Genomic DNA, 57,671 nt, shown 5'->3' on the forward strand with positions numbered 1-57,671 from the left:
TTGCCATAAGCCACAATACCCACGCCATTTTCATATAAAAAAACGATATCGTTTTTCTGTATTTTGTCGATATTGAACTTCCATGGGCTATAAAACGCCTCAGCAACACCCTCACTGATCATTTCTTTATGAGCATTTAAATCGTGTCTTTTATTGGTATTCAAAACATAAAAATGGGTAGAAACCGACTCATCAATCTCATCTTCTGTAATTGCCTCCTCAGCAACCTTAACACCTTCCTCAATGAGTTTGAGCATCACATCTTGCTTTGAGACTGATAAATACTCCGCCAAATCTTCAATAACCAATTGCAATTCTTTTGGAATCCGTACTGTGGTGGCGACCAACTCACTTTTTGCCTTTTTAGACTCACGAATCATACTTTTGATGTCTGACATAATCATTCTTCCTGTGCTAAGCGAGTGTAAATTATTGCATGGATTCAAAATAGATGCAATATCTATATTAAAATAATTGTATTATAAATGCATAATTACAACCATATGAAAATAATAGTGCAAACACTTACAATAGATTCATGCAACCCTTTGATGCAAATATTAAGCACAAAAAAACCTTGCCACATAACGTGACAAGGTCTTTTTTATTTCTAACTTCTCAATAGAATCTAAGCATTGCTTTTTAAATACGCTAACATAGTGTCTGCATCTGATACTTCAAATGGGTCTATTGGACAGTTATCGCCAAAATCAGCTTCCTTAAACACTTTTTTAACTTCTTTATTGTCGACAACCATCGAATAACGCCATGAGCGCATACCAAAACCAACATTACTCTTGTCAACAAGCATGCCCATTTTGCGAGTGAACTCACCATTACCATCAGGAAGTAAGAAAACGTTTTCACGGTTTTGCTTTAGACCCCATTGGTACATGACGAACGCATCATTGACAGAAATGCAAACTACTTCATCTATGCCTAATGCCTTAAACTCATTATAAAGCGCTTCATAACGAGGGAGATGGCTGGTCGAACAAGTTGGCGTAAAGGCACCTGGTAGAGAAAACACAACCACTTTTTTATTGGCAAATAACTCATCTGTGGTTAGATCATACCATGTAAACGGGTTGTCTCCTCCAATAGAGTCATCACGAACACGAGTTTTAAAAGTCATATCAGGTACATGGGTAATCATTGTTTACTCCGATTTAGGTTATTGTCTTTTTTATTTATAAATTCTAAGTGGAACAAATATGACGCTGCTACCAGAAAGACGATTGCAAATGGTACTTATCGTACATTAAGCAAGTCTGACATCGTAGCAGCGTCATTATTTGGTCTGCTGCTTACTTAGGGTTCACCATATCAGCAGGAATAACCCACTCATCAAACTGCGCTTCGGTTAGCAATTCCAACTCAACCGCAACTTGCTTCAAGGTTTTGTTTTCTTTATAAGCAGTTTTAGCGATTTTCGCAGCATTCTCATAACCTACATGACGGTTCAATGCAGTTACTAGCATCAGTGAGTTGTGCAAGAAGTCATCGATTTTGTCTTTTACTGGCTCGATACCAACGGCACAGTTTTCATTGAAGCTGTTACAGCCATCACCCAATAGTTTGATAGATTGCAATAAGTTAAACGCGATAACTGGCTTATAAACATTTAGCTCAAAGTTACCTGATGCGCCAGCCATGCTGATTGTCACGTCGTTACCCATAACTTGAGCGACAACCATCGTCAATGCTTCTGACTGAGTTGGGTTTACTTTACCCGGCATGATAGAAGAGCCTGGCTCGTTCTCAGGAATCGTCAATTCGCCTAGACCACAACGAGGACCTGATGCCAACCAACGTACGTCGTTAGCGATTTTGTTCAAGCTAGCTGCTAGCGTTTTTAGTGCGCCTGACGCAAATACTTCAGCATCACGAGCCGCTAGTGCTTCGAATTTGTTTGGTGAGGTGACGAATGGCAAGCCAGTCAAAGTCGCTAACTGCTCAGCAGCAGTCACTGCATAATCAGGATGAGCGTTTAGACCAGTACCAACTGCAGTACCACCTAATGGCAATTCATATAGACCTTGTAGCGCGTTATCAATACGTACCAATGAGTGATCAAGTTGGCTGACATAGCCGCTGAACTCTTGACCTAAGGTCAAAGGCGTGGCGTCTTGTAAATGCGTACGACCGATTTTTACGATGCTATCGAATTCTTTGGCTTTAGCAGCTAATGTGTCGCGTAGTGCTTTTACCGCAGGAATCAATAAGCTGTTGATTTGACGAGCAGCAGCCACACGAATTGCTGTTGGGAAACTATCGTTGGTAGACTGTGCATGGTTTACATGGTCATTTGGGTGAATGGGCGTGTAGCTGCCGCGCTCAGAACCAGCGATTTCGTTAGCACGGTTGGCCAATACTTCGTTCATGTTCATGTTTGACTGCGTGCCAGAACCCGTCTGCCATACGACCAATGGGAATTGATCCGTTAGACCACCGTTGATGATTTCGTCAGCAGCTTGCACGATGAGATCACGCTTGTCATCTTCGATACGCTCAAGACTAGCATTGGTGATTGCAGCAGCTTTTTTGACCAATGCCATCGCTTCAATCATTGGACGCGGCAACGTCTCGCCACCGATTTTGAAGTTTTCGCGGCTACGCTGAGTTTGCGCACCCCAATAAGCGTCAGCTGGGACTTCCACGTTGCCCATGGTGTCTTTTTCGGTACGAGTTGCCTGATTCTGTGTCGACATAACTACCCTCTTTGATGGTTTGTTGTTTTATGACTGCTTCGTAAAAAGTGCAACAGCTGCTGCACATAAAGGAGAATACGATGTAAAGTGGCGTTATGATAGCATGACTAGGACGTGTTGAATATTCACAAATAGCCATTGCTAACGTCTAAAAGCACCAGTAACCATCAACTTAATAAATTATCGGATAGTATAGATATGCATCCTGAACTAAAAAACGTAGCGTCAGAGGAACCAGAAGTTAGTAACCCACCTAGACGACTATTTACTCGCCAGCGTCGACAGTTAAGTGATGGCACGCGTAAGAATATGGGAAAAGCAGCGAGTGCGCATTTAACTAAGTTACAGCAGCGATTACCAGCACATGCACGCATTGGCCTATATTATGATGGCTTTGGCGAGCTACCCACTCAGCCACTATTGGACTGGTGTCAGCGCTTAGGCTATTTACCTTATTTACCAGTCGTCGGCTCGCTTGGTCATACTAGCGATGGCAGTGATGATAAACGATTGCGCTTTGTACCTGTCTATCATTCAAAACTAGTCAATGTCCCCACTCGCATTCATCAATTGGGCATGAAGCAAAATCATAGTCGCGCTCTGCTATGGGTGTCAGAATTGGATGTAATTATCTGTCCACTAGTAGCGGTAGATTTAAACGGTAATCGGATGGGTATGGGTGGCGGGTTTTATGATACGACGTTAGGCAAAGGCTATCGTTCGGGCGCTAAAAAGCCATTGAAAATTGGCTGGTGTTATGACTTTCAAGTGGTTGAGCAATTAGCACGTCAACCGTGGGATGTGCCATTAGATGGCTTAATCACACCAAGCGGCATAAGGTGGTTTTAATGAAAGACGATAAACAGTTTGAAAAAGACTCTAGCGCTGAACATGTGGATGAATATTTGCAGACATTAGGCAATGAGGACGCTAGAGAGCTGCGTTACTACAGTCAAGAGCAACCGTTTAGCTCTGAGGAGATGACAAGGCTAGTCAATGAAGATCGTCTAAATAAACTGCTGGCGGAGAGCGATGCTTTTTTGAGTAGTTTAAGCGGTGAGTTGAGAGATTTTGATGAAGATGGCCTCTGATTTGAGTAGAGTACGCCCAGCGCACTAGAAAAAAGGTTAAGCTCAACTATCAGTGCGCAAAGCGCACTCTACTCAACTCAGCTAATAGAAAATGCTTGACGTTTCAAAGTTGGGTTTGAAATCTAGTCTCTAACAACTAAGTTAGCCTATTTCTAACTTACGAATTAAATCTATTATATAATTACGCTCTTCTTCATATTTAGCCTTATCAATAGCAAATACTTCCATATAAGGATCACTTCTCACATACGACCATTGTATTAATTCAGGATCGCTCTTTGCTTTTTCAGATAATAAAAGTCTAAGCCCTTTTAACAATAACTCTACTTCATTTTGACTAAAACCTTGAGTGTCCATGATGTCTAGCCTGCATATAATAGATTAGATTGTTTAAAAGTTAGCATCAATTAAACACCAATGGGAGCTGTAAGGTGCGCACGGCACACCCTACAAAGCTACTGAGCATTTTACACATATTAAAAACCTACAACACCATCGCAGCTATCCAACCAAACACTAACAAAGGAATATTGTAGTGAATAAAAGTGGGGATTACGCTGTCTTTGATATGGTCATGCTGACCATCTATGTTTAGACCAGAGGTTGGCCCCAATGTCGAATCTGACGCAGGCGAACCCGCATCACCCAGCGCACCAGCCGTACCAATAATCGCCACGGTTGCCAATGGTGAAAACCCTAACGAAATACATAGTGGTACATAAATCGCGGCCAAAATAGGAATGGTGGAGAATGACGAGCCGATACCCATGGTCACAATGAGACCAATCAATAGCATGATAAATGCGGCCATCGCTTTATTACCACCGAACAGTGACGCAGCACCATCGACCAATGGCTGAATCTGCTCAGTCGCTTTCATGACTTCCGCAAACCCTTGCGCGGTAATCATAATAAAGCCAATCATCGCCATCAGCTTGATACCATCATTAAAGACGCCATCAGCATCACGCCACTTGACCACGCCTGTCGCCATAAACACACCAAAGCCAAACATCGAACCAAGTAGTAGCGAATCAGTATATAACTGTACAACAAAAGCAGTCACGATAGCAGCCAGTGCAACCAGCGTTTTTAGCTTGCTTTGCGACTGTGCCCCAGCGGCCGTTTTGCTTAGGGCATCGCCTTCTACTACGGCATCATGCGCTTGCTGATCTATCGCAATCTGCTGATATGCGCGTGGTTTACGATAGCTGATAAAGACGGCGACCAGCAAACCAATGAGCATACCAAGTGCAGGAATCGCCATGGCCTTGACCACAGAGATATTAGCGACATCAATGCCCGCTTCGCCGACATTTTTGAGCATAATCTGATTCAGATAGATATCACCAAACCCATAAGGGATGAACATATAGGTGGTGACCAGTCCAAAAGTAATCAGACAAGCAATCAGACGTCTATCGATGTGCATTCGATTGAATGCTAACAGTAATGGCGGTACCAGTAGCGGAATAAAGGCAATATGAATAGGGATTAAGTTTTGGCTAAAGCAGCTCATGGTAATGAGACCTGCAAACAGCATGTACTTAATCATGCCACTCGTGCCAGCAGCATCTATACGCCTAATCACAGCACCTGCCAGTGATTGCGGCAAGCCCGAATGAGCAATCGCGACCGCAAACGCCCCTAGCAGCGCATATGACAGTGCAATCTCTGCACCATTACGAATGCCTTCTTGAAAGGCATTTAGCGTATCGGTAATGCCGAGACCGGCTAGCAGTCCACCTGCCAGCGCCCCGATTAATAAACTGAGCACCACGTGCACTCGCGAAAGCGACAGCCCTAGCATAATAATAACGGCTAGCAATACTGCATTGATGGCCATGTGTTGCCCCTTGTTCTTTATACTTTGGTCGTATTGAGACCTATGAATATTGCAACTGATGAATAGCGCTCGATTGTCTATAACCTCTCAATATCAGAGCCTGTTTTAGACGCGCGCCAGTTTACCTTATTTTAGGTATAAAGCCTACGTATAGAACCGAGTAGATATCCACACAAGCAAGCAAGTTTGATCCACATCGACCAAACCCTCTTTATATTTGCTGACTGTCGTATCCTTCATAGACCAGTGCCATCATTGACGAAACATCATTACCGACATTAATAGCATTGTTTACTGGGTACTCAAGCAACTATTTAGCAAAGATAAGCAGGCGACTTTGCCAATCAGCCTTGCAATTTTTTGTGTGAACACCATTTATCTAAAGATGAACCACGAACTTGACTTTACAAGTCTGGGGAACGAGGAAAAATACATGAGTGAACATAATATTGATAAAGACAACATCGACATCGATGTATCATCTGCCCTTAACGTTGACACTGACACAACGACTGGCACTGACGCTAATATCAGTGCTGACGCGGATAATGAGACAGAGAGCTCATCCACGGATGAACTAACTGCCTCGTCTGACACTGTCAAAGATGTCGAAGATGAAAGTTATTTGCCGCTGCTGGCTTTACGTGACGTCGTCGTCTATCCGCATATGCAAATTGCACTCTTTGTGGGACGCGCGCCATCGGTAAAAGCCGTTGAGCTGGCACAGGCTGAGTATGGCAATAAAGTACTGGTCGTCGCTCAAAAAGACTCACTGACCGAAGACATTGATCAAGACAACTTGTATCAGTACGGTACGGTATGCCGAATCGTCAGCACCATGCCGCATGACAGTGATGAGAATTGCATCAAAGTATTGATCGAAGGTCAGTACCGCGCCCGTGTCGATAATATCGAAAGTCATGACGAGCTATTGATGGCGAGATTTGAGCGTGCCGATCTTGATGTCAGCATGGATGAGAGCCAGCAAAAGAACACCATTCAGGCGCTAACAGCCCTATTCGAAAGCTATGCAGATGCGCGCCTGCGCAATGCCCGTGAGCTGACTCGTGTGGCCAAGCGTATTGATGACTTGCTTGAGCTTGTGTACTTCATCTCAACTCGTGTGTCGATGGACCTTGATATCAAACAATCTTTCCTAGAAAAAGACGATATCAAAACGCACATCAATACCTTGACGGAATATTTGGTCAAGCAAAGTGCTGAGCAAAACATCGAGCAGGACATCCAAGAAGCGGTTCGTCAGCAGATGGAAGACAATCAGCGCGAGTACTTCTTAAACGAAAAAATGAAAGCCATCAAAAATGAGCTGTCAGATATGAATGACGGTGCATTTGATGGTGAAGATGATGTGGCTGAGCTAGAGCAGCGCTTAGAAGATGCTGACTTGCCAGAAGATGTCCGCAAAAAAGCGGAGCAAGAGTTTAAGAAACTTAAGATGATGCCACCTGCATCGAGTGAATCGTCAGTCGTACGCAACTATATTGAATGGATTTTGGACACGCCGTGGAACGCGACGACCAAAGTTTCTATCAATTTAGACAAAGCCAAAACGGTATTAGACGAAGATCATTATGGCTTGCAAGATGTGAAAGACCGCATCTTAGAATACCTCGCCGTGCAATCACGTGTGAAAAAACTTCGTGGCCCGATTTTATGTCTCGTCGGTCCTCCAGGTGTCGGTAAAACCTCATTGGGTGAATCGATTGCCCGTGCCACTGGTCGTAAGTTCGTACGTATGGCGCTTGGCGGCGTGCGTGATGAAGCGGAAATTCGTGGTCATCGCCGTACCTATATCGGTGCAATGCCAGGTAAAATCGTTCAGTCACTTGCGAAAGTAGAAGTCAAAAATCCGCTGTTCTTATTAGATGAAATCGATAAGATGGCGCAAGACTTCCGCGGTGATCCAGCATCAGCCTTACTTGAAGTGTTAGATCCCTCACAGAACGATACGTTTAACGACCATTATTTAGATATGGACTTAGATCTGTCGCAAGTGATGTTTATCTGTACGGCAAACAGCATGGATATTCCGCCTGCGCTGCTTGACCGTATGGAAGTTATTCGCTTGCCAGGTTACACCGAAGAAGAAAAGGTCAATATCGCGCAGAAGTACCTCGTGCCAAAAGCGATTAAGAATAATGGTCTCAAAGAGGGTGAGATTGAGATTGTCGAAGCGGCATTGCACAGCATCGTTCGCAGTTACACGCGTGAAGCAGGTGTGCGTAACCTTGAGCGTGAAGTGAATAAAATCTGCCGTAAAGTGGTACGCGGTTCGGTTGAAACACATGGCGCACGTGCTCCGAAAAAAGCTGAACGTCAACTAGTGACAGTCGATGACAAAAACATCGATGACTACCTCGGTGTGCATCAGTATGACTATGGTCTGGCTGAAGAAGAGCCTGAGATTGGCCGTATTACTGGTTTGGCTTGGACACAGGTTGGTGGTGAGTTATTGACTATCGAAGCAGTCGCAATGAAGGGTAAAGGTGAGCTTAGCTTTACTGGCTCACTTGGCGATGTGATGAAAGAGTCTATTCGTGCGGCGATGAGTGTGGTTCGTGCTCGCGGTGAAAGCTTAGGCATTGACTATGAGACGTTTAAAACCACTGACGTCCATGTGCATATGCCTGAAGGTGCCACGCCAAAAGATGGCCCATCAGCTGGTGGTGCATTGACGACAGCACTGGTCTCTGCGTTAACGGGTATTGCCATTCGTCCAGATATTGCTATGACAGGTGAGATTACCCTGCGTGGCAAAATCCTACGCATCGGTGGTCTTAAAGAGAAGCTACTCGCAGCGCATCGCGGCGGTATTAAGCATGTCTTGATTCCAGCGACCAATGAGCGTGATTTGGCTGATATCCCTGATAACGTTAAAGCAGGTTTGACCATTCAACCAGTTGCCACGATTGAAGAGATATTAAAAGTAGCATTGGTCAGTATGCCAGTTCCAATCAAGCCTACTAAAGTGACGGTCGATAAAACCAAAGGTAAAGCATTGCACAGTTAATAAGTGGTTCTGTTATTCACTCAACCTAACTAATCCTAATAAGCCGCTCATCACATGATGGGCGGCTTTTTTATACGTTTATTTCAAAAAAACGTGTATTTGTGCTGATTTTAAAAGCATACGATACTTACATTTATTCACTGATTGTTGCGCTTTTGGTGAATAACTATAGAGTTAGCTTGGCTATACTAACTCCGATGTTAACGAATATTTATACGAGTCTTAATAGAACAATAACCATAAATATTCGAAAGCTAATGACGACTAAAAATAATGACTAAAATAATTGGAGAGAATAATGAATAAGACAATGCTTGCAAGTGCCCTATTATGTGGTTCAGCGTTAGTGATGACTGGTTGCCAGACAGTAGAAGGTCAAATGCAGACAGGCAATCCACTAAACCAACCTGCTCTAAAATCAACGATACACACCGTCAGTAGTGATAAAAAAGAAGTCGGTCAAGTATTCTTACGCCCAGTGGATGACGGCGTACAAGTATACGGTAAGCTGATGAATCTACAGCCAGGTCAAACCGTGGCGCTGCATATTCATGAAACAGGCAGCTGCGCCGATATGGGCAAAGCGGCAGGTGGTCACTTTAATCCAGACAATAAGCCACATTCTAACCCAGACGATATAAATGGTCATGCAGGTGACTTGCCTAACCTAACCGCGAATGAAAACGGCGTAGCGACCATCAACTATGTGAACAAGAAAATATCTGCGGCTGAAGCAGGTAAATACAGCGTTAACCGTTTAGCCTTTATCGTTCATGGTGGTACTGATGACTATACCAGTCAGCCAGCGGGCAATGCAGGCGACCGTGTTGCTTGCGGTATCATCGAAAAGATTTAATAGTGTCTGAACTTAGCTATTGTTGATATCAAAAAAAACCTCTTAACTATTGTATATGGTTAAGAGGTTTTTTTATTATCGATAGAAGAATATTTATTCTTCTATCCACTCGCCTTTACGCCAGTAGACACCCCAACGTGTGGCTTTGCCGTTTTTCTCAGAGCCGATATACTGCTCTTTTTTCTTACGAGACCAGCGCAGAATCGTTGCATTGCCCTCAGGATCTTCATCAGGACCTGCAAACAGATACTGGAACTTGTCTTCCATTTTATCTTTGATTTCTCGCAGCTCAGCCAGCTTTGGCGGACGTGTCTCGCGCACTTTCGGGAATTTAGACGCTGCTAAGAACATACCAGCCGCACCTTCACGCAAGATGAAGTAATCTTCATGCTTGGTCGATTTTAGCTCTGGCAAGTGGATTGGATCCATGCGCGGCGGTGCCGCTTCCCCTGTCTTTAACACTTTTCGTGTGTTGTCACACTTTTGACAAGCAAAGTATGGGCCGAAACGTCCCGTCTTCAGCTCCATCTGCCCATCACACTTATTACAGTCGATGGTAGGTGCATCTGAACCCGGTACTTCGAACTTACCTTCTTCTAAAATATAACCATCACAGTCAGGGTTATTACCACAAATATGTAGTTTGAGACCACCGTCGACGATATAACCATTCATCGCCGTGCCACATTTAGGACAGCGTTTTTTCTCCATCAAATCTTTGACTTCTGCCGCATCGTCATCGCCTTCTGGATCATCCAGATTGGCAAATGCTTCTACTGGCATTAGATTCTTAGTGCCTTTACAGCGCTCTTTCGGTGGTAAATTATAGCCAGTACACCCTAAGAATACACCGGTTGAGCCCGTACGCAGCTGCATCGGACGATCACAAATATCACAATGGACATCTGGCACATCGGTTGGATCATTTGGACGCATGCCGTCTTTTTCTTTGGCACGATCTAGAGTGGTCTTGAACTCACCATAAAAGTCATCAAGCACATCTTTCCAGTTCTGCTCACCCTCTGCCACGTGATCGAGCTTGTCCTCGAGCGCCGCGGTAAAGGTATAATCCATCAAGTCTGGGAAGCTGGCTGTCAGTCTGTCGGTGACGATATCACCCATTTTTTCGGCAAATAAACGTTTGTTCTCAAGCTTCACGTAGCCACGATCTTGAATGGTTGAGATAATAGACGCATAAGTTGATGGACGGCCGATGCCTTTTTTCTCAAGCTCTTTGACCAGACTGGCTTCAGTGAAACGAGGCGCAGGCTTGGTAAAATGCTGGCTTGGGTCTAGCTTGTCTAAAATTAACTGGTCACCTTTTTTGACATCGGGCAACAATGTATCGTCGGTCTTGGCAGGTGGCATCACTCTGGTATAGCCATCAAACACCAAGGTACGACCACGGGCTTTTAGCTCTACATCATTGGCACCAACGAATAGGTTCACGGATAAATATTTGGCAGGCAGCATCTGACAGGCCACAAACTGACGCCAGATCAGCTCATACAGACGTATCGCATCACGCTCAACCCCTTTCAGCTGGGTTGACTTCATAGTGACATTAGATGGACGAATAGCTTCATGCGCCTCTTGCGCGCCTTGCTTATTGCCATAGAAGTTTGGCTTTTCTGGTACATATTTTGCGCCATAGCTGTCTTCGATGTGACCACGAACTGCCGCAAGCGCGTCACCAGACAAAAACGTCGAGTCGGTACGCATATAAGTAATATGACCGGCTTCATATAAACGCTGCGCCAAAATCATGGTTTTCTTGACAGAAAAGCCTAAACGCGTACTAGCAGCCTGCTGCAAAGTCGAGGTAATAAACGGCGCGCTTGGGCGTGATTGCGTTGGCTTTTCTTCACGCTCTTTGACGATAAAATCGCTGGTATTCAGTATCTCTAAGACTTTATCAGTCTGTTCTTTATTGACCAGCTTGAGGGTTTTACCGCCTTGTTTGGTCGCCTCTAGACGGATGCCGATTTGCTCAGCGTCTTTTTGGCTAGTGGCGATATGCGTGTCTGCATGAATCTGCCAGTACTCTTCTGGGATAAAGGCACGGATTTCATGCTCACGCTCGACTACCAATCGCATAGCAACCGACTGCACGCGACCTGCAGACAGTCCACGGGCAATCTTTTGCCACAATAACGGCGATACCATAAAGCCAACCACGCGATCCAAAAAGCGACGTGCTTGTTGCGCGTTGACGCGGTCGATGTCGAGCTTTGATGGCTGCTTAAAAGCATTTTGAATGGCGGATTTGGTGATTTCGTTAAAGACCACGCGCTCATACTTACTATCGGCGCCACCAATCACTTCTTTTAAATGCCAAGCAATCGCTTCCCCTTCTCTATCCATATCCGTTGCCAGATAGATTTTGTCAGCGTCCTTTGCTAGAGCTTTAAGCTCTTTAATGACTTTGGTTTTGTTTGGCAGCACTTCATACACTGCCGCCCAGTCATGCTCTGGATCCACGCCCATGCGGCGCACCAATGCCTGCTGAGCCTTTTCTTCTTTGGTTAGATTCTCATCTTTTTTAGCAGTCGTTGCTTTCTTTGCGCTTTTGCTCGCACTGACCGGTAGGTCACGGACATGACCAATACTTGAGCGTACAATAAAGTCATCACCAAGGTATTTATTAATCGTTTTTGCCTTGGCTGGTGATTCTACAATCACCAAAGACTTGCCCTTTGGGCTGTCAACAGCTGCTGCTGGACTTTTTTTGGTTGTGGTTTTTGCCATAGTTGACGACACCATAATATAAGTAGATTAAAAGATATAAGTAAATTAAAAATAGAGCAATGTGGCAATTTATGAATACTGATACTCTTGGTTCAGTGATTTATAGTAGTAATAGTTACTGATAAAAAAGGTTATAAAACAAATAATAACCATAAAATAAAGATATAGTTATAAAGAAGTTACACTGCTAAGCGTGAAAATGTCAACTTTAAATAATTAACATATGACCAAGCGCTGAGTTATTGCCGTTCAATGCAGATAGAAAATGCATGGGCAACGTTATGATTGCTGCTGCATCTCTAACGCCCATTTTTCCAAATTGGCTTTGAGCGCCAGTAGATCCCTTTCAATCAATGTATGATGATAGGCAGGGTTGCTCAGTGGGCGAACATAAGCGATGTCTTCCCAATAAATAATAATGCTATTGGCCTTGGTCAACATGCCTTTGACAAATGGCTCAATACTCACAGGCAGATCAAGAGGGGTTTTATCCAAGATAAATTGGGTCTTATTGACCGCTGCTGTGGTAGTGATATGGCTTGAGCGAATGGCGCTTGGAATGGTCAGCGTCTTGTCCTCTGAGCTTGTATCCACAAAACTGCTGTCCGGTCGCCATTGGCCATCGATGACCTGATAACGTGTGTGCGGCAGTTTGATACCATCTAATACAAGGCAATACTGACCCAGCATGCCGCGGCCATATTCATTGTCCCGACCTTTTATCCAATCAGGACAACCGACCAGCTTTGGATTGAGCTGTAGACGGCGCGCGGTCATACGCAGCTTATCCAAGCGCTGATCGATACCGTTAGGTTTGAGCGCCATCATACTCCCTAATACAAATAGTACAATGATAATGCCAATCAACGTGCCCATAACGGTCTGACCTTTTGACGAAATGAAAATGATGCTATACAGCTTAAATATAGTTAACTCAGTTTAAAAGAGCGTCAGGTCAACCGAGTGCAGAGGTAACTGTGATACTTCGACCGAGGTTAACGCTGTTATAGAGGATTGACTATACAATATCGCGACTTATAACTGCCGCCTCTATATCCATAAAGACTTATAATGAGCGCAAACCTTTAAAAATCAAGCAGTCCTTATTAATAAGCACCCAATAACTGGCATTGCGACGCACTATCAACTCATTCATTACACTGTTAAATCATATAGTTAACGCGTATAGACAACCCTGTGATAAAAGCTGACAAAAACTTGTCTACTCAAAAAAGTGCTATGATAAACCATAATTTTAAACGCGCGCAGGTTTATTATGAATTATCTTATCAAGCCAAACTCATCGAGCAATCATAACGCTCGCAAGCTAACAAGCAAGCTCATGAGTAGATCCAGCTTCAGTCTGTCATTACTGGGCTTAGTCGTGCTGGCAATCTCGGGCTGTGCCACCACTCAAAGCCTCACTCCGCAGCAGTGTCAAAGTAGTAACTGGCAAGAAGTCGGTCATGCAGATGGTAGTACTGGTCGCTCAGGGGCATATTTTGGGCACTATGCCAACAGCTGCGCTAGCATAGGCGGTGCAACACCCAATCGCATCCAGTGGGAACAAGGTCGTCAGCTAGGGCTCAAAAACTACTGCACCGAGCTCAATGCCTATAAAATAGGCCGTGAAGGATATGAGTGGCAGCCTGTTTGCCCACTAGAAGGTATCGAGAAATTAGAAGAAGCGTACTCTCAAGGACGCTACTATTATATCCGTCAGCGCGATCTCGATTACTTGCGCTCGCCTTATCCCTTTGGCTACGGGCATCTAGGTTTGGGTTATCGGCCATATCGGTATGGCTGGTAAAAAGAAAACCCCACTGAGTACTTAATTTGAGGTTTAAGTACTTAGTGAGGTTAAAAAGCATTTTATTATTTTTATTTTATCGTTATATTAGCTACCATCTCGGTGGTTGGCTATCTAGCAAACCTCTTATGGCAATCATGTCAAAAACCATACATTTTATAGAGCCGTATTACTCATTAACAAAGGTTACTCATTGACAAAAGCTATCTTGCTCAGTCCCGCTTGACTGGCTGCTGCCAACACTTGAGCCACCATGTCGTACTTACCTTCTTTATCCGCACGCAGTTGTACAGAAGGGTCTTTGCCAGCAGCCCCTTGCTGTTGCAAGCGCGTCTCTAGCTCTTCCATACTGATGGGATCACTGTCCCAAAATATTCCTGCATCTTTATCAATGCTGATCTGAATGGCTTCTGGCGGTGTCTCGTTCACCGACGCACTGGTCTCTGGCAGATCTAAAGGTACTGTTGGATTCAGCACGGTTGCTGTCAATAAAAAGATAATCATCAATACCAGCATGATATCGATCAGCGGAATAAGGTTCATCTCATCCATGCTGCGTACATCATCATCACCCAGTTGAAATGCCATAATTACTCTCAATGCTGTTGGTTCTTTTTATATAGCCAAAATAGCTCAGTTATACTCATACGCTGACTGATACCTTGGCTTATCTATCGATTCACTACTTTAGCGCGTGTAGCTATACTTATCGGTGCCTGTTACAGCTGCTTTGATACGGCGTTACTATAATGGCTCGTGTTTTGAGTATCTGACGCTGATGAGCTCATAGACTTTGCAGCAGATACTGGTGCAGCGTTAGCAGAATTATTGACCGCAGATGATGCTGTGCCCGCTAGGCCAGTCGATTGTGCCAATAAATCATGCGCTCTATCATTGGCCTGATACATGATGCGGCGATTGATACGTACTGCAAGGTTATAAAACACCACGGCTGGAATGGCAACAGCAATACCAAGTCCTGTCATAATCAGTGCTTCACCCACAGGCCCCGCCACTTGTCCTAGTCCTGCCTGCCCGCTCATGCCGATATTGTGCAAGGCATGGAAAATACCCCATACAGTACCAAACAAGCCAATGAAAGGTGCAATCGCTGCTGTCGTACCCAGAATAGGTAGACCGCGCTCGCTCGCAAAACGATAGCGACCGATGTGCTTTAGTAAAGTCTGCTCAGTGACCAGACGGCGAGTGGCAGCATCAGAACCTATCAAATCCTGCTGTCTAGCCTGCAGCTGATGACTTAAATCATCTGCCACGTTAGCCGCCAATTTACGGCTTTGCAATACGCGGACGATACCTGTCACCCAAGAGAGAATAGATAACGCAAGCAACAAAAAGAACAACGTTTTTGTCACCATGTCGCTGATCTGCCAGTATTGCATAAAGTCCATTTCAGACTCCTTAATGTTTTGTACAATCAAATGCTACCGTAGCGAGCATCATGTCTAGACTGATTATGAAAGATTATTGGTACATACGTTGTTATAAAATATAACTATTTAAGGAACGGTATAGCTGATAGGCAGGGTCACATTGCCTACCACAGGTGCACCATTCTTATTAGTAAAAGGTTTGAACTTGCCTGATCGCACTTGACGCTGGGCTTCTTTATCTAGTAATGGATTACCCGAAGAGGTGGCCACTCGCACACTATCGATACCGCCTTGCTTGTTGACTCGCAATACCAACACCACATTGAGCGTATCGCCTGAGCGTGCACGACGGGCAGCACGATCAGGGAAGCTGAGGTTTGGCGCAGAGGCCCAGTTAGCTGAAGTGGCGGTGAAACTGACCGGCTCATCACTTTGCGCGGCTGCCTCAGCGGCGGCTCTAGCCTGTGCGGCTGCCGCGGCATCTTTTGTCGCCTTAGCTGCAGCTGCTTCTCTAGCGGCTTTTGCTTGGGCTTCTGCTTTGGCATCCGCCACTCTTTTTGCTTCTTGATCGGCTTTAGCATGCGCTTCTAGTTCTGATTTTTTGGCTTGCGCCTCAGTAAGTCTGCGCTGCTCATCAGCGGCTGACGTATCGGCCTCTGGTTTGGGCAATATTGGTTTTTGCTTGGTTTCAAATGGTGTCTGTTCTTTAGCGATTACAGGCAGCGTTTTAGGTTTTGGTTTTTTTACGACAGACTCTGCCGGTTTCTCTAGTGTCTTGGGCGTCTTAGTAGGTTTTTTAGGTTCTGGCTCTGTCTTTTGTGGCTGTTTTGGTTGAGACTTTAACGGTGGTGGCGCTTCTTTTTTGGCAGGTGCTGGTAGTTTTTCTGCCTGTACTTGGGTTTTAGGCGACTCAGTCTTAGCAGGTAGCGTCACAAACTGTATCTCAACAGGTGGCGTATTTTTTGGGGGTTCAGGTATTGGCTTAGGTGTTTTGATCGCCACCAAGGCAACCGCTGTAAGCACATGTAGTCCTATGACGACTATCACAGCGAGCAGTATTGAGCTAAGTGGTGGCGCGTCTAAATCCGTTGAACTCATAACAGCCTAATGTTTATTACTCAGAGTAGAATGGCGTAGATAATAATGCAAACGATAATTATTATCAATAATAATTTATAATATTTCTCTACTTAATACACCTCTGACAAGTGATATTGCTTAGTAGTTTTGTCTATCGCAACGCTCATTTCTATGGACGTTACCTACTTTTATATTTCACTACTATAAACCTTATTTTTTCATCAAATGATACGTTGTGCTCAATATAACAAGTACTGTTAATAAAAACCATTATCATTTATATTGATAATGAGTCTCAACTACTTTATCATGACGGCTGTCTGATCTGCTCATGCGGTTCTGCTAAAAATACGCAGCATAAAAAATCCAAAGTTAATTGCCATTTTTATGACTATTTTCAAATTGAAGACACGCCATAAAATATTGCTCACACATTTTTCGATACACCGAGTTTACTATGCCTACTACCCGATCATCTAGCCAATCTATCACGCCTTTTTTCAAACGCCCATTACTGACTGCTGCTATGACAGCGTTGTTAGCTACTGTAGTGGCAGGATGTAGCTCACCTGAATCTAACGATTCTGAGCCAGCAGACGCCAAAACCGAAAATCCAACGGCTAATGAGTCCGTGAACGTGGCCAATAACGATGCCGTCTCTGCTGAAAAAATCACGATTGATACAGTAAAAGGAGATGTCGATCTCGCAATCAATCCATCGCCACTCGTGGTTTATGATATGAGCTTGATGCAAGATTTGGCAGCGCTTGATGTGGCGGTCGATGGCACGCCTGGTGGCCTACTACTAAAGAATCTACACTCAGAAACACAGCCTGATCCAAAAGAAGTAGGTACTGTGTTTGAGCCAGATCTTGAAGCGTTGAATGCCATGCAGCCACAAGTTATCTTGGTCGGTTCGCGTATGGCAGAAAAGTACAACGAGCTATCAAGTATCGCGCCGACATTAGACATGAGCATTGATACGGCAAACATCTATGAGTCAAGTAAACAGCGTTTGCATGACCTAGGTGCGCTGTTCGGTAAAAGCGATCAAGCAGCTAAGCTACAACAGAACATCGATGGACTCATCACTGAAACCAAAAGTCTGACGAAAGACAATAAAGGTACTGGCCTAGTCGTCATGGTCAATGGCAATAAAATGTCAGCCTATGGTGACAAGTCTCGCTATGGCTTTATCCATACTGTGCTGGGCGTACCAATGGCAGATGACAAAATTGCCGATGCCCCTCATGGTCAGCCAATATCGTTTGAGTACATCCAAAAAGCCAATCCAGATTGGTTATTTGTCATTGACCGCAGTGCCGCGATTGGTGAAGACGGTATTGGTGCCAAGGCCGTATTAGACAATCCATTGGTTGCTCAGACCAATGCATGGAGCAAGCAGCAAGTGGTTTATCTTAGCCCAGACTCTTACTTAGCATTTGGCGGCTACTATCAATGGATACAGGATCTAACGACGATTAAGGGCGCATTTACTAGCGCTAAATAATGTCGTTGCTTATACAAACGATTGTTGTAAAAGTAGATAATTATTACCCTTAACACTGCTCATTTTTAAGCCAGTAGAGATTATGTCGTTATTTTCACACCGTACTCATGCTGGGATCAACCCCAGCAAGTCTCTAGACCATAAATATCGACGTAACGTCATACCGCCATGGTTAATCAATACAGCAAGCCTCATTGTTATGGGGCTTTTGGTGTTATTGAGCTTATCTATTGGTGTGGCTGACTTTTCGTGGTCAGGTATCGTGCAGAGCCTTCTGACTCAGAGTGCAAATTCCGATAGCTCACTGCTATTGGTCAGCCGCATACCGCGCACCATCGCTATTATTTTGACTGGCATTGCGATGGCAGTGGCTGGGATGATTATTCAGGTGGTGCTCAAAAACCGCTTTGTAGAGCCATCCATGGTTGGTGCGACTCAAAGCGCTGCACTTGGTTTGCTGGTGGTCAGTCTGCTGTTTCCTGCCAGTGCGCTCATTGTCAAAATGGGCGTGGCAACCATCGCTGCCGTCTTTGGCATGATGCTATTTATGCTACTGATTCACCGCATACCGCCTACTGATTTTTTGATGATTCCACTGATTGGCATTGTTTTTGGCGGCATTATCGAAGCAGTCACTACCTTTATCGCCTATCAAACTGAATCACTGCAGATGCTGAGTGTTTGGCAGTTTGGGGATTTTTCGGGCGTATTGGCAGGGCGCTATGAGCTGTTATGGCTGACGGGCGCGCTGTGCGTATTGGCCTATATCATTGCCGACAAGCTGACCATCGTCGGTTTGGGTGACAATATCGCATTGAACCTAGGTATCAGTAAGCGTCAGGTCACTTGGATTGGCGTAGGTATGGTCGCCATGATGAGCGCGGTCGTCGTCGTGACTGTGGGTATGATTCCTTTTATTGGTTTGGTCGTGCCAAACATCGTGAGCCGATTGATGGGTGACAAGTTACGTCGCAGCTTGCCAGCAGTCGCGCTACTGGGTGCTTCAGCTGTATTACTGTGCGATATTATCGGGCGCTCTATTCGCTATCCGTTTGAAGTGCCGGTCGCCACTATTTTTGGTGTGGTTGGTACGGTGCTGTTTTTATGGCTGTTATTGCGAGCGCCCTCTGAGCAGTAGCATCATGAGTGTCAACCTTTTAAGGCTCACTTACCATCGTTCATTTTTGGCTTTACTAGAGCTTGGCACCATAGGATTTTTGTATGTTCTCACCGACTAAGCTGACTTCTACCAAGACTGGTACTACCAACACTAGCACAGCGATAGATAACTCATCTTCAGCAGACGGTCAGTATTCAGCCGCTGCACAAGGTCAGTTGGCAAAGCTTTGGGCATGGATAGCTGCCCATCCAAAATCCATAGCAGCTATTATTCTACTTATCTCGATGACCTTGTTTATGACACTTAATGTCAATGGTTATTGGGACTTTGCGCTGCCACTGCGCGGCAAAAAACTGCTGGCACTGATGGTGGTTGGCTATGCGATTGGTGTGTCGACCTTACTGTTTCAGACGTTGACCCACAACCCAATTCTCACCCCTTCCCTACTTGGGTTTGATTCGCTCTATGTTCTGTTGCAGAGCTTGCTGGTCTTCTTTTTAGGTGCGATTAGCTTTACCATTCTCGATCCTATTGCCAAATTCACGCTAGAGATTGCCTTAATGTTTGGGGCATCTCTATTGTTATTTAAGCTACTATTTTCTAAAAGCAGTCAGGATTTGACGCGCTTGATACTGGTGGGTGTTATCTTTGGCGTGTTATTTCGCAGTTTGTCTGCACTCATTGCACGGCTGATTAATCCTGATGATTTTGTGGTGGTGCAATCTGCCAGCTATGCACAGTTCAATACGGTCAACCCTCAGCTACTAGGCATCAGCTTATTTATCTGTGCCATCACTGCGATATTTGTGTGGCGCTGGCGTTACCAGTGCGATGTATTGATGCTCGGACAAGCGCAAGCGATCAACCTTGGTATCAACTATCAGCAACTGGCATTTGGCTTGTTAACCGTTATTGCGGTGTTGGTCGCTACGGCCACTGCATTGGTTGGGCCAGTGACCTTCTTTGGTCTATTGGTCTGTGCCTTGACCAATCGTATGGCTCGCCATATGTATCATAGTGAACGACTGATATTGGTCAGCTTGGTCGCTATGATTTGCTTAGTGCTGGGTCAGACGATCTTTGAGCAAGTACTCGACATGGCAGGTGTACTATCAGTGGTGATAGAGTTAGCGGGCGGATTGATGTTCTTGGTATTGATTTTTATGTCTCAACGTCGCTCTTTATAACTGCGTGTCACTGCTAAAAAAACTATCGCTTAGATGAAAGCTACTTTGCGTCATTTATAAGATTTTTAAGATCAGACTTTTGAGATAAGACTCCCTATGATTACATTGAACAACATCTCGCATCATATTGGTAAACAACAAATCTTGCATGACATCACATTGTCTCTGCCACCTGCCCAAGTGATTGCGTTGATTGGGCCTAATGGTGCGGGCAAATCAACGTTGTTTTCGGTCATGGCTCGCCTGCAACCGCTACAATCTGGGCAAGTGAGCTTCGCTGTAGATAATGAGGAACGTGATATTGTCAGCTGTCAGGCACGGACATTGGCCAAAACAGTCGCCATGCTCGGACAAGACAACCAAGTACAAGGGCGACTGCGTGTACACGAGCTGCTGATGTTTGGGCGTTATCCTTATCATCAAGGGCAACCAACCGCAGACGATCAGCAAAAAGTGCAGGAGATACTTGAACGCTTTGAGCTTGAGCCACTTGCAGAGCGCTTCTTGTCAACGCTATCGGGTGGTCAGCGTCAGCGCGTATTGATTGCTATGATTGTCTGCCAAGATACACCCTATCTATTGCTCGATGAACCCCTGAATAATCTAGACATGTACCATGCAGGTCGCCTGATGCGTGAGCTGCGCGAGCTGAGCCATAGTCAGCAAAAAACCGTGGTAATTGTCCTACACGATATCAACCAAGCGGCACAGTTTGCGGATACAGTGGTTACGATGAAAGCAGGACAAGTGATGGCCGTGGGTCGCCCTGCTGATGTCATCACTAAGCAGACGATGAAAGATCTGTACAACGTCGATGTCACTGTCCTGAGCCATCAAGGTCGCCCTGTGATTGTTGATGCGGTTTAATGGCTACTGCTTTTAAATGAAATTGCTCAATGATAAAAAAACTCAGTATATTGCCAGTACCTTTGCACCAGCAACATATTGAGCACATTGAACTTATATCTCAACGATAGTATTTACCTCAGCTTTTGCAATGTTCTTAGCCGTTGCTGTCGACCTTTCCACCATAGATAGACGCCCGTCCCTGATAGTACCGCCACCGCCAGACCAATCATTGCCAAGAACACTTGGTACAATCGATGTCCCCAACCTTGACCGATATGCCCCATATGCAAGGTGGAGAGCCATTGGTCTGCTTTATTACCAAAGGCAGCTTGATGACCAAAATTAACGCGCTCGACAGTGCCTGTTACCGCATCAACAGTGATAGAAGACGCGCCGCCTTTTTTGCCAATATCTCTGTTTGTTTTGAAACGCATCTGCCATTGCTTGTCTTCTTCGACCCAGCGGATACCCAATAGCTGCTGCACCGACACGCCATTTTGCTGTGCGGCACTATCGGCTTGCGCGCTTAGATAGGCAATGCTATTGGTCTTATTGACTACTTGAGTACTTACATCCGTATCATTTAAGCGATCATTAGTGGCCGCATTTGAATGTGCCGTTCTATCTGCTCGACCTTCTCGTTTTGAAGCGTTATCTGACTCAGGTTTGGCAGGTTTTCCCTCTCTTGGTGTCAGTCCGACCACCGCTTGCATCACTGGCTGATAGACCGCTTGCAAGTTAAACCCGACACTCGACCACGCAATGACAAACAGCATGAGCCATAACCATAGCCCAAAGGCATGATGCAGATCATAGTTGAGCTTAAAGAGATTGGTTTTGCGGCGGATTTTCCATGCAGGCAGCCAACGCTTCAAAAACGAGGCGCGCTTTTTGCCAGAGGCTATTTTGGTTTTATGTAGTTTGACTGCTCGCGGGAAGGTTAGATAAAAACCAATGAAACAATTGATCGTCCAGACCACTGAAACAATGCCCAATATCCATTTACCAATATCCCCGAGCAATAACTCACGATGTAACCAAAACACTTTCCACATCGTGTTGTGCCATGCCCACGCCTCTTTATCACGAGTACCGATGATGGCACTGGTATGGGGATTGACATACACCTCTTGAAAGGATGGTTTGGCCGTATTCTTATTATCACCTCGGCTTCGGTCAACCGAAAACACAACGGACTTATCCGCTGTGATCGACGTTGGCATACTTGAGAACTTATGCTCTGGATAGGTCGTCATTACCTTGTCATGAAGCTCAGCGATGGAGAATACCGGCGTGTTTTGTGATTCTATATGAGCCAGCTTATGATTGAACACATCATCGAGCTCATCATGAAAAGCCAGTAAAGTACCTGTAATACTGGCAATGATTAAAAAGGCTGCCATAGCAAGCCCTGTATAACGGTGAATCCATAGGCAGGTTTGACGAGGATTGAATGAAATCATTAGTCTTGGTTCTTTGTCATATGTTGTTTTAGTAGGTGCTTATAAGTTGGCATTTCATCGCTGTTGTAGCCACTTTAAAAGCTAATAGGCAATAAAAAGCCAGCTCCCATGTAAAGACAGCTGACTTGATAAATACGATTGGACTTAAACTAGAGAAGCTAGATTAGAACTGATAAGTTAAAGACGTTTTAATATTACGTCCCATTTCAAAATCAGTATAGGCATCATCGATAGAGTTGCGTGACGCATGGCTCGCATACGTCTCATCAAAGATATTGTATACACCTAGCGTGGCTTTTATACCTTCAACTTGCGTTGGCGTGTAGGTCATAAAGATATCATGCACATCATAGCTTGGTTTTTCGTTGTCATCACTAGCGGTATTCGGTGTTACAGCGGCCACATAAGTACTGCGCCAGCCAAGCTCAGTGGTTTCAGTTGGTGCATAGCCAAGGTTGACCATATATTTGTCACCAGACTCAGAGCTACTACCACTGACAGAAGATATGTTATAGCCCGTGTCTTCGCCTTTGCTACGTGCACGAGCATAGCTTAGACCCATGTTGAACTTATCTGCTCGATAATCAGCTGACAGCTCTACACCTTTAATCTTGAAATCTTCGTCATTATTAATGACACCCTGACAGCTACCATTGAGCTCTCCTGTTGCACAATCCAAGCCGACTCGGCCACTACCGGCACGTACAAACTCAATATAGTTTTCGATATTGGTTTCAAAGTACTTACCGCTCAACTTAAGAGAGTCGTCTGCCATGGTCAGACCACGCAGCGTTGTGGCAATACCGACTTCTGCATTGTCACCTTCTTCTGCTTTTAGATCGTCATTGACATACGTACCAGCGCCATCGGTATTAAAGATGGTTTGGCTGAGATCTGGACCATTAAACAGTTGCGTATAGCTTGCAAATAATTGGGTGCGCGGTGCAATCTCATAGCTGGCAGCCAGTGCGCCAACGACATTGTCATACGTTTTGCCCGCTGACACATACTCAGGAGACTCGTAACGGTCATAACGAACGCCCGGCGTTAAGCTGAGCTTGCCCATTTGCCATTGGTCTTCTAGATAGACTGAGGTATTGGTTGCCTCATCGGTACTGGTCGCACCAAAGTCACGCGTCATCTCAGATTCTTTTTTGTAATGCTCAACGCCAGCGATTAGCTTATGGCTGCCTGATACGCCATTAATGATGCTGCTATCGATAACACTGGTGTTTTGTACTTTGCCGCCTGTGGTTTTGACTTCTGCATCAAATTCAAACCCAGGTATACCATCAGAGTTACGCAGAATCTGTGTGCTTGTCTGATAGACATTGGCATCTACATTGACCAACTGGTTGGTAGGTTTGTAATTGTAGTCAAGCGCGTAAGTGTCACGTTTGACTTCTTGCGGAATGATTGGGTTCCAGCCAGCATCTGCTGGGAAATCTGGACGTAGTGGGAATAACCCTTTGTTTTCAGTACGGCTAAAGCTTGCGCCTACATGATGGTCATCAGCTATATAAGCGCCCGCTTTCAATAGGAAGTTTTCGCCTTCACTATCTTGTGTTTGAATATCACGGCCTTTGCCATCTTCGCCAGCATTGGCATCACGCTTACTATAATAAGCCAATAGATCCACATTTTCTGCCGGTGCGCCATAGACAGTGGCTGAGGTTAGCAGCTCATCGTTGTTACTAGCATAACCTGTATGAAGCTTAGCACCTACTTTTTGACCGGGCTTGAGTAAGTCAGCTGCATCGACCGTTTCAAAAGCAACCGCGCCGCCGATGGCATCGTTGCCTAGCGTCACTGAGTTATTACCCACTGATACTTCAGCTTGTTTTAGCAAGTCGGGATCAATAGTGACATCACCCATATGGTAGAACAACGCGCCTTCTTGGCGGGCACCATCAATCGTTACTTTTAGGTTGGTGTCATCGAGTCCACGCACACGGATGCGTTGATTGACCGATGACGTACCGCCCACACCTACGCCTGGTACCACGTTTAAAAAGTCGCTCAAATGGCTCGCTTGTGCCGCTGGCGTATAGTCATCTATATAGACAGAGTCTTCTTGTACATTATTACGTACAGAGCTATTGGCAGTCACAGTAATGGTCTGCAACGTTGCATTTGGCATATCTGCTGCCGTCGCAGCACTGGCAGCCTGCGTCCACAATACGGCGGCTACCCCTAGAGACAATACGGTCAACTGACTAGATAACTTTACTTCGCGCATAACACACTCACTTTATTTACTATTAGAATTTTTAAAGCCGTCGATAAACGGTCTCTTATAACACTGCCCTTTAAGCGACTTGGTTTTGATATGTCCAAGCTCGCTACGCGAATAACATTATTAATGTTAATGATAATGATTAGCATTTAATTAGTGAGGCATCATAACGAAGTATTAACAATTTGGCAATAATTAATATAAAAAATTTGCACGAATGATGCGGGCCAACCATTAACGTGAAATTAAGCATCTTGGTTACTGTCAATATGGGGTTATTGACCGTTAAACCGACGACCAGCTTAGATTGGACTGAAGAGAGAAAATAGAAATTATTTTGATAAGTAATAGTGATAAGGTCAGGCACTTGTTTTTCTTGTACTACTGTACTAGAATACTGAAACAAGATAGTTCTCAGCGAAAAATTGCTCGATGAGCGACTTATCTACTTTCTTTGGCTAAGATTACCTATTATGACTACCGATCCTTATCAGAGCTTAGTGAAACATTTGACGAACTGTACTAATGGCGCAGATATCGACAAGCTACTCAGTGCCTTGCTGACCGATAAAGAGCAGCACGACATCGCCAATCGTATCCGGATATTTGACTTGCTTGGTCGCGGTATCACCCAACGTGATATCTCTGAGCAGCTAGGCGTAGGTATTGCAACTGTCTCACGCGGTGCTAAGGCCATGCAAAGCCATGACGTCAGCGCGTTATTGGCCACCCATAGAGACTGCTCTTAAGCCACTGCTTGCGATATTCTCTATCCTTTTACTAACTATTATCTTACTTATTAATCGACACACATTTGATGAATTTTGGACTTTGTTATGACCTCTAGTACCTATCAGCATACCCAACCTGCTCCTATCGATATTCCGAGCAAGCCAAAGCGTATCAAGCTCACACAAGACATTGATTTTTTTGCGCTTTTTAAACGCATTGAGCGCGCTTTTGACACCTGTTATTTGCTTGAATCATTAGGCGAAGACAGCCATATCTCACGCCATCATGCCATTGGCTTTGATCCTGTCATGACCATTGCAGCACTAGACCGCACCACGCTTGTCATCACTGACAATAAAACGGCTCAAACCGAGCAGTACCAAACTGATAACCCTTATCAGCTGCTGCGTAGCATCACGCCACAGCATGTCATCGCTCGCGATCAAAGCGGTGGCCTAGTCGGTTACTTGGGCTATGACTGCGTGAACTTCTTTGAACCCAGCTTAAATGCAAAAGCCAGCGACGACTTTGAGCCCTTTAAATTTGGTGTGTATCTAGATGGCTTGACGCTGGATAAAATGACGGGGGAAATCTTCTATTTTTATTATCCGACCGAACAACAAGAAAACCGCATCGAGCAAATAAAGGCGTTACTTGATGAGTCAGTGCCAAGTTATGAGCCGCCGACGGTTGAATTTTTGGGCGATGGCATGAGCCAAGAGGAGCATGCCAATGTCGTCATGCAAGTCAAAGAAGACATCATCGCTGGGCGTATCTTTCAGTGTGAGGTTGGGTTTAAATCTAAGTATCGTATCGCTGGCGACAAAATGCCAATCTATGAAAAGTTGCGTGCCGTCAATCCGTCACCGCACATGTACTTTATGAAATTTGCCCAGCAGTGCATCATCGGTGCCTCGCCTGAACTACTATTCCGCTTGCGTCAAGGTGAAATGGAAACCTATCCACTCGCAGGCACTGCCAAACGCGGCGTCGATGTGATAGAAGATCGTAAGCTTGCCCGCGCATTGCTCAATGATGATAAAGAAATCGCCGAGCATAATATGTTGGTCGATTTACATCGTAACGATATTGGCCGTGTGGCACGATTTGGCACGGTAAAAGTCCGTAGCCTGATGGACATCAAACGCTTCTCGCACGTACAGCATATCTCCTCTGAAATCGTAGGCATCTTGCATCCTGATGAGGATATGTTTAGCGCGCTTGCCAGCAACTTCCCCGCTGGCACCTTATCAGGTGCGCCCAAGGTAGAAGCCATCAAAGTCATCAATGAGCTAGAGCCTGATGGTCGAGGCGCTTATGGCGGTGCATTAGGGTCGTTCAACTTTAATGGTGATTGTATCTTTGCCATTCCTATTCGCAGCCTCTTTATCAGCGGTGAGTCCGCCTATGCCCAAACGTGCGGCGGCAATGTCTACGACTCAAACCCAGCTGATGAGTATCTAGAGATTCAACGCAAACTGTCTGCGATGAAAGTGGTGCTAGATAGTTTTATGCAATCATAACTGATACCAAACGTACTGCGTAAATTGACCATATTTTACCTAGCTATATTTTTACAAAAGAGTTTATGACCCATGAATGTTTTAATTATCGATAACTACGACTCGTTTACCTTTAATCTCTACCAGTATGTGGGCGAGATTTTACAAACTTTAGGCGGTGATAAAGAAGCCAGCGTCATCGTTAAACGCAACAATGAGATCACCCTAGCAGATGTACAAGCGATGAATCTCGATAGAATCATCATCTCACCTGGCCCAGGCTCTCCCGATGATCCGGCCTACTTTGGTATCTGTGCCGAAGTGATCGAAGTAATGGGGAAAACGACGCCACTGCTGGGTGTGTGCCTCGGCATGCAAGGCATCGCGCATGTGTTCGGTGGCGATGTGATACGGGCTAGCGTGCCGATGCATGGCAAGGTCTCCTCCATTCGCCATGATGGTTTAGGCATTTATAAAGACTTGCCTCAAGAGCTTGAGATCATGCGCTATCATTCACTAATCGTAAAAGCCGATACCATACCGAGCTGCCTCACGATTACATCTGTGGTCGCCAATGACAGCCGTGCAGATTTGAGCTTTGACGAGTCAGCGCTGACCGGTGATGAAATTATGGGACTGGCGCACAAAGACTATCCAATCCAAGGCGTACAGTTTCACCCAGAGTCGTTTGCCACTGAAGGTGCTAAGCGTCTGTTGAGTAATTTTTTAATGCAGGTATAAATCCATCATGTCTATCACATCCCCAAATATAAAGCGCTCAGTCACACGTATGACGGTGTTTGCTAGCCTGATGCTAGTGGCTGTTATGAGCTCAGCAGTGGCACCTATCGAGGCAAACTTTATATTGGGGATGGACGTTCAAGGTCAGCGCCTCAATCTCTATGAAGACTGTGCAGAAGGCAGCGTGACTTGTGACAATATGCTACTGGTCGCACCCGATGTAGGGCTATTACTTCAAACAAAGCAGGCGGGCAAAAGACTCGGTAACAAGCCTTATGCCGTCAAGCTTTATCCTGCCAAAACCAAGCACAGTGTGTGTAATGATGGCGTGACCCCTTGTGGGTTTCAGGGCTATGCATTTAAGGGTGAAGACTTCAACGGATTTATAGATCCCTTAAATAATGAGCTATACATAACCAGTAACTGGACAACCGATAGCGATACTTTTCTCTACACAGAAAACCGCACGTATTTGCCATTAGTCTCGCAAGCCAAACTGATTGATACGATGTATAAAACATCCGACCAAACGTTAAATAGTAGCTACACTAGTACACGCCAAGCAGTCAGACGCCTCTATGGCAAGCAGATGACAGACGATTTAATACAAGAGCAGCGAGCGTGGATAAAGCAGCGCTCACAAGACTGCGGTGCAGATGTCTCACATCAGCCCAGAACCCAAGCTGAGAAAGTGTGCTTTATCCAGCAAAACAGTACCCGAGAGCAAGCGTGGTTTTTGTGGATTGATTAGGGCGTTTCCTAGACTTTTCTAATCCTTATAATTTCGATGCGTTCTTCTGCTATAGTCAGCGAACGACTAAACCGCTACGGTGTTACCCTCCCTAGAGGTACTATATGTACAATCTGCGGTCGGCTGCCTTGTAGCTGTTTTAGATTTCTTTGACTGTAAAGCTAATATCAGTCATGCCTATCGCCTATTTTCAGCATACCTTAGTATTTCTGAGCGACTCAGTCATATTTTCATGCTAGACTCAAATAACAAACAAAAGACAGCCTATAATAAGGCTGTCTTTTGTTTGTTTAGTATTGCTGGACGCGTTTTAACCACGGGTAATCTTGCAAAAGATTGTATTATTCAGATAATAATAAGAAAACGATATGGCGAACATGGATACCGCAGTGCCATCACCAAAGTCATGGATAGGCATCATTCAAATCATCACGGCAGCTGTTTGCTGGGGCACGTTGGGTATATTTTCTACCTATCTTAATCAAATCGGCTTTAGCGGCTGGCAAGTGACCATATTACGTATCGTCACGGCTGCTTTTATTATTCTAGCCATGCTCCCAAAACTATGGCCACATCTTGTTAAATTGCGACCCAAGCAATGGCTTGGACTGGCATTCCAGTCTTTGGTAGGTGTGCTTGGTATGTCGGTCTGCTATTTCTTTGCCGTCAGCTATGTGGGCGCAGGCCCCGCTGTCGCTCTGTTATATACTGCACCAGTTTTTAGCCTATTATTTTCGTCACTCTTGCTCAATGAATCTATTACGCAAAAATCAGCCCTACTGGCGCTAATGGCGGTGTTTGGTGTGGGATTGACCATGCTAGGTGAGCAAGCGCAAGTCAACTGGGGTATTTTACTGGGGCTATTATCAGGGATGTGCTACTCCCTATATGGTGTGCTGGGTAAACGCGCGATGCATGACGCCCACCCTGCCCCGTTGGTATTTTTTACCTCGATTATCATCAGTGCTGGTATGCTACTCTTATTACCAGAAACGTATCATACGTATGAGAAGCTACTGACCCTACCGCTAATGACTTGGGGCTATGTGCTAGGGCTATCTTTGCTAGGAACCGTAGTGCCATTTGGGCTATATATGAAAGCACTGGAGAAACTGCCTGCTAGTCGCGCATCTGTTTTTACCATCTTTGAGCCGTTGACAGCCATTGCACTTGCGACCATATTACTACATCAATCCCTGTCATTGATTCAGTATGTGGGCGTGATACTCATTCTATTGGCCGCTTTATTGAATGCCATGCTAAACGGTACTGCGACTCGCGTGCCACGTTGGTTTAGAAAACAACAAAAGGTATAAAATTTTTGATATCTTTATAAAAAAGCCCCAACCATGACAACATGATTGGGGCTTTTTATGATTTAGGACGTCACCTAGCAGTTGAAGCATACCACTCTGGTGCTACTGTTTTTCGATACGCTGTAAAAATGCTTGCGTACGAGGATGCGTTGATAGCTCAAACAACTGCTTGGCACTGCCTTCTTCGACGACCACACCATCTTCGATTAGTACCACATGATCAGCGACGTCACGAGCAAAGTTAATCTCGTGCGTCACCACTACCATCGTCCAACCTTCAGACGCTAGCTGCTTCATCGTCTCAAGGACATCTTGTACCAGCTCTGGATCAAGCGCAGAGGTTGGCTCATCAAACAATAGTAACGATGGCTCAATAGCCAGCGCACGGGCAATGCCAATACGCTGCTGCTGACCACCAGATAGCTGAAATGGGTAGAGATCTGCTTTGTCCGACAGACCTACTTTCTCTAATAATACCAATGCCTGTGCACGAGCTTGTGCTTTGCTCTGCCCTTGCACCACAGTAGGCCCAAGCATCAGATTCTCAATGGCCGTCTTATGTGGAAACAAGTTATAAGACTGAAACACCATGCCTGATTTGCGCTGTAGAGCCAATAGCGTTTTTTTGCTTGGCTTAGTGGCAAAGTCGACGCTCAAGCTGTCATCATCAAAAGCAATCACACCTTGATCAGGAATCTCTAGCGCATTGAGACAACGCAAAAACGTGGTCTTACCAGATCCTGAAGGCCCTAATATTACCACCACTTTGCCTTTATTAATGGTCAAGTCGATGCCTTTGAGCACTTGGTTGCCACCAAAAGCTTTATGAATATTAGTGACTCTGATCATAAAAATTCCTGTCGTGCTGGTCTCTGTGTTTCTAGTCTTAGTTGTAGTGATGCCTGTTGTGCCAATAGCAATGGTCTACTTTGCCACATAACGATCTAGCCTAGTTTCAAGCTTACCTTGGATAAAGGTCAAGAACAGACAGATACCCCAATAAATAATCGCCGCTTCGGTATATACCAGCATAAATTCATAGTTACGTGCCGTGATAATCTGTGCTTGTTTGAATAGCTCAGTAACGAGTACCAGTGACGCCAGTGAGGTGTCTTTTACCAGACTGATGAAGGTATTAGACAACGGCGGCACCGACACTCTAAGCGCCTGCGGCAAAATCACATGACGAAAAGTCTGTAGATACGTCAAGCCAACCGTTGAGCCTGCTTCCCACTGCCCTTTTGGAATCGATAAAATTGAGGCACGCACCGTCTCCGATGCATACGCACCGATGTTCAGTGAAAATGCAATAATCGCTGAGGGAAAGGGATCAAGCTTGAGCCCAACACTTGGCAGACCATAGAAGATAATAAACAACTGCACCAGCATCGGTGTACCGCGAATCGCAGAGACATAGACACGGGCTAATCTATAAATGACCTCATGGTACCAACTGGCACGCGGAATGATACGAATCAATGCTACCGCTAACGCAATGGCCATACCAATCACAAACGAGATCAGTGCCAGCGGTATCGAATAATAGATACCGCCTTTGAGCATTGGCCAAAACGACGAGATGACGATCTGCGCCCGATCAGGACTCATAAATGGCAGTATTGCCAATAATTCAGCCAGCATTGAGGTTATAGAGGCTAACATTATTTTTGCTGACTTATATCAGCACCAAAGAATTCTTCACTAAGCTTGGTGAGTGTGCCGTCAGCAGCCAATGCCGCCATCGCTTCATTCAGTTTTGCCAACACAGCATCATCACCTTTGATGAGCACTAAGCCTGAACCAGTCTGCTCACTCGCAGGAGCTGTCAGTTTGATCTCAAGATCAGAATCTGGGAACTTCTTAAGGTAATCAAGCACTGCCAGATTGTCATTCATTGTAAAGTCAGCACGGTCTTGCTTCACTAGCTGAATCGCTTGTGCCATGCCATCGACAGGGACGATTTCTGCGCCATAACGCTCTGCTAGCTCACCATAGTTACTGCTGAGTGATTGTGCGGTACGTAGACCTTTTAAGTTATCCCAAGAGCTATAACGATTGTCATCAGTCGATGCCAAAGCAACTGCACCTGACCAGCTATAAGCCGTCGCTTTATCGTATTTCGCTTGACGCTCAGGCGTGGTCAAACTAACTTGGTTGGCCACCATATCAAAGCGTTTTGAATCCAAACCTGCTAGCATCGCATCCCATTGGGTCTCTTTGAACTCAACGTCTACGCCTAATTTATCCGCCACTGCACGCGTGACTTCGACATCATAACCTGTCAGCTTGCCACTCTCATCATGATACGTGAACGGAGGATAAGTACCCTCTGTACCGACGTTGATGGTACCGCCATTATTGATACGTTGGAGCAAATCAGAACCACCTGCAGCAGCGCTGTCAGTTGCACCAGTATCGGCCTCATTGGTAGTAGATTGGCCACAAGCGGCAAGGAACATAGTACTGGCAGCAAGGGCTAAAAGCGTACGACGTTTCATAAGACGTCCTTATAAGAGTAAATGAATAGAGTGAAAATGATGAATACTAGTAAAACGTATAATGCCAATAAATAGGGAAAAGCCGACATGTGAAGGCAGTAGTTAATAACTTTCCTGCAATATTCGGCTTTGGTTGCCCGATTTGAGGCTATTTGGGCTATTTTTCAATACTGTTTCTATATTATATTTTAATTTTTAACGATTGTTCAATTATTATAGCGCATTCAGTCAATGACAATTGCTGCTCATTAAATTGCAGCTTATGGATATAATATCTCACTTTAGACAGAAAAAACGTACACAATAAGTGAGCATACGTAAGCTATAGTCAGTTCAATATAATTTCGATACAAGGAAACCGAGTGCAAGTTATACATTAGTATGCTTAGCGAGGATGACGATGTAGCGGATTTATATAGGCTTGACTATATCTGCTACAACTCGCCTGAGAACTGATAGCGATCACCCGCATGCCACATTTTTACGAAGGTAACGACCTGACCGGCTGAGTAGGTCTGTCGACGCAGTACGAGCGTTGGTGACTGCGGCGCAATTTGCAAAAACTCAGCAATCTCATCAGGGGCTGCCAAGGCTCGAATGGTATAGCTACCACGCTCGAGCGGGCTTTTAGCGATTAGATAATCACTGGTATTGACCACACTAAAATCCTGCTCAATAAACGCTGGTACTTTTGCCGCATCGACCCAGCGCTCCTCGAACTGTATAGGCTGACCATCCGCAAAGTGAATGATTTTTACCTCATATAGGACAGCTGTCTCACTGGTTTTCTCTACACTCATACTATTGGCATTATCGCCTGTGCTGGCAGATATGGTCGCGTCATCAATGCCAAACTTACGACGCAAGGTATCATCGAGCATATCAGCCGTAATAGCACGCTTGCTCACGACCTTTGCCTCATAATCACGATTGGCAGATTTTAAATCCTCAGCGATATTACGCACCTCAACAAACGTATGATTGAACTGCTGCTGCGCGACAAACGTGCCTGACCCCTGTCGACGCTCCAATACTCGCTCTTCGCTCAGCTCTTTTAGTGCGCGATTGACCGTCATCCGTGACACGCTAAACTCCTCAGCCAGCGCCATTTCTGTCGAAATTGCATTACCTGCTTGCCATTTCCCCGAATGTATATTGTCTAATATGGCGTTTTTTATGCGTTGATACGCCGGAATTGTCTTTGTCATATCCGTCTTTAACCATCAGTTTTACCAATAAGAATGACGCCATACTATCACGAGACCGCTTTGCAATCCTCAGTCAAAATGTCTAAGCGTTCAGTGTTGACCGAGCTGATAACAAAAATAATGCGCCCATCAATAAAAAATCCTTGCATGAAAAAAATATCTTTGATAATTTGTATATACAATTTTACGACAGTGCTAAAAATTCATTTTATCTGCTCGATATTTTTATGCATCCAGATGAACGTTTAATAAATTAATACCAGTCTGATCGTAAACCACTTATTTTAATTGCCCAATCGCCTCAAAAGATTTCACAAGGATTTGACCATGACTACTGATAGCAATAGCAAACCTACTCGCCGTGATGAGAGCCGCGAAATCGCAGCGCCTACGGGCAGCACCCTACATTGCAAAAGCTGGCTGACCGAAGCGCCGTATCGCATGCTGCAAAATAACCTGCATCCTGATGTCGCGGAAAACCCAAAAAGCCTAGTGGTCTATGGTGGTATCGGACGCGCAGCCCGCAACTGGGAAAGCTATGATCAAATCCTAGCGTCATTAAAAGAACTAGAAGACGATGAGACGTTGCTCGTGCAATCTGGCAAACCTGTAGGCGTGTTTCAGACCCACGAAAATGCTCCGCGTGTATTGATTGCCAACTCAAACCTTGTGCCGCGCTGGGCGACGTGGGAGCATTTCAACAAGCTCGATCGCAAAGACCTAATGATGTACGGTCAGATGACAGCGGGTAGCTGGATTTATATCGGTACCCAAGGCATCGTGCAAGGGACGTATGAGACTTTTGTGGAAGCGGGTCGTCAGCATTACGATGGCAGCTGGGCAGGTCGTTGGATTTTGACCGCCGGTCTTGGCGGTATGGGCGGCGCACAGCCACTAGCCGCGACTTTCGCCGGTGCCACTTCACTGAACATCGAGTGTCAGCAGTCTAGTATCGACTTCCGCTTGCGTACGGGTTATGTCGATAAGCAAGCCGATGATCTTGACCATGCTTACGAATTAATCAAACAGCATACCGATGCGGGTGAAGCGGTTTCCATCGCCTTACTTGGTAATGCCGCAGATATCTTGCCAGAGATGGTCAAGCGCGCCAAAGTAGGTGGCATGAAGCCTGATCTAGTGACCGATCAAACCTCAGCGCATGACTTAATCAACGGCTATCTGCCAAGCGGCTGGACGGTTGACGACTGGAAAGCTGCCCAAGAAGATCCAGAGCAACATGCAGCACTGACCAAAGCGGCCGCTGAATCTTGCGCCGTACATGTACAAGCAATTTTGGATCTCCAATCGATGGATATCCCAGCGACCGATTATGGCAACAATATCCGTCAGGTTGCTTTCGATGAAGGCGTCAAAGATGCCTTTAACTTCCCGGGATTTGTACCCGCTTATATTCGTCCGCTATTTTGCCAAGGTAAAGGCCCATTTCGCTGGGTAGCGTTATCAGGCGATCCAGAAGATATCTATAAGACTGATCAAAAAATCAAAGAGCTATTCCCTGAAAACACCCACATCCATCGCTGGTTAGATATGGCAAAAGAGCGTATTCAGTTCCAAGGCTTGCCTGCTCGTATCTGCTGGCTAGGTCTTGGTGAGCGGGATAAAGCAGGTTTGGCATTTAATGAAATGGTCAAAAACGGCGAGCTAAAAGGCCCGATTGTTATTGGTCGTGACCATTTGGATACGGGTTCTGTTGCCAGTCCAAACCGCGAAACAGAAAGCATGAAAGACGGCTCAGACGCCGTATCTGATTGGGCGCTATTGAACGGCATGCTCAATGTCGCGGGCGGTGCGACTTGGGTATCACTGCATCATGGCGGCGGTGTTGGCATGGGCTACTCGCAGCATTCAGGTATGGTCATTGTCGCAGATGGTACAGACGCGGCGGCCAAACGCTTATCGCGAGTACTGGTCAATGACTGCGGCTCAGGCGTCATGCGTCATGCCGATGCAGGTTATGAGTTAGCAATTAAAACAGCCAAAGACTATGGTCTGAATCTGCCGATGGTTAAATAACTCGAATCATTTTACTTTATAAAAATAAATAGCCAGATAACTATGCAACTAGGATTACCTCTATGAACAATATCAAACAACTAACCCTACACCCTCGCCAGCTTAGCTTTAAGATGCTACGTGATATCTACGAGCAGCCTGTCATATTGACACTACCTGAGAGCGCTTATGCCGCAATAGATGCCTCACACGAAGATGTACGAACCATCATTGCACGAGACAAAAGCGCTTACGGTATTAATACGGGTTTTGGCCTGTTAGCAAAGACGCGTATCGGTGACGACCAACTTGAGCTGCTTCAGCGTAACTTGATCGTTTCTCATTCGGTAGGCACTGGTGAAGCTCTTCCTGCAGGCGTAGTACAACTGATTATGGTGATGAAAGTCGCCAGTTTGGCTCAAGGTGTCTCTGGTGTGCGCCGCGAGGTGGTAGACAGTTTACTGGCCTTAATCAATAATCAAATCACACCAAATATCCCAGCCAAAGGTTCAGTTGGTGCCTCTGGTGACTTAGCGCCTTTATCACATATGACGCTTGCAATGATGGGGGAAGGTGATGTCTTTGTTGCGGGTAAAAAAATACCTGCGGCTGATGCCCTAGCGCAACATGGACTTGAGCCTATTACTCTTGCAGCCAAAGAGGGCCTTGCGCTTATCAACGGTACGCAAGTCTCAACTGCTCTAGCGTTACGTGGTTATTTCTTAGCGCGTGATTTACTTGAGACTGCGACCATTGTAGGCTCACTATCAATTGATGCTGCCAAAGGATCCGATTCACCGTTTGATGCGCGTATTCATGAAGTACGTGGTCATCATGGTCAAATAGAAATCGCAAAAGCACACCGTCAATTAATCAAAGGCAGTGCTATTCGTGCCTCACACGATGGCGAGCAAGACGATAGAGTACAAGATCCTTACTGCTTACGCTGTCAGCCACAGGTTATGGGTGCCTGCCTTGATATCATCAATCAAGCAGGGAAAACTCTGCTAATCGAATCTAATGCAGTGACTGACAACCCACTTATCTTTAATAACGAAGATGGCCCTGTCGCCATATCAGGTGGCAACTTCCATGCCGAGCCTGTCGCTTTTGCCGCTGATATTTTAGCGTTGGCTATCGCTGAGATTGGCTCGATGTCTGAGCGCCGTGTCGCTTTGCTAATCGATGCGACTCTGTCTGGTGGCTTACCGCCATTCTTGGTTGATAACGCTGGGGTGAACTCAGGCTTTATGATTGCTCATGTAACCGCCGCAGCACTGGCATCAGAGAATAAGTCTATCGCCCATCCTGGTAGTGTCGATAGTATCCCGACTTCTGCCAACCAAGAAGACCATGTGTCGATGGCCACCTATTGCGCACGCCGCCTATATGAGATGGCACAGAATACTGCCACCATCATCGGTATTGAGCTTCTAGCTGCTGGTCAAGGTATCGATTTCCATCGCGGATTAGAAACTTCAGAGCCGTTGACCCTAGCACATCAAAAACTACGTGAAAAAGTGACTTTCTATGACAAAGATCGCTACCTCGCCCCTGATATCGAAGCAGCCAAGCAGCTGGTATTAAACGGTACGCTTGCTGAGCATTGGCAGTCACTACGCAGCGATTGGTACGAATCTAAATAAATATTGATGTGCGGAGAACAGCGATGACCATAGCGAGAACAGCAATGTCTACCACTCACATTAGCCATACACCTGCTGATATGACCCAGTGGGCAGGTCGTGCAGAGCCATTTGAGACTGCACGTGCCCGTTACTGGTATCAGCTTGCTCAGCCCTACGAGAATCAAAATATTGGACTAATTGGCTTTGCCTGTGATCAAGGTGTCAGACGCAATCAAGGCCGCGTGGGCGCTAGAGCTGCTCCGCCATTGATTCGTCGAGCTTTTGCTACGCTGCCAATCATCGCTAAATTGCAACAACGTTTTGATGGTCAATTATCAACCTTATTAGGTGATGCTGGTGACATTCATTGTGATGATAATGATGGTTGTGCCGAAAGCACTCTTGAGCAAGCTCAGATCAAATATGCCGATGCAGTGAGCAATGTTATCAAACAAGGTGGTTTGCCCATCGGACTTGGCGGTGGTCATGCCATCGCTTATGGTAGCTTTTTAGGATTATGGCAGGCATTAGAAAATACAAACGATACAACTGTCAGCACAAACACAGTGCCTACTATCGGGATTATTAATTTCGATGCTCATCTTGATATTCGTCAGTCTGATGTAGCGACCTCTGGTACGCCGTTTTGCCAGATTGCCGAGCATCTTGACGCACATGGTCAGTCCTTTCATTATTGCTGTATTGGCGTTAGTCGATTCTCTAATACGGCGGCGCTCTTTGATCGTGCTGAACAATTGGGCGTACAGGTTATCACTGATGAAGACTGCCATTATCAGCCTTGGGATACACTTGCTAAGCAGGTCAAAAGCTTTGTGGATCAGGTCGATATAATATATCTAACCATCGATATGGACTGCCTACCATCTAGTGTCGTCCCAGGAGTGAGTGCACCTGCTGCCTTTGGTATTGAGCTGGGTTTCGTTGAGCGTATGGTCAAAACCATCATGGCATCAGGCAAAGTAAAAATGGCAGACATTGCTGAGATTAATCCTACCTTTGATATTGACAGTCGTAGCTGCAAAGTTGCTGCTCGACTGCTAGCCACCATTGTAGAGCAGCATTTAATTGTCACCTAAACACATTAGCCTCCCAATAATCAGGAGCATATCATGAATGAATCAAAGAACTCCGTATTGAAAAACCCTACAGAACAAACGCTAGATGCATCTACTATGACACCGTTTGATCATATTATTATCAATGCCAATATTGCGACGTTTTCAGCGCAGCATGGTTTTGGTATTGAGACAAGTGATGATGAAAATGAGCACGCTGATAGCATCCCATACGGTCAACTACATAACGCTGCCATCGGTATTAAAAACGGCAAAATCGCTTGGGTTGGTTCACAGGAGCAAATCGCTGCTCATTTGTCTAAATATCAAGATAATCAAATCACAGATGTAAATGGCAAATGGATGACCCCGGGGCTTATCGATTGTCATACTCATATCGTCTATGGTGGCAACCGCAGCAATGAATTTGAAGCGCGTTTGCAGGGTACCAGTTATCAAGATATTGCAGCACAAGGCGGCGGTATTGTCGCGACGGTCAGTGCTACCCGTGCTGCCAGTATTGAATCGCTATTTACACAAAGTGAAAAACGTTTAATCGCACTTATGAAAGAAGGTGTCACCAGTATCGAAATCAAGTCTGGCTATGGCTTAGACTTAGACACTGAGCGAAAAATGCTCACGGTCGCCCGTCAGCTAGGAGAAAAATACGATATCCATGTGAGCACCACTTATCTAGCAGCGCATGCCCTACCCACTGAGTACAAAGACCATGCGGACGATTATATTGAGCAAGTTTGCGAATGGCTACCAATATTGCATGCAGAAGGCTTGGTCGATGCGGTCGACGGCTTCTGTGAAAACATTACGTTTAGTAGCGATCAGATTAGACGTGTTTTTGAGGTTGCGCGCTCATTAGATCTACCAGTCAAACTGCACTCTGAGCAGCTGTCTGATATAGGGGGTAGTGCCTTAGTTGCTGAATATAAAGGGCTGTCAAGCGACCACCTAGAGCATTTGTCAGAAAAAGATATCAAAAAGATGGCCGCGAGCAATACCGTTGCAGTGATACTGCCAGGAGCGTTTTATACGCTACGAGACACCAAGTTGCCGCCGATTGAAGCCTTACGTAAACATCAAGTTCCCATGGCTATTTCAACCGATTGTAACCCTGGCACCTCACCGTTGACGTCGCTTTTGTTAACGATGAATATGGGCTGTACGCTATTTTACCTGACGCCCGAAGAAGTACTGGCAGGCGCGACCGTCTATGCAGCACAAGCTTTAGGATTACCTAATAAGGGTAAAATAGAAGTGGGCTGTGATGCTGATTTAGCGCTATGGGATATCGCTCGTCCCGCTGACTTGGCCTATCAAATGGGGTTAAACCCTATCCATGGCATTATGATTCGAGGTAAATGGCGTGAAACGACATAGTGATTCTTTATTTATTCACACTCAAAAAGCCTCTATCATTTAGGTGTGATGAAGCAAAATATGTCAGCGGTCTCGTACAGTCCATTACAGCTTATTAAAATCCTCAGTGTGGTGACTTCTGACTTCTAACCACCATTGATATCTTGCCACTGCTGCCGAGTTATTTTATATAACACGTGCTTGGCAAGCCGATGATCAGCTTCGAGCATTGGATGATAAAAGTTTTCTTGGAGATTTATCATGCCAATACGCTGCATAATGAGTTGCGAGCGTTTATTGATAACCGTTGTAAATGAAACCACATCTTCAAGCGCCAGCTTAGTAAAGGCATAGTGCAGTGATGCACGCGCAGCTTCTGTGGCATAACCTTGTCCCCAATAATCTTTGTGTAGTCGCCAAGCAATCTCGACAGCAGGTGCAAATGGCATATCCGTATGCGCTTCATTTAAGCCAACCATACCGATAAAGGTATCTGTCTCTTTTAGACTAACTGCCCAAAATCCCCAGCCATTATCTTTAATAAGCTGCGAGCATTTATTGGCTATCGCATCGCTCACTTTTGGCAATAATGGCTTGGGAAAGTATTTCATTACCTCAAGATCGGCATTCATTTCAGCAAAGATAGAGAAGTCACTTCCCTGCCACTGTCTAAGGTACAGCCGTTCTGTTTCTATTGTATTTATGATTTGATTCTCTCGCATTTTATTGTTCAAAATGAATACTGTTCGAAATAAATTAGGTTAATCAGGCTAGTTCTCAAGCCAACCCTGTCTTATGGCAAATGCTAGCTGCTCAGGCGTATCAATGTCGTAGCTAAGTTGGTCATTATCGACCATGCCTATTTGTTCAGCGGGCAATACTCTAATGAGGTTACGAAGCCCCTTATCGCCTATCAATTCTGGCTGCCACTGTCTAAGCAGTTTATAGTTAATTGCTAAAGGCAGACCTATGATATCAGATGCACCTTCATACAGATTTTGATATTTTTCTAAACGTTGCCAGTTATGATAGTGACTGGCCACTACTGTCTGCTTGCCCGCTAGCAATGCTGTTATATGATGCTCGTCTAGTAGAATTTGATCCACTCCCATAATGAGCACTCGATCGATTGAGTCAGCTTCAAAACCAACGATCCTCTTAATACCCAGACTTAAACTATGTGCCATACCCGTTTCAGCTTTTGGGTTCACTACTATTTTAACTGCTGGATATTGATCAGCCAACTCTGTAATCGCACTAGCAATCAAACGATGATTATCAGGAATGACAACGACGATGGCTTGCGAATTGGTCGTTATTGCCAATCGAGTCATATAAATAATTAACGGCTCGCCACTCTTAATAAGTAGCTGCTTGGGTTCACCGAGACGTTGACTGAGGCCGCTTGCCAAGATGATGACCGCATGGTTTTGGCGCTGTCGTTCAGTACTTTCTGTAAATGCACGCTTGCTCATACAATACTCTGGATAATATCAGCATCCGTTTCACTACTCATCGCTAGGATATTTGAAGAGTTATTGTGCGAGCCGCATTCTAGTGGAGTTTGATTGTGCATGACAGCATTTATCTCCGCCATGATACCGAGCGCGAGTGCCTCAGGGCCATCTCCACCCAGCTTATAACCAATCGGATAATGCAATTTATGAATACCAGCTTCTAACATAGTAGGATTGCTAATATTTATGCTGATTTCATTAATCAAGCGTTCGGTCCGATAGCGCGGCCCCAATTGTCCTAAGTATTTATAATTGTCTGAATGCTTAAGCAGTATTGCTAAGCGAGCGCGATCTTGACTCAAGCTGTGTGACATCAAGGCAACTGCTGCGTTATTGCTTAGCTCAAGCAAAGCCCTACTGTCATTTAAAGCTAGCGACATCACAGCGTCTGCTTGAGGAAACCGCATGCGCGTCGCATATTGCGCGCGACTATCGATGACCGTCACATGCCAGTCCTGTAGCTTGGCCATGGTCACCAGTGGCATCACATCGTTACCCGCCCCGCAAATCAACAAACGCACTTGTGGTTGCAATCGTTGCACAAGCCATTCTGTTGTTGCCTTACCGTTTTCCACTATCACATATTCGGCATTTTTATCAGACAGCTTATATTCTGCTAACTCTTCTACAGTATCGGCAATTATATTCGAAGAATCTGTTGTCTCTTGTTCTGGTAAGTCTCCCGAATTATGATATTCATCTAAATTGATGCGCATGCCTATTTGAAGCTCAGCATTCTGATAACCGTTAGCGCGAATTAAAGTAGCCACTGTGATTGGCTGCTGAGTACGTCGAACATTACAGATTGTCTCTAACAATGGCGTTGCTGTCGTTAATCGCTCAAATAATACATGCACTCGCCCATTACAGCCGAGTCCAAAATTTAATTCATCAAAGTCCGCATCATCTAAATCGCTATCTGGCTCATCATATATATCAGACTTAGTTTCTTTAGCGCCTGCTTGCGCTTGGCCATCGTCAGCATATTGAATGTCATCACCCGTCTGATAGACTTGCACATTGGCACCGTTACGAGTAAGCCAAAAGGCACGTTTGATAATATGCGGCTCCAAGCAACCGCCACTAATCATCCCAACTGAGCGACCATCCTCACAGATAAGCATCATCGCGCCAGCACGGCGATATGCTGAGCCTTCAGTACGTACGACCGTTGCCAATACAGCATCAATACCTTGCTGCTTAGTTTTGATTGCCAGCTTAAGAATGTCAGCGACCTGATTCATAACGCCTCTTATTTGGTAGTTATTTTCTTGATAATGACGAAATATACTGCTGATTCAGTTATAAAAACCCGCTCATTAAGCGGGTTTCTGTCGTACATATGGCTTGAAAAAATTACTCTGGCATCTCGTAAAGCAGCTTATCGAGCGTAATCGGAAAATCATAAACACGTACACCAACGGCATTATAGACAGCATTAGCAATCGCAGCAGCAGCACCGGCAATAGCCGTCTCACCAATACCCTTGATATGCATCGGGTTGGTATAAGGATCATCCTCTTCGACCAATATCACATCCAACTGCGGAACATCAGCATTAACTGGCACATGGTACTCAGCGAGGTCATGGTTACACAGGCGTCCGTCACGTTTATCGTGGATGACCTCTTCCATCAACGCTGAACCAATACCAAACACCATGCCACCATAGCATTGCGAAGTCGCTGTCTTGTGGTTAAGAATACGACCTGCGGCAAATGCACCCGTCATGCGTTTTACTCGAATTTCACCAGTGACCTTATGCACGGCTACTTCAGCGAAGTTTGCACCGAAAGAGGACTGACGATACTTCTTACCGTTTTTACCCGGCTTTATCTGTCCTTTGGCACTGAGCTTTTGCTCCTCATAATCCGCCACCACGTCAGCAAGCGCATATGATTCTTTATTCTCAAAATCATATTTCTCTAATTCTGACTTTTCTTCTAATACATTCTCTGAAAATGAAACTCCGGTCGTTTCAGATATTTTATCAATCGTGCTATCCGCGAACGCTTGACTACTCTTCTTAGTCGTCTCAACCACGGTTAAATTATGCTTGCCTACTTGCTTAATTTGACCATTATCTAGCTGAATCGTATCAGGGTATAGACCGACTTTTTCTGCTAGCATCTCACGCAGCTGCTCACAAGCAAGATAGACACCACTACCTGCACTCGCCGCACCCCAACTACCACCTGAACCTGCTGCAGGTGGTAAGGCACTATCACCCAGTTTCATCTCAATATGGTCAATAGGTAGTCCTAACAAATCTGCAGCTACTTGAGAGAACACAGTATAAGACCCTGTACCGATATCCGTCATATCTGTCTCAATAACAGCTTTCACACCGAGTGCTTTTGACTTGTCTACTTGCAAGCTGGCGCGTGCCTCAGAAGATTGCAGTTGGTTGCCACGTGCTGCCGCAGCCATACCTGTTCCTATCCACCAATCGCCTTCTAATTGACTGGCAGGCTTAGCATTGCGCTGACTCCAACCAAACTGCTCTGCACCTTTCTCCATACACGCAATCAGCTGCCGTGAAGAAAACGGGATATCTTTACTAGGGTCTTTCTCGGGCTCATTACGGCGGCGCAGCTCTATAGGATCAATATCTAATTGTGAAGCCAGCTCATCCATCGCACATTCAACGGCAATCATACCGACAGCCTCGCCAGGTGCACGCATCGAGCCTGATAGCACTTGGTTCATGTCAACCATTTCATAATTTACACGGCGGTTTTTACCGCGGTACAAGTAATGGGTAGACAATGCAGTTGGTTCAAAGAACGCCTCGTCTGGCAAATTACTAGAAACGGTATCGTGAATCAACGTATCGATAACACCGTCTTTATCACAGCCGATGGCGATACGCTGACGAGTATTTGAGCGCCTGACGGTTGCTTCCATGACTTGTGGACGGGTCATTGTAATCAATACCGGACGTCCAAGCTCTTTTGAAGCGATAGCAGCGGCAATAGATTCAGGGGCTATACCGAGCTTGCTACCAAACCCACCACCGACATAGTGTGCTATCAGTTGCACTTGATCTTTATTTAAGTCTAGCGCGTCCATGACTTGCTGCTTACAAGACGCTAGCATTTGGTTGGCAGTATAAAGAACGAGCTTGGCGTCTTCCCAATGTGCCAATGTTGCATGTGGCTCCATCGCCGAGCTGTTTTGACTTGGCGTATGATAAAAGCGATCGAGCGTTACCTCAGCATCAGCTAGACCTTGCTCTGGATCACCTTGGACATAATTTTTATCAGAGCCTTTTTTCTCATCGACTGCATGGGCGTTGGACAACTCTTTATTGAAATTCAATGCTGCCTGATCAGTCTCATCTTTATAAGTGACTTTAAGCGCATTTGCTCCTTCTGTTGCTGCCTCAAAGGTTTCAGCGATTACCACAGCAATGGGCTGACCATGATAAAAAATCTTAGTCGCTCCCTGCTTCGGTGCTTTTTTTAACCCGCCTTGCTGAGAGTTACGCAAGAAGTGCTTAGGGTCTGTCACGACCTTGATAATATTAGGAATGCCGTCTAAAGAACTGCTATCGATATTCTCGACTTGACCTTTAGCAATGGTCGCACCGACCAAGACACCGTAAGCTTTATTATCCAAGTGTATTTCAGCACTATAATGCGCTTGACCACTAACCTTTAACGAGCCGTCAACACGGTTGATCGGCTGACCGACCAGTTTGCTCGCCGTTGTACTAAATAAAGACTTAACAGGCTCATCCATGGTCATTTTTTTAGTCGGTTCTGACTGAGTGATTGATTCAAATAATGACATAATTATGCTCCCTCGCCCGCTAGTGCGCGCTGAATGACTTGTTTTAGTAGGCGACACGTCAACGGTATTTTAAAGTCGTTTTGACCATTACCTTTGGCATCCTTCAATAACAGATCGGCGGCTTGCGTGATAACATCAGTATTGCCATCGGTATCCGTCAATAGTGCCTCAACCGCTTCATTACGCCATGGCTCAGTACCGATACCACCAAATGCCAATTGTACCGTCTTTAGATTACCGCTATCATCAGCATCTATCACTGCGGCACAAGATACCAACGCAAACGCATAAGAGGCGCGATCTCGCACTTTGTCATAGGTGTGCATACCCTTGATAGGCGCAGGTAATACAACATGAGTGATAAGCTCGCCTGCCTCCAATATATTTTCGATATGTGGCGTATCTTTTGGTAAGCAATAAAAGTCTTTCACATTGATAGCGCGAGTCGATCCGTCAGCTTTGACTGTCTCGATAGTGGCATCCAGCAAGCGCATGGCCACTGCCATATCAGATGGATGCTGCGCAATACACGCATCGCTCGTACCTAGGATAGCCAGCGTACGGTTCTCGCCATTGATAGCTGGACAACCTGTGCCCGGTTCACGCTTGTTGCAAGCACTGTCTGTTTGATAAAAATAGTAGCAACGAGTACGCTGCAAGAAATTACCACCTGTGGTCGCTTTATTACGCAGCTGACCTGTCGCTCCTGCCAAAATTGCTCGGGACAATACTGGGTAATTGGCAATAACGTCAGGATGTGCTGCTAAATCACTATTGGTCACAAGCGTACCAATACGCAGACCACCATCGGCAGTAGTCTCAACCTGTTCTAATTCTAGACGAGTAATATCGACCAATTTAATTGGGGTCTCAATCTCTAGCTTCATTAAATCTAGTAAGTTAGTACCGCCTGCGATAAAAGACGCCTCTTTGGTACTAGCGGATATTGCCGCTTGCTCTGGTGCATCAGCACGACTATATTCAAAGCGTTTCATGAGCGGCCTCCTGTCGTAGCAGTTGCTGTTTTATTATTCGCTGAAGGTTTACCAAGTTGCGCCTCGCTCGGTGGCGGTGACCAGATACCTGTCACGCTCGAGTTTTGCACTGCGTTGTCTGTTTTTTGAATAGTAGACGGGGATACTTGACTCTCAAGCACTTGTGAAATGGCTTTGATAATATTGGGATAAGCAGAGCAGCGGCAGATATTACCACTCATGCGCTCAGCAATTTCTTGTACAAGGCGACCATCAGGATTTTTTAAGTCTGTGCTCACATGGCTTGGCCAATTTTGCTTTATTTCTTCTATCAATGCGGTCGCTGAGCAAATCTGTCCCGGTGTGCAATAACCGCACTGAAATGCGTCATTGTCCTTAAAAGCTTGCTGCAATGCTGACAATGAATCTGGCATCCCGATGCCTTCGATCGTCGTAATGTCATCACCATCATGCATAACGGCGAGTGTCAGACAAGAATTAACCCGTCGTCCATTAATGAGCATGGTACATGCCCCGCATTGACCGTGGTCGCAGCCTTTTTTGGGTCCGGTGATTTGTAAGTGCTGACGACAGACGTCAAGCAGTGTCGTACGGGCGTCAAGATTCTCGAGCTGATAATCCTGCTTATTGATTGTTAACGTCAAAGTAGACATGCTGGCTTCTCGCTGGCAGATGAATATAATGGGGTGATGAAAACGCCTCGTAAATACAGCGTTAATAAATTTATTATGACGGATGAAAACGGTTGTTTTGTTTTTACTTTGTAGTGATTGCAGTGTAGTTTTTAATCCAAAGTAGTCTCTGAAAGTGAGCGCTACCAATAGCTACAGTGTAATTGATAATCATTTACGTTAGTAAACCTCACCACTCGCCTTTAGCTAATAACCACCAAACTTAACCCGTAAATTCTTCAAGACCATTTCTATAATTTAACTATAATTTGACATAGTCACTTATCAAATCAAATCTCCTCACCAGTACAGTAGATAAGTTTTTAATGTAAAAAAGCCCCACCGACGAATGTCTATGGGGCTTTTTTATAAATGCTTTAAATATAGTAACCATGCATTAGAACTTACTAAAACTTTCTTAGTACTTGTTTAATTAGGCTTTAGTGATGATTATCTCTTCATCAAAGCGTGATTTTGGCAACTCAGCGTTAAAGTCATCTTCACTACGATAACCAAGCGATACGACCGCAACAGCCGTATAGCCCTTGCTACGTAAATCAAACTCTTCGTCAAGTGCTTTCAAATCTGCCCCTTCCATCGGCACAGCATCAATACCCAAAGTCGCAGCTCCTAGTAGCAAAGCGCCAATATTGAGATACAGCTGCTCTATTAACCAATGTGGCTCGTCTTTTTGCTCGTAACGACGAATGTCCAAAAACATCTTACGCACTTGGTGCATCTGCTCTTTAAATTTTGGTTCCGCAAAACGGCCATCAGCGTCTTCTTTGTCTAGTATTTCATCCAAGAACTCATCATCAGCATAGACACGACTACAGAATACGATGACATGTGAGGCGTCTTTTACTTTTGCCGTATTGAATTCATACATCCCATCTGTGCCTTTAGCGATACGAGCTTTACCAGCCTCATCATCAGCAATCACAAAATGCCAAGGTTGGATATTGGTGCTCGAAGGACTGAGACGTAAGATATCTTTTAGGCTCTGAAAATCTTCTGCTGAGATTTTTTTATTGGTATCAAATGCTTTGGTGCTGTAACGCCAGTTCATCGCTTCAGTAATATTTTTCATTTATGTATCCTGTATCGAATATCAAGTTTTTATTATTTGCTAAATACTTGATGTTAGCGTGGGTTATACGTCACGACTATCAATGTCGGCAAAGCTACTGTAGATAAAAACCCATTTCATGGCCATGACAGATTGGTTAAATATTCATACGTTTTGTTATCAGAGGTTGATTTTTGACTGCCTTATCGCAAAAAAGCAGCTATGAACAATAGCAATCTAGCGAGCATTAGCGAGTAAATGAGTCACTCAGAGCGCATTGTATTCACCTGATTATGCTTTGAATGTTTATTAACGCTTGATATTTGAAGCATGATTATTAGTGAGGCTTCTTGGTCGACGGCTATATCTAAGCGAACACATCTAGATGAGATATATGAGCAATCAAAAGCCTTCAATAAAATACAAATAACAATCCCTGCGAGGAAATATGAGCACATCAGAAAAATCACTCCGAATAGACATCGTTTCAGACGTCGTATGCCCTTGGTGCGTCATTGGCTATCGTCAATTGGCAGCAGCACTTGAGCAAACCAATACGGCTCACACTATCCACTGGCACCCGTTTGAGCTAAACCCAAACATGCCAAGCGAAGGTCAAAACCTACGTGAGCACATCATCGAAAAGTATGGCTCTACCAAGCAAGAGTCAGATGCCAGTCGAATCAGAATGGCTGAAGCGGGCTCTGAGGTTGGCTTTGAGTTTAGTTTCAATGACGACACGCGCATGCACAACACCTTTAATTTGCATCAGCTGCTACATTTCGCTGATCAGCAAGGCCGTATGCATGACTTAAAACAAGCGTTGTTTGCCGCGCACTTTACCCATAACAGAGATATCTCAGATATCAACGTACTTGCTGATATTGCAGCGGAGATTGGGCTTGATCGTAGTGAAGCATTGGCGGTGTTGGAAGGTCAGTTTTTTGCGAAAGAGGTACGAACAGAAGAACAGCATTGGCAACAGCAAGGCATTCAAAGTGTACCAGCGATTATCTTCAATGAGCGGCATCTGGTTAGCGGTGCGCAAGGTGTCGAGAATTACGTCAGTATTTTAGAGCAATTGGCTAATATGACTGAGTAAACCCTTTATCATTATAAAAATGTCATTCTATAAAAGGACACTTTATGTCTTCTGAACGTTTTCCTCCGATTATTGTGTTCGATGTCAATGAGACATTACTTGATATTGACACACTCACGCCTTTTTTTACGCGCGCCTTTGGTAAGCAAAGAGTGCTAAGAGAATGGTTCGCTCAGCTAGTATTGTACTCGCAGACTATGACTCTATCTGGCCTCTATACGCCTTTTGGTGAGCTTGGGGTTGGTGCATTGCACATGGTTGCTGATATCAGACAAGTGACTTTGACAGAGCATGATATCACTGAGTTCAAAGAAAGAATGAGTGCGTTGCCTGCTCATCCTGACGCCGTGCCAGCACTGACTCGTTTGCGCGATGCAGGGTTTCGACTGGTCACACTGACCAATTCAGCAAGCAGTGCGTCTCCAACACCACTAGAAAAAGCAGGTCTCAGCCAGTTTTTTGAACAGCATTTTAGCGTTGAGACCGTCAGTAAGTTCAAGCCAGCGCCTGATACTTATCAACTGGTGGCTGATACGCTAGCCGTTGATACATCAGATTTATGCCTTGTCGCCTGTCATCTCTGGGATACTATAGGGGCGCAAGCGGCAGGTTGTCGCGCGGCTTTTCTCACGCGACCGTATAATGCGATGTTGAGCGCGCCCAATGTGCCAGTACCAGATTTGACCGCATCAGATTTATCAACGCTTGCGGATCTAATCATTAGCAAAAAAGGTGCTTGAGACTTTCAACCACTAAGCTATGTGTAAAAACAACGTTAAAAAAAGGCTGCTTCGATATCGAAGCAGCCTTTTCTTTTTTGAAAAAGTATTGTTAGAACAATCATTCTAACGTTACCGTCAGATACTGCTCTTGCACAATATATCTTAGAAATGGATGACCGTACGAATACTCTCACCCTTATGCATCAAGTCAAATGCTTCATTGATATCTTCTAGTGGCATGGTATGCGTAATGAAATCCTGCAATGGAATCTCGCCTGCCAAATAACGCTCAACATAACCTGGTAATTCTGAACGACCTTTTACGCCACCAAATGCCGATCCACGCCAGACTCGACCAGTCACTAGCTGGAACGGACGGGTTGAAATTTCTTGCCCAGCGCCAGCGACACCGATGATGACCGACTCGCCCCAGCCTTTGTGACAGCACTCTAGTGCCGAACGCATCACATCGACGTTACCGATACATTCAAACGAGTAATCAACACCGCCATCGGTTAGCTCAACGATGACTTCTTGAATAGGTTTGTCGTAGTCTTTCGGATTGATGCAGTCAGTCGCGCCTAGCTTTTTGGCCAGCTCAAACTTACTCTCATTGATATCGACGGCAATGATACGACTGGCTTTTGCCATCGCCGCACCGATGACCGCTGACAGACCAATACCGCCCAGACCAAAGATAGCAACGGTCGCCCCCTCTTCGACTTTTGCAGTATTCATGACTGCGCCCATACCTGTGGTCACGCCGCAGCCAAGTAGGCAGACTTCTTCTAGTGGGGCTTCTTTATTTACTTTTGCCAAAGAAATCTCTGGCAACACGGTGTATTCAGAAAAAGTCGAACAGCCCATATAGTGATAAATTGGCTCACCGTCTTTATAGAAACGCGTGGTGCCATCTGGCATTAAGCCTTTACCTTGGGTCTCACGTACCGCCGAGCAAAGGTTGGTCTTGCCAGAGGTACACATTTTGCAGACACCGCACTCTGCGGTATATAGCGGAATAACATGGTCGCCGACTTGCACGCTGGTCACGCCTTCGCCAACTTGCTCAACGATACCGCCGCCTTCATGACCCAAAATCGCAGGGAACACGCCTTCTGGGTCTTCACCAGATAAAGTAAATGCATCGGTATGACAAACACCACTGGCGACGATTTTTACTAACACTTCGCCTTTGCGTGGCAGCATGACATCCACTTCTTCGATAGATAATGGCTCGTTCGGCCCCCATGCGATGGCGGCTTTTGATTTGATAAATTTGTCTGACATAGTTATCTCTCTTTTTAATTGATTGTTATCTCAAGGATCTGATACAACGTCTTTCGTTATAAGTAAAAGCCCAGTCATTTTCAATTGAACACTGTCTGTCCGTTTGTATTCATACTCGTGGCAAAAACATATCGATACAAACTGAGCTTATCTTGCTTAGTCATCGTAGGCAAGTTTCAATGATCGTAGAATGTTGTTTATTTGAATCGATACCAACCATTATATTTATTTCTGAGCTGATAACAATATGCTATATTTGCAAATATCTTTTACATATTGGTAATAATCATGCGCTGGGAAGGGATTAGTGAGTTTGTCAGTGTGGCAGAATCTGAGAGCTTCACAAAAGGCGCAAAGGCGCTTGGTATCTCGACGGCTCAAGTCAGTCGCCAGATAAGCGCGCTTGAGAAGCGATTGAACATCAAACTGCTCTATCGCACCACCCGTAAGGTCTCTCTGACTGAGGAAGGTCGCGTATTCTATCAGCACTGTCGTAGTGTGCTCGATGGCTTGGATGCAGCTGAACAAGCCGTGAGCAATTTACAATCCAAACCCCAAGGTCGAATCAAACTAACAGCCCCTGTGACTTATGGCGAGCAGCAACTGTTGCCACTGATTAATGACTTTATGATGCAATATCATGATATCGAAGTGACGGCGTTTTTGAGTAATCAAAAGATTGACTTGATTGAGGGTGGTTATGACTTGGCCATTCGTATCGGCAAATTGAGCGACTCGACGATGATGGCAAAAAAGCTCAGTCAGCGTACCAATTTTATCTGTGCGGCGCCCTCTTATCTAGACGTACACGGCACACCGCAAAACCTTGGCGAGCTGGGTCAACACAACTGTTTGCTTGGCACTCGCGACTATTGGCATTTTATAGATGTTGGTAAAATAAAAGAAAACCCTAATACTAGTGGTAAAGCAACTGGCCAAAAAGCCAGTGTCGAAAGAAACCTGCGCGTCTCTGGAAGCATTCAATACAACAGCGGCTACAGTCTAGTCGACGCCGCTCTCAAAGGCTTAGGCATCGTACAGCTGCCTGATTATTATGTGCAAAAGTATCTAACGTCAGGTGAGCTTGTCAGTTTGCTCGATGATTATAGAGAGCCTGAAGAAAGCATCTGGGCCATCTACCCTCACAACCGTCATCTCTCACCGAAAATTCGGCTTTTGGTAGATTATTTGTCTGAGCATTTGATTTAGTAATCTATTCAGATATATTGCAATAACCAGCCTGATTACGCACAATGAGTATTCGATATTACCAACCATCACAAACAATCAAAGGATATGATTATGATAAAACTTGTCTCTGTCGCGGCACTAGCATTGGCCGTGTCATCCTGTGCCAGTATCGACACGCTTTTAACCAAAACCGATAACACAGGCTCAACGACCAAAACCATGACGTCTATCAATGCAGAAAAAGGCTTGGTAACCATGCAAAGTAATCATTCTGTGCAAGACACCGCAGACAAACTGGTCTCAGTTATCGAAAGCAAGGGTATGAAAGTATTTGCGCGCGTCGATCATCAAAAAAACGCACAAAGTGTCGATTTGTCATTGCGTCCAACGCAAGTCATTATGTTTGGCAACCCAAAAGCGGGCACACCCTTGATGAACTGTGAACAAACCGTGGCGATTGACTTACCGCAAAAGATTCTAATCAGCGAAGATGCTGACAAAAAGGTTTGGCTGTCTTACAACAATCCTGAGTACCTAAAAACCCGTCATAATATAAAAGGCTGTGATACCGTCATTGATAACATCTCAAAAGCACTGAATGCTGTCAGTACAGCGGCGGTTGCCAAATAATGCCAGACTAGAAAAGTACAATCTGAGCAAATAAAAAGGTAGGTTAGCAAAAGCTGTACCTACCTTTTTATTTGTGTCGTCTATAGCTGCATCAGCAACTATCAGATAGCGAAACTTCAGACTGCAGCTCTACTTTGAGCTTCTTTGCGCATTCGATGATTTTTTTGCGATCCGCAGGTATGGCCCCGTATTCAAGCGCGGTCTCTCTCATTTGTACTGTGACATCGTAATGAGGATAACTGGCATCACGATGGAATAAGCGCGCATCTACCTCAATCAGTGCTGCAAAATCATGCAGCTCCTGCAAGCTGTCCGCCAACATATGGCACCATTTATAGCCTTTGAATTTTATCTGCACAAAATCTACGTATATCGCCATATCCTAGCCTCTCAGTTTCATTTACCGCCACGCTCAACACAGTCTCTCATGGTTGTTATCAGACGCACCCTAACCACAATTCATGAGATGATATCTGAAGAAAACCTTCACAATAATTCGCGCACATTCTTTTTGAGTTGATGTAGCCGCGCTTTATATTCTAAGTGATTATGATTAAACGTACTCAAGCGTCCATAACGTAACTGACGGTAGTCTTGCCTAATTTCAAGAAGCTTTGCCTGAATCACTATCGGATCATCACTGTCTGTCAACTGACTTGCCGTATGATGAGTATCACCTTCATGGCGGCTATCAATAGCGGATGCCAAACGCTCAAGCCACGCCAATTGCCCTTCATTATCATCGCGGGCTAATAATTTATCACGCTTACCAACACGCTGTGAGAGCTGTACCAATGGTAAATCCACAGGATGCCAAAGCTTGCGGCGACGCTGCCAAATGATTAATATCAGAAAAGTCATGACGATGAGCGTACTGGCTGCCAGCCAAATGATTTGCTGCATGATGGAGCGGATATTGAACCATTTTAGTAGCGAGTCCGCCTGTGTGTCTTGATCATAGCCGACCACATCTTTCTGCCAATAGTAGCTCGCTTGGTCAGAGAGGCGACGTAACGTTTGTAGCATTTGATACTGCTGATAGCTGATTTGCGCACTTGCGCCATCGCCAAACATCGCCGAGCCTTGCTGCTGCGTCATCGCATTCATGCCTTGCTCTACCCGTTCAGGCGCTACAAAAGCCGTGGGATCCACACGTACCCAGCCTTGACCCTCAAGCCACACCTCAGTCCATGCATGCGCGTCCATCTGACGAACTTCCCATACATTGCCATTGCGACTAGGCTCCCCGCCTTGATAGCCTGCGACCACTCGCGCAGGGATTCCCGCTGCCCGCAACATAAAAGTAAAGCTGGATGAATAGTGCTCACAAAACCCTGCTTTGGTGTTGAATAAAAACTCATCGATACGGTTGTTGTTCAATCGCGGTGGTGACAAGGTATAGCGAAAATCTGTCTGATTGATCCAGTCCTCAATGGCCGCAATGTAGCGGACTGGGTCTGAGCCTGACTGTGCAAATAGCTGCTTGGCCAGCGCGCGTGATTGGGGATTGCCCTCATTTGGCAAGGCCAAATTCTCGCGCCGAGATGCCTCTGTCAAAACAGGATCGATATTCATTGGCGAAAACTGCGCCACCTCATAGCTTAACTGCTGGGTGACAGGCTGATTGTTTAATAACGTAAAATCTGATGTGGTCGTGATATCTTGCTGCTGCGAAAAAGGATAATCAAGTCCAAACAACCAGTTTTGCTGCGTGGGCTCTAGAATCATGCGATAGTTATTGGGTGCAGATCTCACATCATCAGGAACGGTAGCAAAGGCGTTTTGAACCCAAGCAGGTGGTGGTGAACCGGCTACCCATTGGCTTTTTTTGGGACTTGGACGCCATGTGACGCCATCAAAATCACTAAATACCAAGCCGCGCCAATATAGGTCTTGCTGCGGCGGCTGACCCTCGGCAAACTCCACTCGAAAAGCAAGCTCAGTGGACTGACCTAAATTGGCAAAATCACCAGGAGACATGCTATCAGAGACACCCGTAGTCGCCTGCTGACCAGACAGCTGCACTGACCATAACGGCGGCAGTCTCGGGAAGAACAAAAACAGCACCACCAATAACGGTAATGCGCCAACCCCTAGCACACCCAAGGTACGCAGACGCCCATCACCCCGAGCGTTACTGTCATCATTGAGCGCGATGAAAGCCAGCAGTACCACTACCGCACCGACGATAACCTCCAGCGTCGTGACTAAGCCTTGATCCATCAAAAACAGTGCGGCCAGTACAAACAATGACAAGTTTAGCACCACATAAGCATCTCGGCGCTTGTACATCTCCCAAAGCTTACTCACCAGACATAGCACCAAAAACGCCACGCCCATATCCAGCCCAAACGCTGTGTTATAAGTCAGCCACAGACCGAGCAGACCAAATAAAAACCCCAGCATTTGCATGCCTTGATAGACACGCTTTAAGTGAGCCTGCTTTTTGAATCGCGCCTTAACGCGTGGCAATTGGGCGATGATACTAACCACAGCGAATCCCATCAGCCACAGTGGCAGATGCGCAGCATGCGGCAACACGACGACGACTTGAGCCATCATGACCCAATAGTACGCTGGCAGCGCCAGTAGCTTGCGATACCACTTAGACTCATTGCTCTCAGGGCGAACTGTCACTTTTTGACCTAGAGCCAACTGCTCAAAGCCAGCCGTTTTTTTCGCATCGATTGTCGAAGATTGTTTGAATTCAGTCATGGCGCTTTTGCCAGCCTTAGCAAGCACGCTTGCGCAAAGATATCACCTTCACCTATGATTGGAGCAGCAGGATGATCACTAGGCAAGCGCATTTGAAACGGTACCCCAAGTTGACCAAGCGTCAATGCGCCGTGAGCCAACTGCGCAAGCTTCTGCTCATGATGACCAGCTGGCATATCTGCATAGTCGAGCGTTTGCTCATGACCGACAGGATCGGCAAAGTGCTTGGTCAGCATGCCTTGTCCCCGTGCCACATGGCCCCAAGAAACCCGTGCCAATGACTCACCCTCAACATAGTTATCTAGCCGCTCAAAATCATCTTGACCTTGGCGATATTGGCCGCCTATCGGTAAATCCTCCAAGCTTGCCACTGAATACTGCGCTTGCCAATCAAATGTGTCAGGCTTGGGATACACCCACGCCTTTCGCGCAAAATAAATGTAAGACCAGGCACGCATGATACCTAAGGGATAAACCGTTTTTATTTTTAGCCGTGGCAGCTCAAGTTGACCACGATTGTAGGTCTCGACAGGCAGTCGTATGATTTGCTCTTCTTGTAACCTCGTGACGAGTATGGCGTTTTGTCCATTCGTGCCAGCATTACCCTTGTGCGCGGCTGCTTCCTCAAACTCAACCAACAACTGTCGCCGTGGCTGACGACTCTCATTGTTCAGTTGTAGCGTCACCCAAAGCGGTGCGCCTGCCTCTGCCATGGTGACGTCTAATAGACGCACTTGCAGACCAGATATGTGTGCAAAAGTCACATGAAAACTGATCAGCCAGACACTGACCAAATAAAAACACAGGCCAAGCACCAAGTTATTGCCATAGTTGATACCCGCGATAAAGGTAATCACTAATAACACTGCGAATAGCATGCCTTCACGACTAAAAAAAATATAGACGTTACGCAAATTGAGAGTGGCACTGTCATTTCTGGGCGCACGCGAGGCAAACCAACGGCTAAGTGCTGACCTGATTGGTACGGTTAAGGTCTTTGGTAAAAAGCTCATGACTACCCTATTCTTGCCATATGATTGACTGTGCGATCGGTATAGTAAGTCTATATAAATCCGCTACATCGTCATCCTCGCTAAACATACTAATGTATAACTTGCATTCGGTTTCCTTGTATCGAAATTATATTGAACTGACTATATTCGATGAACTGGTTCGATAATATATCGTTGTATGAGACCACGCTTTAGCCTGCGAACATGACAACTAAAGGGTGACCGCTACGTCTGATAAGATACGCTGTGCGATAGTTTTTGTTGCCTGTCCACCAGTCACATGCGCAGGCACAAAGCGCTGACCAAGACGATGGTCAGTGACGGCAGCAAACACAGCTTGGATATCTTCAGGCGTCACCTCCATATGACCTGACACATAAGCATGAGCCTGAGCGGCACGCTGTAGTGACAACACACCACGCGGTGACAGACCATGATATTCTTGGCTCGCACGAGTTTTTGCGACCAGCCTTTGCAGATAGTCTAGTAACACGTCTGCCACATAAACCTGTTTGACACCTTGCTGGGCGAGTAATACCGCAGCCGTATCGAGCACCGCATTCATTCCCTTCAGCAACTCGCGACGATCCTGACCTTTTAGTAGCTCACGCTCTGCCGACGCTGACGGATAGCCCAATGACAGACACAGTAAAAACCTATCGAGCTGTGACTCAGGGAGCGGATAGACACCTGCTTGTTGTAATGGGTTTTGGGTGGCGATAACAAAGAACGGCTGCGGCAAAGGGTAAGTTTGACCGTCTTGAGTGACTTGTCGTTCTTCCATCGCTTCCAGCAACGCGCTTTGCGTTTTGGGACTAGAGCGATTGATTTCATCTGCGAGTAATAACTGAGTAAAGATAGGACCAGGACGAAACTCAAAGCGCAGTTTGCTTTGGTCGTAGATACTCATCCCTAAGATATCCGCTGGCAGCATGTCATTGGTGAATTGCACTCGGCTAAAGCTTAACCCTAACAGCTCAGCCAGCCCTTGAGCCAGTGTTGTTTTGCCCATACCAGGCAAGTCCTGTAGCAACAAATGCCCGCCTGCCAGTATGCCACTGAGTGCTAACTTAATGGCTTGAGGCTTATCCAATACGATTTGGTTCAACTGCGCCATCAGCTGTGCAATTTTCTGCTGATTGTGTTGAAAATCGGCAGCACTAGGCAGGGGCTGGCTGAGCGTATTCGCTGTTTTC

50 protein-coding genes (2 of these 50 only partly in view) are annotated in these 57,671 nt (G+C 45.5%); 22 read left to right on the forward strand and 28 right to left on the reverse strand.

The window, feature by feature from the left end; genetic code table 11:
• The 3 genes from IP485_RS08235 to fumC form a co-directional block, all read right to left on the reverse strand.
• On the reverse strand, positions 1-398 hold the 5' portion of the coding sequence (locus IP485_RS08235) for a hypothetical protein (protein ID WP_198326823.1). The gene continues 202 nt to the left of window position 1, outside the view; the window shows 398 of its 600 coding nt (coding positions 1-398); the start codon lies at positions 396-398; its stop codon lies beyond the left edge, outside the window.
• Between the two features lie 230 nt (positions 399-628).
• On the reverse strand, positions 629-1,156 hold the full coding sequence (locus IP485_RS08240; RefSeq protein ID WP_110923162.1) for a peroxiredoxin: 528 nt from the start codon (positions 1,154-1,156) through the stop codon (positions 629-631).
• Between the two features lie 151 nt (positions 1,157-1,307).
• A complete protein-coding gene (gene fumC / locus IP485_RS08245) occupies positions 1,308-2,711 on the reverse strand; it encodes a class II fumarate hydratase (RefSeq protein ID WP_197134523.1) in 1,404 nt (467 codons plus the stop codon).
• 198 nt (positions 2,712-2,909) lie between these two features.
• Here fumC and IP485_RS08250 point away from each other — a divergent pair, with 198 nt between their 5' ends.
• Positions 2,910-3,560 (forward strand): 5-formyltetrahydrofolate cyclo-ligase, encoded by a 651-nt coding sequence (locus tag IP485_RS08250; RefSeq protein WP_198326824.1) that lies wholly within the window; start codon positions 2,910-2,912, stop codon positions 3,558-3,560.
• Complete coding sequence (locus IP485_RS08255) at positions 3,560-3,802, forward strand: hypothetical protein (protein WP_198326825.1); 243 nt, start codon at positions 3,560-3,562, stop codon at positions 3,800-3,802. The genes IP485_RS08250 and IP485_RS08255 overlap by 1 nt, the downstream gene beginning before the upstream one ends.
• Positions 3,803-3,943: 141 nt before the next feature.
• Here the strand turns inward: IP485_RS08255 and IP485_RS08260 are convergent, their stop codons facing one another.
• A complete protein-coding gene (locus IP485_RS08260) occupies positions 3,944-4,159 on the reverse strand; it encodes a hypothetical protein (protein WP_198326826.1) in 216 nt (71 codons plus the stop codon).
• 127 nt (positions 4,160-4,286) lie between these two features.
• Positions 4,287-5,648, reverse strand: coding sequence for a Na+/H+ antiporter family protein (locus tag IP485_RS08265; protein WP_227686478.1), 1,362 nt, complete (start codon positions 5,646-5,648; stop codon positions 4,287-4,289).
• A 433-nt stretch (positions 5,649-6,081) separates the two neighbouring features.
• Here IP485_RS08265 and lon point away from each other — a divergent pair, with 433 nt between their 5' ends.
• Positions 6,082-8,679, forward strand: coding sequence for an endopeptidase La (gene lon, locus IP485_RS08270; RefSeq protein ID WP_227686479.1), 2,598 nt, complete (start codon positions 6,082-6,084; stop codon positions 8,677-8,679).
• A 298-nt stretch (positions 8,680-8,977) separates the two neighbouring features.
• Positions 8,978-9,535, forward strand: coding sequence for a superoxide dismutase family protein (locus IP485_RS08275; protein ID WP_198326827.1), 558 nt, complete (start codon positions 8,978-8,980; stop codon positions 9,533-9,535).
• A 93-nt stretch (positions 9,536-9,628) separates the two neighbouring features.
• On the opposite strand, the gene topA is transcribed toward IP485_RS08275, so the two are convergent.
• On the reverse strand, positions 9,629-12,283 hold the full coding sequence (gene topA, locus IP485_RS08280; protein WP_198326828.1) for a type I DNA topoisomerase: 2,655 nt from the start codon (positions 12,281-12,283) through the stop codon (positions 9,629-9,631).
• Between the two features lie 279 nt (positions 12,284-12,562).
• Entirely contained in the window at positions 12,563-13,159 is a 597-nt protein-coding gene (locus IP485_RS08285) for a hypothetical protein (RefSeq protein ID WP_198326829.1), read from the reverse strand.
• A 400-nt stretch (positions 13,160-13,559) separates the two neighbouring features.
• Here IP485_RS08285 and IP485_RS08290 point away from each other — a divergent pair, with 400 nt between their 5' ends.
• On the forward strand, positions 13,560-14,093 hold the full coding sequence (locus IP485_RS08290; RefSeq protein ID WP_227686480.1) for a DUF2799 domain-containing protein: 534 nt from the start codon (positions 13,560-13,562) through the stop codon (positions 14,091-14,093).
• Positions 14,094-14,279: 186 nt separating this feature from the next.
• Here IP485_RS08290 and IP485_RS08295 read toward each other — a convergent pair whose 3' ends face one another.
• The 3 genes from IP485_RS08295 to IP485_RS08305 form a co-directional block, all read right to left on the reverse strand.
• A complete protein-coding gene (locus tag IP485_RS08295) occupies positions 14,280-14,681 on the reverse strand; it encodes an ExbD/TolR family protein (RefSeq protein ID WP_198326830.1) in 402 nt (133 codons plus the stop codon).
• Between the two features lie 131 nt (positions 14,682-14,812).
• Positions 14,813-15,502 carry a MotA/TolQ/ExbB proton channel family protein gene (locus tag IP485_RS08300; protein ID WP_198326831.1) on the reverse strand — a complete coding sequence of 230 codons (690 nt, stop codon included), beginning with the start codon at positions 15,500-15,502 and terminating at the stop codon, positions 14,813-14,815.
• Positions 15,503-15,610: 108 nt separating this feature from the next.
• The gene (locus tag IP485_RS08305; protein WP_198326832.1) at positions 15,611-16,582 is read right to left on the reverse strand and encodes a TonB family protein; all 972 of its coding nucleotides are present in this window, start codon (positions 16,580-16,582) and stop codon (positions 15,611-15,613) included.
• A 439-nt stretch (positions 16,583-17,021) separates the two neighbouring features.
• Here IP485_RS08305 and IP485_RS08310 point away from each other — a divergent pair, with 439 nt between their 5' ends.
• From IP485_RS08310 to IP485_RS08325, 4 genes are all read left to right on the forward strand, one after another.
• Entirely contained in the window at positions 17,022-18,074 is a 1,053-nt protein-coding gene (locus IP485_RS08310) for a siderophore ABC transporter substrate-binding protein (protein WP_198326833.1), read from the forward strand.
• 82 nt (positions 18,075-18,156) lie between these two features.
• Entirely contained in the window at positions 18,157-19,212 is a 1,056-nt protein-coding gene (locus IP485_RS08315; RefSeq protein ID WP_265090940.1) for an ABC transporter permease, read from the forward strand.
• An 83-nt stretch (positions 19,213-19,295) separates the two neighbouring features.
• Entirely contained in the window at positions 19,296-20,381 is a 1,086-nt protein-coding gene (locus IP485_RS08320; RefSeq protein WP_198326834.1) for an iron chelate uptake ABC transporter family permease subunit, read from the forward strand.
• Positions 20,382-20,477: 96 nt separating this feature from the next.
• Complete coding sequence (locus IP485_RS08325) at positions 20,478-21,248, forward strand: ABC transporter ATP-binding protein (RefSeq protein ID WP_198326835.1); 771 nt, start codon at positions 20,478-20,480, stop codon at positions 21,246-21,248.
• A 113-nt stretch (positions 21,249-21,361) separates the two neighbouring features.
• Here IP485_RS08325 and IP485_RS08330 read toward each other — a convergent pair whose 3' ends face one another.
• Together IP485_RS08330 and IP485_RS08335 are read right to left on the reverse strand one after the other, a co-directional pair.
• Positions 21,362-22,693 carry a PepSY-associated TM helix domain-containing protein gene (locus IP485_RS08330; RefSeq protein WP_198326836.1) on the reverse strand — a complete coding sequence of 444 codons (1,332 nt, stop codon included), beginning with the start codon at positions 22,691-22,693 and terminating at the stop codon, positions 21,362-21,364.
• A gap of 163 nt (positions 22,694-22,856) precedes the next feature.
• Positions 22,857-24,932, reverse strand: coding sequence for a TonB-dependent receptor domain-containing protein (locus tag IP485_RS08335; RefSeq protein ID WP_198326837.1), 2,076 nt, complete (start codon positions 24,930-24,932; stop codon positions 22,857-22,859).
• 470 nt (positions 24,933-25,402) lie between these two features.
• Here IP485_RS08335 and IP485_RS08340 point away from each other — a divergent pair, with 470 nt between their 5' ends.
• The 5 genes from IP485_RS08340 to IP485_RS08360 all read left to right on the forward strand — a co-directional run bounded on the left by IP485_RS08340 (position 25,403) and on the right by IP485_RS08360 (position 29,971).
• Positions 25,403-25,678, forward strand: coding sequence for a Trp family transcriptional regulator (locus tag IP485_RS08340; protein WP_198326838.1), 276 nt, complete (start codon positions 25,403-25,405; stop codon positions 25,676-25,678).
• Between the two features lie 87 nt (positions 25,679-25,765).
• Complete coding sequence (locus IP485_RS08345) at positions 25,766-27,184, forward strand: anthranilate synthase component I family protein (RefSeq protein WP_198326839.1); 1,419 nt, start codon at positions 25,766-25,768, stop codon at positions 27,182-27,184.
• A gap of 72 nt (positions 27,185-27,256) precedes the next feature.
• Positions 27,257-27,904: an anthranilate synthase component II gene (locus tag IP485_RS08350; RefSeq protein WP_194364840.1), complete on the forward strand. Its 648-nt coding sequence runs from the start codon at positions 27,257-27,259 to the stop codon at positions 27,902-27,904.
• Positions 27,905-27,911: 7 nt separating this feature from the next.
• Positions 27,912-28,655 carry a lysozyme inhibitor LprI family protein gene (locus tag IP485_RS08355; RefSeq protein WP_198326840.1) on the forward strand — a complete coding sequence of 248 codons (744 nt, stop codon included), beginning with the start codon at positions 27,912-27,914 and terminating at the stop codon, positions 28,653-28,655.
• Positions 28,656-29,023: 368 nt separating this feature from the next.
• Positions 29,024-29,971, forward strand: coding sequence for a DMT family transporter (locus IP485_RS08360; protein WP_198326841.1), 948 nt, complete (start codon positions 29,024-29,026; stop codon positions 29,969-29,971).
• 102 nt (positions 29,972-30,073) lie between these two features.
• On the opposite strand, the gene IP485_RS08365 is transcribed toward IP485_RS08360, so the two are convergent.
• The 4 genes from IP485_RS08365 to IP485_RS08380 form a co-directional block, all read right to left on the reverse strand.
• A complete protein-coding gene (locus IP485_RS08365; RefSeq protein WP_198326842.1) occupies positions 30,074-30,820 on the reverse strand; it encodes an amino acid ABC transporter ATP-binding protein in 747 nt (248 codons plus the stop codon).
• A gap of 75 nt (positions 30,821-30,895) precedes the next feature.
• A complete protein-coding gene (locus IP485_RS08370; protein ID WP_197176596.1) occupies positions 30,896-31,579 on the reverse strand; it encodes an amino acid ABC transporter permease in 684 nt (227 codons plus the stop codon).
• Positions 31,580-31,632: 53 nt separating this feature from the next.
• Positions 31,633-32,469, reverse strand: coding sequence for an amino acid ABC transporter substrate-binding protein (locus IP485_RS08375; RefSeq protein ID WP_194364836.1), 837 nt, complete (start codon positions 32,467-32,469; stop codon positions 31,633-31,635).
• A gap of 434 nt (positions 32,470-32,903) precedes the next feature.
• Positions 32,904-33,677, reverse strand: a complete 774-nt coding sequence (locus tag IP485_RS08380) for a UTRA domain-containing protein (RefSeq protein ID WP_198326843.1) — start codon at positions 33,675-33,677, stop codon at positions 32,904-32,906.
• Positions 33,678-34,004: 327 nt separating this feature from the next.
• Here IP485_RS08380 and hutU point away from each other — a divergent pair, with 327 nt between their 5' ends.
• The 4 genes from hutU to hutI all read left to right on the forward strand — a co-directional run bounded on the left by hutU (position 34,005) and on the right by hutI (position 39,789).
• Positions 34,005-35,711, forward strand: a complete 1,707-nt coding sequence (gene hutU / locus IP485_RS08385) for a urocanate hydratase (protein WP_198326844.1) — start codon at positions 34,005-34,007, stop codon at positions 35,709-35,711.
• A 62-nt stretch (positions 35,712-35,773) separates the two neighbouring features.
• Complete coding sequence (hutH, locus tag IP485_RS08390; RefSeq protein WP_198326845.1) at positions 35,774-37,336, forward strand: histidine ammonia-lyase; 1,563 nt, start codon at positions 35,774-35,776, stop codon at positions 37,334-37,336.
• 44 nt (positions 37,337-37,380) lie between these two features.
• Entirely contained in the window at positions 37,381-38,415 is a 1,035-nt protein-coding gene (gene hutG / locus IP485_RS08395) for a formimidoylglutamase (protein ID WP_198326846.1), read from the forward strand.
• A gap of 96 nt (positions 38,416-38,511) precedes the next feature.
• Entirely contained in the window at positions 38,512-39,789 is a 1,278-nt protein-coding gene (gene hutI / locus IP485_RS08400) for an imidazolonepropionase (protein ID WP_227686497.1), read from the forward strand.
• A 125-nt stretch (positions 39,790-39,914) separates the two neighbouring features.
• Here the strand turns inward: hutI and IP485_RS08405 are convergent, their stop codons facing one another.
• The 7 genes from IP485_RS08405 to nfsB all read right to left on the reverse strand — a co-directional run bounded on the left by IP485_RS08405 (position 39,915) and on the right by nfsB (position 47,836).
• On the reverse strand, positions 39,915-40,490 hold the full coding sequence (locus IP485_RS08405; protein ID WP_198326848.1) for a GNAT family N-acetyltransferase: 576 nt from the start codon (positions 40,488-40,490) through the stop codon (positions 39,915-39,917).
• Between the two features lie 48 nt (positions 40,491-40,538).
• Positions 40,539-41,243 carry a nucleotidyltransferase family protein gene (locus tag IP485_RS08410; RefSeq protein WP_198326849.1) on the reverse strand — a complete coding sequence of 235 codons (705 nt, stop codon included), beginning with the start codon at positions 41,241-41,243 and terminating at the stop codon, positions 40,539-40,541.
• Positions 41,240-42,529: an XdhC family protein gene (locus tag IP485_RS08415; protein ID WP_198326850.1), complete on the reverse strand. Its 1,290-nt coding sequence runs from the start codon at positions 42,527-42,529 to the stop codon at positions 41,240-41,242. The genes IP485_RS08410 and IP485_RS08415 overlap by 4 nt, the downstream gene beginning before the upstream one ends.
• Before the next feature lie 112 nt (positions 42,530-42,641).
• Positions 42,642-45,080, reverse strand: coding sequence for a xanthine dehydrogenase family protein molybdopterin-binding subunit (locus IP485_RS08420; RefSeq protein ID WP_198326851.1), 2,439 nt, complete (start codon positions 45,078-45,080; stop codon positions 42,642-42,644).
• Positions 45,081-45,082: 2 nt separating this feature from the next.
• Positions 45,083-46,075, reverse strand: a complete 993-nt coding sequence (locus tag IP485_RS08425; protein WP_198326852.1) for an FAD binding domain-containing protein — start codon at positions 46,073-46,075, stop codon at positions 45,083-45,085.
• Positions 46,072-46,728, reverse strand: a complete 657-nt coding sequence (locus IP485_RS08430; protein ID WP_198326853.1) for a 2Fe-2S iron-sulfur cluster-binding protein — start codon at positions 46,726-46,728, stop codon at positions 46,072-46,074. The genes IP485_RS08425 and IP485_RS08430 overlap by 4 nt, the downstream gene beginning before the upstream one ends.
• Positions 46,729-47,179: 451 nt before the next feature.
• Positions 47,180-47,836 carry an oxygen-insensitive NAD(P)H nitroreductase gene (gene nfsB / locus IP485_RS08435; protein ID WP_198326854.1) on the reverse strand — a complete coding sequence of 219 codons (657 nt, stop codon included), beginning with the start codon at positions 47,834-47,836 and terminating at the stop codon, positions 47,180-47,182.
• A 427-nt stretch (positions 47,837-48,263) separates the two neighbouring features.
• On the opposite strand from nfsB, the gene IP485_RS08440 reads away from it, so the two are divergent.
• Positions 48,264-48,917 carry a DsbA family protein gene (locus IP485_RS08440; RefSeq protein WP_198326855.1) on the forward strand — a complete coding sequence of 218 codons (654 nt, stop codon included), beginning with the start codon at positions 48,264-48,266 and terminating at the stop codon, positions 48,915-48,917.
• A 44-nt stretch (positions 48,918-48,961) separates the two neighbouring features.
• Positions 48,962-49,657 (forward strand): haloacid dehalogenase type II, encoded by a 696-nt coding sequence (locus IP485_RS08445; protein ID WP_198326856.1) that lies wholly within the window; start codon positions 48,962-48,964, stop codon positions 49,655-49,657.
• A 144-nt stretch (positions 49,658-49,801) separates the two neighbouring features.
• Here the strand turns inward: IP485_RS08445 and IP485_RS08450 are convergent, their stop codons facing one another.
• Positions 49,802-50,926, reverse strand: coding sequence for an S-(hydroxymethyl)glutathione dehydrogenase/class III alcohol dehydrogenase (locus IP485_RS08450; RefSeq protein ID WP_198326857.1), 1,125 nt, complete (start codon positions 50,924-50,926; stop codon positions 49,802-49,804).
• Between the two features lie 288 nt (positions 50,927-51,214).
• Between IP485_RS08450 and IP485_RS08455 the strand changes: the two genes are divergently transcribed.
• The gene (locus tag IP485_RS08455; protein ID WP_227686481.1) at positions 51,215-52,135 is read left to right on the forward strand and encodes a LysR family transcriptional regulator; all 921 of its coding nucleotides are present in this window, start codon (positions 51,215-51,217) and stop codon (positions 52,133-52,135) included.
• A gap of 93 nt (positions 52,136-52,228) precedes the next feature.
• Positions 52,229-52,747 carry a DUF302 domain-containing protein gene (locus tag IP485_RS08460; RefSeq protein WP_198326858.1) on the forward strand — a complete coding sequence of 173 codons (519 nt, stop codon included), beginning with the start codon at positions 52,229-52,231 and terminating at the stop codon, positions 52,745-52,747.
• A 91-nt stretch (positions 52,748-52,838) separates the two neighbouring features.
• Here IP485_RS08460 and IP485_RS08465 read toward each other — a convergent pair whose 3' ends face one another.
• From IP485_RS08465 to IP485_RS08480, 4 genes are all read right to left on the reverse strand, one after another.
• On the reverse strand, positions 52,839-53,126 hold the full coding sequence (locus IP485_RS08465) for a DUF4031 domain-containing protein (RefSeq protein WP_198326859.1): 288 nt from the start codon (positions 53,124-53,126) through the stop codon (positions 52,839-52,841).
• A gap of 107 nt (positions 53,127-53,233) precedes the next feature.
• Positions 53,234-55,462: a transglutaminaseTgpA domain-containing protein gene (locus IP485_RS08470; protein WP_198326860.1), complete on the reverse strand. Its 2,229-nt coding sequence runs from the start codon at positions 55,460-55,462 to the stop codon at positions 53,234-53,236.
• Entirely contained in the window at positions 55,459-56,475 is a 1,017-nt protein-coding gene (locus tag IP485_RS08475) for a DUF58 domain-containing protein (protein WP_198326861.1), read from the reverse strand. Before IP485_RS08475 ends, IP485_RS08470 begins: the two co-directional genes overlap by 4 nt.
• Positions 56,476-56,686: 211 nt before the next feature.
• Positions 56,687-57,671 carry the 3' portion of an AAA family ATPase gene (locus tag IP485_RS08480; RefSeq protein WP_265090941.1) on the reverse strand. 41 nt of this gene lie beyond the right edge of the window, so only the last 985 of its 1,026 coding nucleotides appear in the window; its start codon lies off the right edge, out of view; its stop codon occupies positions 56,687-56,689.

Origin of the sequence: Psychrobacter sp. NG27 (genome assembly GCF_016106655.1) — a bacterium.
Classification (GTDB): domain Bacteria; phylum Pseudomonadota; class Gammaproteobacteria; order Pseudomonadales; family Moraxellaceae; genus Psychrobacter.

Bases quoted from the DNA above. Each gene is read 5' to 3' on its own strand.
- hutG (WP_198326846.1), top strand. From the start codon at position 37,381: ATGTCTACCACTCACATTAGCCATACACCTGCTGATATGACCCAGTGG.
- IP485_RS08365 (WP_198326842.1), bottom strand. From the start codon at position 30,820: ATGATCAGAGTCACTAATATTCATAAAGCTTTTGGTGGCAACCAAGTG.
- IP485_RS08285 (WP_198326829.1), bottom strand. From the start codon at position 13,159: ATGGGCACGTTGATTGGCATTATCATTGTACTATTTGTATTAGGGAGT.
- IP485_RS08290 (WP_227686480.1), top strand. From the start codon at position 13,560: ATGAATTATCTTATCAAGCCAAACTCATCGAGCAATCATAACGCTCGC.
- IP485_RS08250 (WP_198326824.1), top strand. From the start codon at position 2,910: ATGCATCCTGAACTAAAAAACGTAGCGTCAGAGGAACCAGAAGTTAGT.
- hutU (WP_198326844.1), top strand. From the start codon at position 34,005: ATGACTACTGATAGCAATAGCAAACCTACTCGCCGTGATGAGAGCCGC.
- IP485_RS08295 (WP_198326830.1), bottom strand. From the start codon at position 14,681: ATGGCATTTCAACTGGGTGATGATGATGTACGCAGCATGGATGAGATG.
- lon (WP_227686479.1), top strand. From the start codon at position 6,082: ATGAGTGAACATAATATTGATAAAGACAACATCGACATCGATGTATCA.
- IP485_RS08300 (WP_198326831.1), bottom strand. From the start codon at position 15,502: ATGGACTTTATGCAATACTGGCAGATCAGCGACATGGTGACAAAAACG.
- IP485_RS08440 (WP_198326855.1), top strand. From the start codon at position 48,264: ATGAGCACATCAGAAAAATCACTCCGAATAGACATCGTTTCAGACGTC.
- IP485_RS08415 (WP_198326850.1), bottom strand. From the start codon at position 42,529: ATGAATCAGGTCGCTGACATTCTTAAGCTGGCAATCAAAACTAAGCAG.
- IP485_RS08410 (WP_198326849.1), bottom strand. From the start codon at position 41,243: ATGAGCAAGCGTGCATTTACAGAAAGTACTGAACGACAGCGCCAAAAC.
- IP485_RS08345 (WP_198326839.1), top strand. From the start codon at position 25,766: ATGACCTCTAGTACCTATCAGCATACCCAACCTGCTCCTATCGATATT.
- IP485_RS08350 (WP_194364840.1), top strand. From the start codon at position 27,257: ATGAATGTTTTAATTATCGATAACTACGACTCGTTTACCTTTAATCTC.
- IP485_RS08265 (WP_227686478.1), bottom strand. From the start codon at position 5,648: ATGGCCATCAATGCAGTATTGCTAGCCGTTATTATTATGCTAGGGCTG.
- IP485_RS08425 (WP_198326852.1), bottom strand. From the start codon at position 46,075: ATGAAACGCTTTGAATATAGTCGTGCTGATGCACCAGAGCAAGCGGCA.
- IP485_RS08355 (WP_198326840.1), top strand. From the start codon at position 27,912: ATGTCTATCACATCCCCAAATATAAAGCGCTCAGTCACACGTATGACG.
- IP485_RS08470 (WP_198326860.1), bottom strand. From the start codon at position 55,462: ATGACTGAATTCAAACAATCTTCGACAATCGATGCGAAAAAAACGGCT.
- IP485_RS08360 (WP_198326841.1), top strand. From the start codon at position 29,024: ATGGCGAACATGGATACCGCAGTGCCATCACCAAAGTCATGGATAGGC.
- IP485_RS08315 (WP_265090940.1), top strand. From the start codon at position 18,157: ATGTCGTTATTTTCACACCGTACTCATGCTGGGATCAACCCCAGCAAG.
- fumC (WP_197134523.1), bottom strand. From the start codon at position 2,711: ATGTCGACACAGAATCAGGCAACTCGTACCGAAAAAGACACCATGGGC.
- IP485_RS08475 (WP_198326861.1), bottom strand. From the start codon at position 56,475: ATGAGCTTTTTACCAAAGACCTTAACCGTACCAATCAGGTCAGCACTT.
- IP485_RS08405 (WP_198326848.1), bottom strand. From the start codon at position 40,490: ATGCGAGAGAATCAAATCATAAATACAATAGAAACAGAACGGCTGTAC.
- IP485_RS08380 (WP_198326843.1), bottom strand. From the start codon at position 33,677: ATGACAAAGACAATTCCGGCGTATCAACGCATAAAAAACGCCATATTA.
- IP485_RS08420 (WP_198326851.1), bottom strand. From the start codon at position 45,080: ATGTCATTATTTGAATCAATCACTCAGTCAGAACCGACTAAAAAAATG.
- nfsB (WP_198326854.1), bottom strand. From the start codon at position 47,836: ATGAAAAATATTACTGAAGCGATGAACTGGCGTTACAGCACCAAAGCA.
- IP485_RS08375 (WP_194364836.1), bottom strand. From the start codon at position 32,469: ATGAAACGTCGTACGCTTTTAGCCCTTGCTGCCAGTACTATGTTCCTT.
- IP485_RS08465 (WP_198326859.1), bottom strand. From the start codon at position 53,126: ATGGCGATATACGTAGATTTTGTGCAGATAAAATTCAAAGGCTATAAA.
- hutI (WP_227686497.1), top strand. From the start codon at position 38,512: ATGACACCGTTTGATCATATTATTATCAATGCCAATATTGCGACGTTT.
- IP485_RS08320 (WP_198326834.1), top strand. From the start codon at position 19,296: ATGTTCTCACCGACTAAGCTGACTTCTACCAAGACTGGTACTACCAAC.
- IP485_RS08430 (WP_198326853.1), bottom strand. From the start codon at position 46,728: ATGTCTACTTTGACGTTAACAATCAATAAGCAGGATTATCAGCTCGAG.
- topA (WP_198326828.1), bottom strand. From the start codon at position 12,283: ATGGCAAAAACCACAACCAAAAAAAGTCCAGCAGCAGCTGTTGACAGC.
- IP485_RS08305 (WP_198326832.1), bottom strand. From the start codon at position 16,582: ATGAGTTCAACGGATTTAGACGCGCCACCACTTAGCTCAATACTGCTC.
- IP485_RS08370 (WP_197176596.1), bottom strand. From the start codon at position 31,579: ATGAGTCCTGATCGGGCGCAGATCGTCATCTCGTCGTTTTGGCCAATG.
- IP485_RS08455 (WP_227686481.1), top strand. From the start codon at position 51,215: ATGCGCTGGGAAGGGATTAGTGAGTTTGTCAGTGTGGCAGAATCTGAG.
- IP485_RS08445 (WP_198326856.1), top strand. From the start codon at position 48,962: ATGTCTTCTGAACGTTTTCCTCCGATTATTGTGTTCGATGTCAATGAG.
- IP485_RS08240 (WP_110923162.1), bottom strand. From the start codon at position 1,156: ATGATTACCCATGTACCTGATATGACTTTTAAAACTCGTGTTCGTGAT.
- IP485_RS08255 (WP_198326825.1), top strand. From the start codon at position 3,560: ATGAAAGACGATAAACAGTTTGAAAAAGACTCTAGCGCTGAACATGTG.
- IP485_RS08330 (WP_198326836.1), bottom strand. From the start codon at position 22,693: ATGATTTCATTCAATCCTCGTCAAACCTGCCTATGGATTCACCGTTAT.
- hutH (WP_198326845.1), top strand. From the start codon at position 35,774: ATGAACAATATCAAACAACTAACCCTACACCCTCGCCAGCTTAGCTTT.
- IP485_RS08335 (WP_198326837.1), bottom strand. From the start codon at position 24,932: ATGCGCGAAGTAAAGTTATCTAGTCAGTTGACCGTATTGTCTCTAGGG.
- IP485_RS08260 (WP_198326826.1), bottom strand. From the start codon at position 4,159: ATGGACACTCAAGGTTTTAGTCAAAATGAAGTAGAGTTATTGTTAAAA.
- IP485_RS08460 (WP_198326858.1), top strand. From the start codon at position 52,229: ATGATAAAACTTGTCTCTGTCGCGGCACTAGCATTGGCCGTGTCATCC.
- IP485_RS08310 (WP_198326833.1), top strand. From the start codon at position 17,022: ATGCCTACTACCCGATCATCTAGCCAATCTATCACGCCTTTTTTCAAA.
- IP485_RS08275 (WP_198326827.1), top strand. From the start codon at position 8,978: ATGAATAAGACAATGCTTGCAAGTGCCCTATTATGTGGTTCAGCGTTA.
- IP485_RS08340 (WP_198326838.1), top strand. From the start codon at position 25,403: ATGACTACCGATCCTTATCAGAGCTTAGTGAAACATTTGACGAACTGT.
- IP485_RS08325 (WP_198326835.1), top strand. From the start codon at position 20,478: ATGATTACATTGAACAACATCTCGCATCATATTGGTAAACAACAAATC.
- IP485_RS08450 (WP_198326857.1), bottom strand. From the start codon at position 50,926: ATGTCAGACAAATTTATCAAATCAAAAGCCGCCATCGCATGGGGGCCG.